Below are 57,671 nucleotides of genomic sequence, written 5' to 3' on the forward strand. Positions count from 1 at the left end.
CCGGAGCCGGCACGGTCGGGGGCGGTCGGAGGTCCACCCCCTCCCCCCCCCCCCCCCCCCCCCCCCCCCCCCCCCCCCCCCCCCGACGGGCATATGGCCGAAGGTCAGGAAAGCGCCGGTGTCTGGGGCAGTGCCGCCGAGCCGGTCGGCGCCTTGGGCAGGGCGGGCAGCCCTGCCAGGTCAGGTTTGGGAAGGCCGCCGCCGAGCAGTGTGGCGGCGACGAGGTTGACGAGGCCGGTGAGCACGGGCGGAACGGCGGTTGCCACCTTGGTGACGTCGCCGCCGGTGGCCGCCTTGAGCAGGGCGTCGACCGAGGCCTGCAGTGCCTTCAGGGCGTCGGCCTTCGGGTCGGCCGCCGCCCTGGTGCCGTCAGAGGCGCCGTTCGTCAGCGCCTTGGGGAGCGCCGGGGTTTGCGGGAGCGCCGGGGTCTGGGGGAGCGCGGCGGTGTCCGGGAGCCCCGGAGCCGCCGGGGTCTCGGGGAGAGCGGGCGCCTTGGGGGCCACGGCGGCGGCCTTCGTGATGGCGTCCTTCACCGGAGCGGCGAGCTTCGTGGCGTCAGCGGCGGGCAGTTGGCCCTTGTCGGCCTTCAGCACGGCGGTGAGCAGATCGGTGACCGGGGTGAGCACACCGCCGGCGTCGCCCAGTGTCTTGACCTGGGCGAGCAGCGCGTCCGCCTTGGGGACCGGCGCGCGGGCGGCCTCCTGGGAGCTGCCGTGGGGGGAGTCGCTCCCGGCCGCCATGACGGGGCCGGCCGTCCCGAGGAGGAGCGAGGTGCACAGGACGGTTGTCGCGATACGCCGTACGGGCAGAGCGCGCATGGGTGTTCCCTTCGGTGATGCGTCGGATCTTGTGTTCACCGTGAAAGCGGTGGACACCGGCCGCAACCGAGCGACTGCCATTTGGGGCATGGCGGCCGTTCGGGGACGCTCAGGACCGCTCGGGGAAGCTCAGGATCGCTCGGGAACGCACGACGGCCGTCCTCCTCGGGGGAGAACGGCCGTCGCTCAGTGCGTGCTGCCGAGGTGTCAGCTGTTGACGCAGGTGTTGCCGAACGCCGGGTTCAGCAGACCGATGACGTCGACGGTGTTGCCGCAGGCGTTGACCGGGATGTGGACCGGGACCTGGACGGCGTTGCCCGAGATGACACCGGGGGAGTTGGTGGCGGCCCCCTGGGCGCCGGCGTCGGCGGCGGCGATGCCGGCGCTGCCGGCCATGGCGGCCACGGCAACGGTGGAGAGGGCGAGGGCCTTCGCGGTACGCGACATGGAGAGTTGCTCCTTGGTCTGTTGATGCATCAGCAGGGCGGTGTGCCCGGCCCATGGATCAACGGACTTCGCCCGCCGGGGTTGTGGGCCCAAAAGGGTGATCTGCTGGCGCGGGGTTCACGCGGCGGCCCATCGGCCCGTACTCCCGGCGGCCCGGGAACGTTACGCACTTCACGATTCCGACACACTTGTCAGCCTTCCTGGATTAATACAGGAAGCGGTTAGTGTTGCTCTCCTCCTGAAGTCATTTGAAAGAACAAGTGCGGGAAGTTACGGGTCGAGTGTGACTGTCGCATTTCAATTAACCCACCTGGTGCGGAACCTTTCGCGAAAGGGCAACGCCGGTCATGCGTAATTCCCTGCGCCCCCGTCTGCGTAGCTTGACGCTGTGCGCCTTTTCCCTGGCGGTCGTCGTCATGCCGGGCGGTCACTCAGTGGCCGCGCCCGCGCCCCCCGCCGCCGCCGAAGCGGGGAGCATCGAGTTCGCGCAGCGCTATTACGCCCTCCAGCACGGCGGAATCACCCGCGCGGCCAACACGGCCATCACGTGCCGGAAGCCGATGGCCGCCCGCGCGGTCTCGTGCCCTTCCGCCCGCGGCGGCGAAGCGGCCGCCAACAACGACTTCGACATGTTCTACGTCGACGTCGACAAGGACCCGAACACCTACAACTCGAGCCGCGGAGAGGTCCGGCTCCCGCCGGGCTCCCGCGTGTCCTACGCGCGTCTGTACTGGGGCGGCAACCTCCGCGTCGGTGAACAGAAGCCGCCCGAGGACAACGGCAAGGCCCTGATCGCCGAACCCGGCGGCAGCTACAAGCACGTGAAGGCCGACACCCTGGTCGGGCACCGCACCGCCAACGGAGCGGACGCCTTCCAGGCATCGGCGGACGTCACGCCCCTCGTCGAGTCCGGTGGCGAGGGGCTCTACACCGTCGCGCAGGTCAATGTGGCGATGGGGCACTCCAAGGCCGGGGCATGGGGCGGCTGGACGCTGGTCGTCGCGTACGAGAACGAGGACGCGCCGCTGCGGCACCTGACCGTGTGGGACGGCTTCGACTCCTTCGACGCGAACCGGCGCAGCCACGCGATCCGGCTCCGCGGCATGCCGGTCCCGGCCCGCGCGAAGGGCAGCGTCGGCATGGTCGCGTACAACGGCGACCGCGGAACGGCCGGTGACACGCTCACCGTGTCGACCGACCGGAGCAGGCCCGTGCGGCTCTCCGACCCGGCGAACCCCGCACGAGACGTCATGAACTCGACCATCAGCGAGCCGGGCAGGCGGATCGCGAGGACGCCCGCGTACGCCAACACGCTCGGCTACGACTCCGACATCTTCCGGCTCGACGGGGCCCTCAAGGCCGACCGAAAGGGCCTGCTCATCCGTCTTGCTTCGCAGCGAGAGTCCGCGTGGGCCGGGGTGCTCTTCGCCGCTGTGGACGCGAAGCGGTAGCGCATCACCTTCCCCCTGAGCAAGGCGCCGTGCATGCAACTGTCATCACCTGACCACCGGCTGAGCGTCCTTCACGTCGCGCAGCCCGTCGACGGCGGAGTGGCCCGTGTGGTCACCGACCTGGTGAGGTCCCAGCTGTCCGCCGGGATGCGGGTCGACGTGGCGTGTCCGGACGGCGGCTGTCTGCCGGATGCCGTACGGGGCCTGGGGAGCGCCGCCCACAGGTGGGCGGCGACCCGCTCCCCGGGGCCGGGTCTGGTGGGCGAGGTGCGGCGCATCGCCCGTATCGTCGACGAGCTGCGGCCCGACATCGTGCACGCGCACAGCGCCAAGGCCGGGCTCGCCGCCCGGCTCGCCCTGCGCGGCAGGGTCCCCACGGTGTTCCAGCCGCACGCCTGGTCCTTCGAGGCGGTCGGCGGCGCGACCGCGCGCCTCGCCCTGCGCTGGGAGCGCTTCGGGGCCCGCTGGGCCACGCACGTGATCTGCGTCAGCGAGGCGGAGCGGCTCACCGGGCAGCGGCACGGGATCGACGCGCGCTGGTCCGTCATCCCCAACGGGGTGGACGTCGAGCGCTTCCGTCCCGTGGCCGCGCAGGCGGCGCGGACCGCCCTGGGGCTCCCCGGACAGGCGCCCGTGGTCGTGTGCGTGGGGCGGCTGTGCAGGCAGAAGGGGCAGGACGTCCTGCTGCGGGCCTGGACCGCGGTCACCGAGCGGATGCCGGACGCCCGGCTCGTCCTCGTCGGGGACGGACCCGACGGAGCCGGACTTCGCGAACAGGCGCCCGCCTCCGTGCGGTTCGCCGGGGACGTCGAGGACGCCACGCCCTGGTACCGGGCGGCCGACCTCGTGGTCCTGCCGTCACGGTGGGAGGGCATGGCACTCGTACCCCTGGAGGCGATGGCCTGCGCCCGCCCCGTGGTGGTCACCGATGTGGACGGCGCGCGCGAGAGCCTGCCGCCCGAACTCGTGCCCCACGGCCTGGTTCCCGCCAAGGACCCGGAGGCGCTCGCGCGAGCCCTCGTCGCTCTGCTCGGCGATCCGCCCCTTCGGGAATCCCTCGGCCGTGCGGCGCACCGCCACGTATCGAACACCCACGATGTGCGGCACACCGCGGACGCTGTCGCGGCCGTGTACCGCGAGCTACTGGGCGTGGGGCCCATCAAGTGCAGGGAGTCCATCAACCCGTGAGTGCGGAACGAACTGTCGCCACCCCTGCCGCGCAGCCACGGGCGGCCGACCATGCCATCGCCACCGCCTCGGTCATCCCTCCCCGCGGGGCCGGGAGCGGCCGCAGGACGAGCATCACCTGGGGATCATCGGCACGCCGCTCATCGGCGGCCTTCCCCCTGTTCGCCGTGGACTGCACCGCCGCCCTGCTCGGCACCGTGCTGCTCACCGGGCCGCAGCGCCACCCCCTCCTCATGGCCCTGCTCCTGGCCGCCGTGACCGGCCTGAACGCGCGCGCCGCCCTGTACCGCCCGCTCGTCGCGCCCCGCGCGCTCGACGAACTCCCCTCGCTGGCCTGGCAGGCCCTGCTGAGCTGGTGCGCCGTGGGGCTCGTGGCCGCGAGCTTCTCCGCCCTGAGCCCGCTCTCCCTCACCACCACGTGCACGGCGGCGGCACTCCAGAGCGTGCTCTGCTGCGCGGGCCGCGGCGCCTTGTACGGGTGGGCGCGAAGATCGGCGCTCCGGCAGCCGCGCCCCGCCCTGGTGGTCGGCCCCGGCGCCGTCGCCCGGCGTGTCGCGGAGGCGGTCCTGCGCCATCCGCAGGCCGGAGTGCGGCCCGTGGGCATCGTGGGCGACGCGCCCGCCGGGCGCCCGGAGACGGAGGGCGCCGAACTCCCGGTGCTCTCCACCATCGAGGAGCTGCGCCGCGCGGTCATCCAGAACGCCGTACGCACCGTCCTGGTCGTCGGGCCGACGCCGGGCCCCGAGCAGATCGGCTGGCTGCGGGGGCTGAGCGGCTCGGGCTGTGACGTATGGGCGATCGACGCGACGCAGCCGCCGGGTTACGACGCGCCGGGACGCCAGAGCAGGTCGGGGCAGCTCGCCGGGTTCCCCTGCCGTCCGCTCGTGCCCGCGCGGCGCAGGCACTTCAGCGTCAGCAAGCGCGCCCTCGACCTCGTGACCTCGGGGCTCCTGCTGCTGCTCATCAGCCCCGTGCTCCTCGCGTGCGCCGCCGTCCTGCGGGCCACCGAAGGACCCGGGGTGATCTTCCGTCAGGAGCGCATCGGCAGGGACGGGCGGCTGTTCACGCTCCTGAAGTTCCGCACGCACCGCCCCGCCGACCCGCACGAGGCGGCCACCCGGTGGACCGTCGCGGGCGAGCAGCGTATGAGCCGGTTCTGCCAGTTCCTGCGCCGAACGTCGCTCGACGAACTGCCCCAGCTGTGGAACGTCTTCCTCGGCGACATGAGCCTGGTCGGCCCGCGCCCCGAACGCCCTTATTTCGTCGGCCAGTTCAGCCAGAAGTACCCGGGCTACGCGGAGCGCCACCGGATGCCGACCGGCATCACCGGGCTCGCGCAGATCCAGGGACTGCGCGGCGACACCTCGATCGAGGACCGGTGCCGGTTCGACAACGCCTACATCGACAGCTGGTCGTTCTGGCAGGACCTCTGCATCCTGCTGCGCACCGCCGCCTCTCTCGTACGTCCGACGGGGAGCTGACGCGGGTGAACGGTGCCTCGATCACGCTCTTCCCGGCGGGCTCACCGGCCGCCGCCCTTTCGTCGGCCCTCCGGAGCGCCGGTCCCGTACTGCCGGTCATGGCCGTGGTCGCCCTGCTCGCGCTGCCCGTGCCGCCGCACGACGGCGGCTCCGGTGGCGGTACGGCCGCCGACGCGGCCTCCGCCGTGGTGGTGCTCTGGTGCGTGGCCCGCACCGTGCGCGGGGCGCACCGCCCACTGACACGGACCGCCGCCGTCGTACTCGGTCTGCCGGTGCTCGGCATCGCGGTCGCCGCGGTCGGCGCGAGCACCGTGTCCGCCGGGATGACCGGCCTGGTGCGCTACCTCCAGATCTTCGTCCTCGTACCGGCCGCGATCCTGGTGCTCGTCCGCGACCGCCGCGACTTCCGCCTGGTGGCCTGGTCCCTCATCGGCCTCGCCCTCTTCCAGGGCTCGCTCGGCGTCTATCAGTACGTCACCGCGACGGGCGCCAGCTACATGGGCTCGGACGTCAGGGCCGTGGGGACCTTCGGCCCGACGGACGTCATGGGAATGGCGACCGTGGTGTCGTACGGAGTGGTGTGCGCCCTCGCTCTCGCGCTCGGCCCGGCTTCCCCGAAACAGCGTCAGGCGGCGCTTGTGTGCGCACTGCTCCTCGTCGTGCCGCTCGCGCTCTCCTTCAGCCGGGGCGCCTGGATCGCCACCGTCGTGGCGTGCGGCGCGCAGCTCGGACTCGCGGGGGTGCGCCGCGCGCTGCGGGCCCTCGCGGTCGCTGCCGCCGTTGCCGTCGTCCTCGTGGGCGGCTTCGGGATCGGTACGCAGCTGCTGCAGGAGCGGATCACCAGCATCACGCAGGTCACCGACGCCCCCGACCAGTCGGTCACCGACCGGTACACCATGTGGGCCGCGGCGGTGGACATGTGGCGGGACGAGCCGGTGGCGGGCGTGGGACTCAAGGCCTTCCCCGACCACCGCGACAGCCACGCGTCACTGGCCCTCTCGTCGGCGAGCGACACCGGGGGCGCGGGGGCGCAGTTCAGCCGCCAGCCGCTGCTCTCCCCGCACAACATGTATCTGCTCGTCCTCGGCGAACAGGGGCTGCTCGGCCTGTGCACGCTGGTGGGCAGCTGGGCGGCCTGCCTGCTGCTCGGCCTGCGGCGGCTGGCCCGGGTGCGCGGGGGCGCGGGCGTGGACTGCGCGCTGGTCGCCTGCGGTCTTCTGGTGTGGCAGCTGGTGGACTTCTCGTACGCCGACATCGGTGGTCCCTCGACGGTCCTGATGGCCGTGGTTCTGGGGCTCGTGGCCTGGTGGGCGCTGTCGGGCCGTGCGCTGTCCGCGTCGGTGCCGGTGTCGGCGCCGGTGTCCGTGTCGGTGTCGGGTGCAGCGCCGGGGGAGGTGCCGCGATGACCTCCACGACCCACACCGTGGACACCGACCCGGTCGGCGAAGTGCCCGCGCCCGCCGTCGAGGCCGAGCCCGTCAAGGGATCCGACCCCTCCAACGGCTTTCTCGCCAAGGCCGCTCTGATCACCGCGGTCCTCACGGTGGCCGGATCGGTGCTCGGGCTCGTGCGCGACCAGGCGCTCGCCCACTTCTTCGGTGCGGGCTCCGAGACCGACGCCTTCCTCGTCGCCTGGACCGTCCCCGAGCTGGCCACCACGCTGCTCATCGAGGACGGCCTCGCGTTCGCCCTCGTCCCCGCCTTCAGCATGGCGCTCGCCCGCCGGGGCCTCGGCGCGCGCCGCGACCCCGTCCGCGCCCTGGTGGCCGCGTCGCTGCCGCGCCTGATGCTGGCGTCCGGTGCCGTCGCGCTGCTCCTGATGGCAGGGGCGCCGCTCCTGGTGGAGGTCCTCGCGCCGGGCCTGCCCGACCCGCGTCTCGCCGTGGACTGCACCCTGCTCACCGCCACCTGCGTCTTCACGTTCGGCCTCGCCGGGTACTGCAGCGCGGCGCTGCGAGCGCACCGCCGGTTCGTGGCACCGGCCGCCATCTACGTCTTCTACAACATCGGCATCATCACCGCGGTGTTCGTCCTCGCCCCCCGCTACGGCGTCCGTGCCGCGGCCCTCGGTGTCGCGGTCGGCGGCGTACTCATGGTGCTCGTCCAGGCTCCCTCGCTCTGGCGCCGGCTCACCCGCGACACGGCCGACGTGCCGCACGACGGGAAGAAGGGCGGCCCGGCTCCGGCGTTGATGAGCACCACCCTCATCGCCACCGTGCTCCTTTTCGCGCTGTGCAGGCAGTCGCAGGTGCTCATCGAGCGCTTCCTGGCGTCCTCGCTGCCCGCCGGAGCCATCTCGCACCTCAACTACGCGCAGAAGGTGGCGCAGGTGCCGATGGTCCTCTCCCTGATGCTGTGCACGGTCACGCTCCCCGTCGTCGCGCGTGCCCTGGCCGAAGGGGACGTCGAGCGGGCCAGGTCGCGCGTCGAGCGGGACCTGGGTCTGGCAGGCTGCGTGGTCCTTCTCGGCACCGCCGTCGTCATCGCCTGCGCGCCCCAGTTCATCCAGATCCTCTTCCAGCGGGGCGCGTTCACCGCGCAGGACACCGTCGCCACCGCCGCCGTGATGCGCGTGTACGCCCTGGGGCTCCTGGGCCACACGCTGGTGGGGGCGCTCGTCCGCTCCTACTTCTCCGGCGGGCGCGCCACGTGGTTCCCGCTGGGCGCGATGGCGGTCGGGGTCGCGTCGACCGCCGGGATCGGCAGCTGGGCGGTCGACCTGTGGGGCGTACGCGGCATCGCGCTCGCCAACGCCGCGGGGATCAGCGTCACGGCCTTCGTGCTGCTGTGCGGGATGGGGCCGCGCAACGTGCCGATCCGGGTCCGCAAGGTGGTGGGCGAGCTGGCCAAGCCGGTGACCGCGACGGTGTGCGCCACCGGGGCCGGCTGGTTCCTCGCGAGCCTCGTCGACTCGCCGTTCGTCTCCTTCGCCGTCGGCTGCTCGGCCGTCTTCGCCGTCTTCGTTCTGGGGCTCTGGGTGCTCAGGGCCCAGGCCTTCGACCCCATCGTCCGTGCCGCCAGATCCCTCGCCACATCCGCCATCACATCCGCCACACGAAAGCTTACGCATGTCCGTTGACACAGCACTTGGTGAGACCTCCCGTTCGCGGCGCACGCGACACTGGCTGCCGCAGGCGCCGATGTGGGTGGCGATGTACCACTCCGTGGACGACTGCGCGGACGACCCGTACAAGATCACCGTCTCTCCCGAACGCCTCGCGGCCCAGCTGCGCTGGCTGCGGCGGCAGGGGCTGCGCGGGGTGAGCATGACGCGCCTGCTCACCGCGCGCGCACGCGGCGAGGGGCGTGGCCTGGTCGGCCTCACCTTCGACGACGGGTACACCGACTTCGTCGACCACGCCCTGCCGCTCCTGCACCGCTACGACTTCGACGCCACCGTCTTCGTGCTCCCGGGCCGCCTCGCCGGTGACAACGCGTGGGATCCGCTGGGCCCGCGCAAACCGCTCCTGAGCGCGGAGGGCATCCGCCACATCGCCGCCCAGGGGATGGAGGTCGCCTCGCACGGTCTGACGCACGTCGACCTCACCCAGGCGGACGACCGGCTCCTTTGGCAGGAGACCAGCGGCAGCCGCACCGCCCTTTCCGACCTCATCGGCCGTGAGGTGGAGGGCTTCTGCTATCCGTACGGCACCGTGGACCAGCGCGTCGTCGACACCGTACGGACGGCGGGCTACCGCTACGCGTGCGCGATCTCCCCGGGCCCGCTCACCGGCGTCCACGCCCTGCCCCGCGTCCACATCGGGCAGGAGGACACCGCCCTGCGGCTCCAGTTGAAGCTGCGGCTCAACCGCCTGCGCCGCCGTACGGTCCGCGAACCGGCGGCGCGCGAAACGGCGGTGGCCGAATGAGGGCCCTGCACATCATCACCGGCCTCGGAGTCGGCGGCGCCGAGCAGCAACTGCGCCTGCTCCTACGCCATTTGCCCGCGACCTGCGACGTCGTGACCCTCACCAACCCCGGCCCGGTGGCCGACGGGCTGCGGGCCGACGGAGTGCGCGTCATCCACCTGGGCATGTCCGGCAACCGCGACCTGGGCGCGCTGCCCCGCCTCGTGAAGGTCATCCGTGGCGGCGGATACGACCTCGTGCACACCCACCTGTTCCGCGCCTGCCTGTACGGGCGCGTCGCCGCCCGTCTCGCCGGGACGCGCGCGGTCGTGGCCACCGAACACTCCCTCGGCGACTCACAGATGGAGGGCAGGCCGCTGACGGCGGGCGTCCGCGCGCTGTACCTGACCGGGGAGCGACTGGGGCGGGCCACGGTGGCGGTGTCCCCGTCCGTCGCCGAGCGGCTCAGCCGGTGGGGGGTGCCCCGGCAACGTATCCACGTCGTACCGAACGGCATCGACGTGGAGCGGTTCCGCTTCGACCCGCGGGCCCGGATCGCCGCCCGCCGTCAGCTGGGGCTTCCCGACGAGGCGTTCGTCGTCGGCGGGGTGGGGCGCCTCGCCGTGGGCAAGCGCTTCGACGTCCTGCTGCACGCGGTGGCCGGGCTGCCCGGTGACGTACGCGTGCTGCTGGTCGGAGGCGGCCCCGACGAGGGCAGGCTGCGTGCGACGGCGGACCGGCTCGGTGTCGCGGACCGGGTGGTGTTCGCGGGGGAGCGGCCCCAGCTGTCCACGGATGTCGCCGAAAAGACTGCCGAAGAGGCCGCCGAAGAGGCCGCCGAGGAGGGGGCCGACCTGCCGGCGCTCCTCGCCGCCATGGACGTCCTCGCCTCGCCCTCGCCCGAGGAGGCCTTCGGCCTCGCCGTCGTGGAAGGCATCGCCGCCGGACTGCCGGTGCTCTACGTCAGGTGCCCCGCCGTCGAGGACCTCCCGCCGGACGTGGCAACCGGCGCCGAGCGCGTCACGGGCGACCCGGGTTCCTTCGTGCGGGCGCTGCTGCGGGTCCGGGCGGCGGGGCCGCGGCCACGCCTCGCCGCGGAGGCCGCCCACCGCTACAGCATCACCCGCAGCGCAGCACAGCTGATGCACGTATACGAGGCAGCTGCCTCCGGCTCGACCCCGAGAGTGAGTTCCTGATGACCGAAACCCTGAGCAGGCGGCTTCGTCCGGCCGGTCACCCTGCCCCGATGCTCGCCCGCGTGAAGCGGCTGCCCGTGTGGTGGCTCCTGCCGACGGGTGCCGTCCTCGGCGCCCTGACCGGCGGCGTGTACGGCGCGGTGAAGACCCCCGAGTACACCGCGACGAGTTATGTGATCGCCGTCCCGCAGAAGGACTCCGACCCCACCGCCGCCCTTGGCTTCGCCACGGCGTACGGCCGGGTCGCCACGCAGCTCGCGGTGCTCGGTGACGCCCAGGTGGAGTCGGGCGTCTCGGCGCAGAAGCTGCGCGAGAGCGTGCAGGCCGCCACCTCGCCCGACGCCCCGATGATCTCCATCTCGGCGTCCGCGGCCGAGCCCGGCAAGGCGGCCGACATCGCCAACGCGGTCTCACGCTCCCTGACCAACAACGCGAACCACACCAAGGAGAGCACGAAGGTGCGCCTCCTCCAGCTCTCGCGCGCGGTCGAGCCACAGGCCCCCGCGTCGGCGGCGGCCCCCATGACCGCCCTGGTGGGCGGCTGCGCGGGAGGTCTGCTCGGCGGGCTCGCCCTCCTCGTGCGCCCCCGGCGCGACGGGTCCGGCGAGGACGGCGCACCGGCCACGGTGCCGGGCCCCGCGCAGTCCGCCGACGTCAACAGGGAGAGGTGATGGGGGTGACCGAAACCATCGAAACCATCCAAGCTGTCGAGACCGGCACGGCAGTCGACACGTCCCTGACCGTCGAACTCTGCACGGACGAAGGGGAGTTCGGGAGTCTCGCCGGAGCGTGGGCCCGGCTGCACCGCAGATGCCGGACGGCGACGCCGTTCCAGAGCCACGCGTGGCTGCACTCGTGGTGGCTCTCCTACGGAACGCGCGGGCGGCTGCGCGTGGTCCTCGTACGCAGGGGTGGCGAGCTGATCGCCGCGGCGCCGCTGATGCGCGTGCGCGTACCGCTCCCGGCGCTCGTGCCGCTCGGCGGTGCGATCTCCGACTTCAGCGATGTGCTGCTCGACGACGAGTTCGCCGACGAGGCTGCGGACGCGCTGGCCGACGGCCTTTCGGAACTGGCCCGCGGCGCGCTGATCGACTTCCGCGAGGTCCGTTCCGGAGCCGCGGTGGAGCGCGTCTACGAACGCTGGAGCGGGCCCCGGCTCCGCCTCGTCGACTCGCTCTGCCTCGAACTGCCCGCGGCATCGATGGAGGAGCTGCTCGGGCGGCTGCCCGCACCACGGGCCCAGCGGGCGCGCGCCAAGATCCGGAAGATGGACGCGCTGGGCGTCGAGCGCCGGATCGTGGGGCACGACGAGGTGGACGCGTCGGTGCGCACGCTCCTGCACCTGCATCAACTCCAGTGGCAGGGAAGGAAGGTGACGTCCGAGCACCTTCAGCCGCGGTTCTCCGAGCACCTGATCAGGTCGGTGGGGCTGATGGTCAGGGCGGGCGACGCGGTGGTCACCGAGTTCCGGCTCGACGACGACGTGGTGGCGGCCGATCTGACCCTCCTTTCGCCGCATCTGGTCGGCGGCTATCTGTACGGGGCGCATCCGCGGCTGCGGGAGCGGAAGGTGGACGTGGCGACGATGCTCCTGAACGCCTGCACGGAGCACGCCGAGGGCGACCGGAGCCGTGTCCTGAGCCTCCTGCGCGGCAACGAGCCGTACAAGCACCACTGGCGCCCCGAGGAGGCCACCAACCACCGGCTGTTGCTTGCCCGCAGGCGCACCGCCCCCGTGCTGCGGGCCGCCGCATGGGACGCGGCGGCCCGCAGTCGGGGCAAGGAGTTCCTGCGCAAGCGCCGGGAACGCCAGGAGCGGTCCTGATCAGGTCCGCTCGTACTCAGGGTCCGCTCGTACTCAAGCCCGCTCATACTCAGGGCCCGCTCGGACTCAGGGCCGCTTGTACCAGTCCAGGCGCATGCACAGCTTGCCGCCCATCCAGTACTCGGCCCAGTCGCCCAGGTTCAGCGGCGAACAGTTCGGCGGTGTCGTGGGCCGCGTCGGCTTCGTCGGCTCCGGGACCGGCTCGGTGTCCTTGCGGCCGAAGAGCAGGGAACGGTAGGCCTTGGACGACTTGGGGTTGTCCTCGCACTGCCACACGCCGTGCGGGCAGTAGTCGGTGACGGTGTTGTACAGCGGTTTGTGCTCGTCCATCCAGGCGAGCATTTTCCGCATGTATTCCTCGTTGTCGCCGTTGCGGAAGAGACCCCACTCCGGATAAGAGATCTCCTTCCCGTGCTCCTTCGCGAATTCCACGTGCTGCTTCAGGCCGTACGGCTCGCTGACCTGCCGGGCGAAATCGGTTCCGGTCGGCTGGTCGTACGAGTCCATGCCGATGATGTCCACGACGTCGTCGCCCGGATAGCACTGGGTCCAGGGAATGGCGTCCCGGCCCCTGTTCGGCGTGAAGTCGAACTTGAATTTCTGGCCCGGCACCGAACGCATCGTCGTGATGATGCGCTTCCAGTACTTCTTCCAGGCCTCCGGGTCGGGACCACACCGATGGGTGTACGTGGTGCCGTTCATTTCCCAGCCGAGCACGATGACGGTGTCGGGCACCTTGAGCTTCACGAGCCGTTCGGCGAGGGCGCGGTAATGCTCGTCGAAATCACCCGCCGCGCCCCTGCGGAGCAGCGAGCGGACCTCCGTGTCGCCGACGTGGTCCTCGTTGCGCTCCATCATGGGGACGTTGAGCACGAAGAGCCGGTCGTCCTTCGCGCGCCGCCAGTCGGCCCAGCTCTCGAGGAAGTCCGGCGCCCCCTCGATGTTGCTCCACCGGTCGCCGGGCAGGTAGGTGTGCCCCACGCGCAGCTCGGCGCCGCCCAGCCATGTGCTGAGCTCGGCCATGCGCTCGACGCCCTTGGGCCCGTAGTCGAGGTAGGCGCCGAAGGCGGGCTTCTTGTCGGCCGCCGGGGCCGAGGGGCTCGCCGGGGCGGCCGACGGGGTCGCCGGGGTCTCTGGATCGGCCGGAGTCACCGGGGTTGCCGGGGTCACCGGGGTGGCCGGGGTGGCCGCGGAGGACGGGGCGGGCACCGCCGTCGGAAGGCCGGGCAGTGCGGGCAGGCGGACCGGTGGCTCGGGGTCCTGCCCGGCTCCCCACGCGTAGCCCGGTCCTACGGCGAGCGCTGCCGATACGACGATTCCGCCGGCAATGAATGCCAGCCGTCTACTGGTGGTCCGGCGTCTCTGCAAAGCCATGGCCGCTCCTCATGCTGTGCCTCCATCTACTGACACTCAGTCATATGTATTTCTATTGCGCCAATCGAGCCCCTAATCCTCTGGGCGTGCCCATCGCCCGCATGGGGGATCGAATTGAGAGGATTTGGCCGTGCTAACTCTCGACACCCGAGTCCCCGCGGTTCTGCTGCGGATCGACCGGAATCCCTTTCATCACGGCACACTCGGAGCTGTTCGGTCACTTGGCCGCGCGGGAGTGGAGGTACATGTAGCGGCTGCGGAATCCGCGAAGAGCCCGGTGCGCAGATCCCGCTATCTTCATCAGACACACCCCCCGCCCCCGCCGGGTGCCTCCCTCCAGGAAATCGCCGGCGTACTGCGCCGCATCGCCCGCAGGGTCGCAAGGCCGTCCGTTCTCATTCCGATGGACGACGCGGGCGCCCTCGCCATCGGGCGCCTGCAGAGAGAACTGGCCGACCTCTATCTCCTGCCTGACCAGGCGGGCGGGCTCGCGGAACGGGTGGCCGACAAGGCGACGCTGGCCCAGCTGTGCGCCTCGTCCGACATTCCCCACCCTCTGACGCTCCTGCCGGAGTCTCCGGCGCAAGTCGCCGCCGCTGTAAGGCAGTTGGGTCTTCCCGCGGTGGCGAAGTGGAGCCGCCCTTGGCTGGTCCCGGCCGGGACGGATCTGCGCAGCACGGTCCTGGTGCGGTCGGCGAAGGAGGCCCAGGAGCTCTACCGGCGGAGCGAGGAGGCGGGCAGCCGCCTCCTGCTGCAGGCCTTCCTGCCCGACGGCCCGGGCCGCGACTGGTTCGTCCATGGATACGTCGACCGGACGGGCGTCGTGCGCGGCGGCGGCTCCGGCCGCAAGCACCGGTCCTGGCCGCGCGGCGCGGGCCTGACGGCGGTGGGCGAGTGGACGCCCGACCCGGGCCTGCGGGCAGGCGTGGCGAGACTGGTTGACACGCTGGGCTACCGGGGCATCTTCGACCTCGACTTCCGGTGGGACTCCGCTACGGGCGAGCCCTGCCTGCTCGACTTCAACCCACGGCCCGGCGCCCAGTTCCGCCTGTTCGCCGACGGGGCCGACCTGGACGTGGTGCGCGCCCAGCACCTGGACATGACACACCGGCCGCTGCCCGCCGCCGCCGTTCTCCCGGGCCGCAGGTTCGTCGTGGAGAACTACTCCCCGCTGACCGCCCTGCGCGCCCTGATGACGGCGGGCCCCGCCGCCACCGCGGCACACCGCCGCGAGCTCGCCTGGCACGCCCAGGACGACCTGGCTCCCGCCCTCGCCATGTGGGTGCTGTGGTGCCGCCATGTGACGCGTCGCCTCTTCGGCCGCCTGAGACGGAGGGTGCGCCCGACGGTTCCGGCCGTGCCGAAGACGCCCGTATCCACGACGAGAGAGCGAGCAGTTGCTGATGTATGACCTGTTGGTTGTCGGAGCCGGGCCCTACGGGCTCTCCATCGCGTCGCACGCCGCCGGTGCCGGACTCGACGTACGCGTCTTCGGCAGGCCCATGGCGTCCTGGCGCGACCACATGCCGCGGGGCATGTTCCTGAAGTCGGAACCCTGGGCGTCGAACCTCTCCGACCCCCGGGGCCGCTACGGCCTGGCCGAGTACTGCAGGCTGGGCGGCACGGAGGCCCGGCACGGCGAGCCGGTCCCCGTGGAGACGTTCGCCTCGTACGGCCTGTGGTTCGCGCAGCACGCCGTACCGGACGTCGACGAACGGATGGTGGGGTCCCTCAGGGCCTGCCCCGGGGGGTTCGAGGCGACCACGGAGGACGGCCAGACCATCCGTGGCCGCACGGTGGCCCTGGCCGTCGGGGTGATCCCCTTCGTCGAGATCCCCTCGGCGCTGCTCGGGCTCGGCACGGAGCACGTCTCGCACAGCAGCCACCACCGGGACCTGGACCGCTTCCGCGGCAAGGACGTCACCGTGATCGGCGGGGGCCAGGCCGCCCTGGAGACCGCGGCGCTCCTCGCCGAGCAGGGAACGCGCGTACGGGTGCTCGCCCGGTCGCACCAGCTGAGCTGGAACACCGTGCCCCCGGCGTGGAAGCGCCCCTGGCGGGAGGCCGCCCGCGCCCCGCACAGCGGCCTCGGCTGCGGGTGGCGCAACTGGTTCTACTCGGAGGTGCCGGGCGGCTTCCGGCGCCTTCCCGAGGCCACCCGCGCCCGGATCTCGGCGTCGGCGCTCGGCCCGGCCGGGGCCTGGTGGGTGCGCGAAAGGGTGGAGTCAGGCGTGGAGGTGCTGCTCGACCACGAGGTCGCCACGGCGTCGGTCGCGGCGGGCCGGGTACGGCTAGAGGTCGTGGGCGAAGCGAGGTCCGGCGCCCCGGACTTCGAGACGGACCACGTCATCGCGGCCACCGGATTCAAGGCCACGAGCGCGCGCCTTGGCCTGCTCGCCCCGGACGTGCGCGGCAGCCTGGCGGTGAACGCCGCCGGGGAGCCCTACGCCTCCGCGGACTTCGAGTCCTCGTACCCCGGCCTGTTCCTCGCGGGCCTGGTGACGGCGTCCAGCTTCGGCCCTGCCATGCGCTTCGTGCAGGGGGCGTCCTTCACGGCGGGCAGGCTGGTACGAGGGGTGCGACGGAGTCTGCGGCGGGGGCCGGTGAGTCCCGCGGTTCCGGCGCCGGCCGGTGGGCGCGACCGCCGTACGCCCATGGATGCCGTCAAGCGCTGAGCGGCGATCCCGGCTGTCGGGAACTCGATCAGGTGATGCCGTCGGCGAACGGGTGAATCGGTTCTTCGTGGGCGGCGATCAGGTGGTGGACTCTATCGTCATGGGACGGGCCTGGTTGCCCTCCGCCAGCCGTCGGCGTCTTCGCCGTAGGTCGGCAACACCCCCTCGCGGGCCGGCCCCCCTACCGTTCTGGCGGGGAAGAGACCCTTGGGTGTCTCTTCCCCGCCAGCGGCATGTCCGGGCGTACTAGCGACCGGACGAGGCGCGCCCGCGGCGGTACAGGATTGCCCCGCCGAGCAGCAGAGCGGCACTCGCCGCTGACGCGGCCATGAGGTCCTGGTCGCTTCCGGTCTCGGCGAGCCGGGCGGAGGCGTGCGGCGCCGCGGGGGCGGCCTGCGGCACCTGACGGTCGGTCGAGGACGCGACGTGCCGCGGCGGCTGACCGGGCTGCCTCGGCTGGGGGACGGCGCGATCGGTCGGCGGCTCGGCGGCCCGCGGAGGCGTCGGAGGCGTCTCGTGCGAGGGAGGCGTCTCCTGCTGCGGGGGCGTCACCGAGGGCGCTCCGTTGGCGCAGTTGTTGCCCATCGCCGGGTTGAGCACACCGATCACGTCCACGGTGTTGCCACAGGCGTTGACCGGCACGTCAGCGGGCGCCTGCGCGTTGTTGCCCGCCAGGATGCCGGGCGACTGCGCGGCGTCGCTCTCGGCCAGCGCGTGGGTGCCGGCGTTCGAGCCGGAGTGCGTGTCCGAGCGCGAGTCCGTGTCCTCGCCGTACCCGGGTCCGTTGTCCGCCTTGGAGGCCGCTCGCTGCTGCGGCGCCCGCTCCGGCGCCGCGTGCTTGGGCGCCGCATGCTTGGGTGTCGCGCGCTTGGGCGTCGCCGCTCGATGCGGAGCGCTCGCGTGTTCGGCGCTCGCGTGCTCCGCGTGCGTGTGCTGCTTCGGGGCGGACCCGGTGTTCGCGCAGCTGTTGCCGAACGTCGGGTTGGCCACGCCGACCGCGTCGGCGCTGTTGCCGCAGGCGTTCAGCGGGACTTCGACGGGGGCCTGCACGCTGTTGCCCGACAAGATGCCGGGCGAGCCCGCCGCCACCGCGTTCCCGTCCACGGCGAACGCGTTCGAGCCGGACAGGGAGAGGATGCTTGTCGCGGCGGCCGCGGTCGCGAGCATCCCTTTACCAATGGCCTGTCGCATGTAGTTGTCTTCCTCTGAGCAGTGGAAAGCCGGCCTTGGTGTGTCGAAGTGACGGTCCAAGGCCGGCCATGAGAAACAGCCTGGTGGCTGGGTGCTATCAGGTGTTGGCGCAGGTGTTGCCGAACGCCGGGTTCAGCAGGCCGATCACGTTCACGGTGTTGCCGCAGACGTTGACCGGAACGTGCACCGGGACCTGGACGAGGTTGCCGGAGAGAACGCCCGGGGACCCGACAGCCGCACCCTCGGCGCCGGCGTCGGCGAACGCGGGGGCCGCCATGCCCATGGCCATCACGACACCAGCGATGATCGTTGCGCTCTTCTTGTGCTTCACAGATGTTCCCTTCTCTGTGGTCATGCCGATCTGGCAGTCGAAACCGAGCGAGCACTTCTGTTTACGTCTCGCACCATGACCCGCAGTCTGCAAACGAGTTAAAGGGGCGGAAGAAACCACCAGTCTCCGCCATTCGGAAAATTCACCCGAATTACCGCATTCGAAAACGCGGGAGCCCGGGCTGCCCGCCTTGGAGAAGGCGGGCAGCCCGAGCGGTCTCACACCGGTGGATCAGCCGTTGGACTGGCCGTTGCCCGACAGGACCGGGATGTCGTCGAGGATGTGCGACAGCGGCTCGTCGCCCTTCGCCTGCGTCGAGTTCTCGGTGCACTGCTGGTTCTGCGGGGCCGACAGGATCGGGATGTCCTGGACGGCGATCGGCACGAGGCCGACGAGGGAGCCCACGTTCGCCTTGGCCGGGAGGCCGATGCAGGGCTTGTTGAGCGAGCCCTGGACGAGGGAGAGCTGGGGGCTCATGTCGCCGTGCGTCGAGGAGTTGCCGTACGCCTGCTCGGCGCCGTTGCCGCTCAGGGAGGTGGTGCCGTGGTCGTCACCGATGGCGCTCGCGGAGCCGGCTGCGGCAGCGGTCATGCCGACAACGGAAACGGCAACTGCCGCCGTGGCCATAGCCTTCTTCATCATTTTGCGTGTTCCTTTTCTGGCAGACGCTCGAGTCACTGCCCACTGACCAACCTGTCGGGGCGAGTTTGGGTTTCGGGACTTCACTCGGTTGGGGGTCCATCCGGCTCACGTTGGGCCATCAGAGTGAATGGGAGCAACCAAGCGGCGGGCGTGGAGTTAATCAGAGCGCTCCGGCGAACGGGGTTTCTCCAGAAGGGAATTAGTTGTGATCAAGAAGGGTATGGCTGCAGCTGCGGTTGCCGTCTCCGTCGTCGGCATGTCGGCTGCCGCAGCTGGGTCCGCAAGCGCGATCGGTGACGACCACGGCACCACGTCGCTCAGTGGCAACGGCGCCAAGCAGGCGTACGGCAACTCCTCCACGTACGGCAACATGAGCCCGCAGATGGCGCTGATCCAGGGCTCGCTCAACAAGCCCTGCATCGGCCTCCCGGCCAAGGCGAACGTGGGCTCCCTCGTCGGCCTCGTGCCGATCGCCGTCCAGGACATCCCGATCCTGTCGGCCCCGCAGAACCAGCAGTGCACCGAGAACTCCACCCAGGCCAAGGGTGACGAGCCGCTCTCGCACATCCTCTCCGACATCCCGGTCCTGTCGGGCAACGGCGCGGGCAACAGCTGATCTCCCACGCACCGCTCAGCGGGCCGCCGTTCACCGGCGGCCCGCTGTTGTGTGCGCTCTCGTCGTGTACGACCTGGTGGTGTACGACGCCGGCCGGCTGTCAGCCCCGTGGCCAGTGATCGCGTGACATGAGGGCCGCCCACTCCTGGTCGGGGCGCCCCGGAACGGTCTTCCCCTGGCTCTGCCAGGAATCCTGCAGCGATGTGTAGATGGGATCCTCGACGCGGCGTTCCGGAGAGGTTCTGCTCACTGGAATGAGGATCTGACGCTTCCATTGCCGCTTGAAGTCAGCCATGTTCCCTCGCCATTGACGGGCGTGTGTCGAGGCATCTGTTCCAGCTGCTGAATCCGGCGAAACCGACGGCTTAGGGCGAACGAGTTGTTGTTCGTGCGCGCCGCGAAGCCCCGGCGTACAGGGTGCCGTCGAGCGGTTTACCTTTTCTTCGTCCCGGTCCCCCCGCAGCGGAGATCAGCTTGCTCACTCACCTCTCCTCACCGACCGGATTCCGGCGGGCGCGAAGGCTGCGTCTCGCCATTCCGGGGGTCCTTCTGATCGCCGCCGCCGCTGGAATGGGAAACGCCGCGGCACTGCCCCTTCCCGTCCAACGCGTCGATGTCTTCAGCGATATGAAGAATCGACCGGACGAGGGAAGCGGTACGAATATCCTTCTGATGGGAACGGACGGCCGCGACACCATCACGCGGGAAGAGAAGCGTAAGTTCCATGCGGGTGGAGTCGCCTGCGACTGCACGGACACGCTCATGCTGGTCCATGTCTCCGAGGCACGGGACCGCGTCAGCGTCGTCAGCCTCCCCCGGGACTCCTACGCCGAGATCCCCGCGCACCGCGACGAGGCCACGGGCCAGGAGCTCCCGGCGCATCCGGGGAAGATCAACGGCGCCTATGCGGAAGGCGGCCCCGCGCTCTCCGTGCAGACGGTCGAGGGGATGACCGGTGTCCGCGTCGACCGGTACCTCCAGCTCGACTTCCGGCGCTTCATGGACAGCGTCGAGACGGTCGGAGGCGTACGTGTCTGCACGCCCCGCGCCCTCAAGGACAGGACGACCAAGCTCGACCTCGCGCCCGGCAGCCACCGTCTCGGCGGCGGCCGGGCCCTGCAGTACGTCCGCTCCCGCCACGTGGACTCGAGTGCCGACTTCGGGCGGATCCAGCGCCAGCAGCGCTTCCTGATCGGGGCGATGCGCAGCGTACGTACGGAGAACGTCCTGGCCGACCCGGGCAGGGCGGCGGAACTGAGCCGGTCCCTCATCGGTTCGGCGCGGGTCGACCGGGGGTTCAGCACCGGACAGCTGCTGTCGCTCGCGTCGGACCTGGGCAAGCTCCCGGCGTCCTCCATGGAGTTCACCACGGTGCCGGTCAGCGGTTTCAACATGACGGTGAACGGTTCGCTCGAGTGGGACCGGGCCAAGGCCGACAAGGTCTTCGCCGCCCTCGGCGAGGACCGGCCCCTGACGCCTCGCGACTCGAAGGCCAGGATGAGCGATCCGCCGAGGTACAACAGCCCGGCGACCGTCCGCGGGGACACCCTGGAATGCCGTTGACGGCCGTCTGATTACTAGGCCAACCGGATGGTCCGTCGCAACCATCGCCTCATCAGGCAGTTGATCATCACGCGGCTCTGCCAACGGAGCCCGCTCCTGAAGGGAATCACAATGAAGAAGCTCCTGGCATCCGCGGCCATCGCCGCCTCCGTCGCCGGTATCTCGGCAGGGATGGCCCCCCAGGCAATGGCCATCGGTGACGACTCGGGCACCACGTCCCTGAGCGGCAACGGAGCCGAGACGGCGTTCGGCAACTCCGCCACCGCGGGTCACCAGAGCCCCCAGCTCACGCTCGTCCAGGGCACCCTGAACAAGCCCTGCGTCGGTCTGCCGGTCAAGGCGAACGTCGGTTCCCTCGTCGGCCTCGTGCCGATCGCCGTCCAGGACATCCCGGTCCTGTCGGCCCCGCAGAACCAGCAGTGCACCGAGAACTCCACCCAGGCCAAGGGTGACGAGCCGATCTCGCACATCCTGAACGACATCCCGGTTCTGTCCGGCAACGGCGCCGGCAACAGCTGAGAACCCGCCAGGGGCCGGCCGTCGTCGTGCCGGCCGGCCCCTTCGGCTTCCCCCGGACCGCCTCCGCCGTGTGGAGGCGACACGCCGGGGGTAGGGGCTCGGCGTGATTGAACTCGCCGAGATGATCGCGCAGTTACGTGGGGAACTCGCCGCCGCCATGGCGGCGGCCGAGGGTGAGGAACTGGGCTTCGAACTGGGCCCGGTACAGCTTGAGGCGGAGTTCGCCGTGCAGCGGTCGGGTTCCGCGGACGGCAGGATCCGATTCTGGGTCGTCGAGGCAGGCGCCTCCGGCCAGCAGTCGAACAGCACCACCCACCGCGTCACCCTCAGCCTGGAACCCCGCGTCCGCGGTTCCGACCAGCGGCCCTGGGTCAGCGGTGACCAGACCGCGCACGAGCGCTGAGCCCGGCCGTCATGTCGGCGCCGGGGGGCCTTGAGGCGGCGCGGGTCGCCGAAGTACTGGTGGAGAGGCCCGGTGGAGATCCCGGGCGACGCGGGTCCGGCTACCGCGTGGGCGACAGGTCCGTACTGACGGCCGCCCATGTCGTCATGGGCCGCGTGAAGTCGGTGCGGGTGCGCTTCGACGCCGATCTGCCGGGGGAGTGGAGCGCCGACGTACGCGTCGTGCTGCTCGCCGAGTCGGCGGACGTGGCGCTCCTGGAGATCACGACGGTGCCGCCCGGTGTCGAGGGGGTCGAACCGCCCCGCTACGCGGCCGTCCCCGAGAGCGATGTGGTGCTGCCCGTCAGCGTGATGGGCTTCCCGCGTTTCAAGCTGCGTGACGACAGGATGCGCCTGATCGACGACGGCGCCCCCAGCCAGTACCGCGACTCCTGCCATGCCTCCGGGACCGTCTCCGTCCTGTCCAACCGCCGCGAGGGCACACTCGAACTGGCCGTTCTCGCACCGCGCGCGGACCCCGAACCCGGGCGTTCTCCCTGGGAGGGCATGTCGGGCGCGGTGGTCTGGTCCGGTGGTGCCGTCGTCGGTGTGATCAGCGCCCACCACCGCTCGGACGGCCTCGGCAGGCTCGCGGCCCGCAGGGTGGAGCACTGGTACGGCGTACTGTCCCGGGCCGACCTCGCGCGCCTCCACCGGGACGCCGGTCTTCCCGAGCGTGGAGGGCTCGGTTCCGCGGTGGGGCCGAAGGGCACGCCGGCCCCCGCGAGCCTGGCCGCCCTCCCCTCTGACCTGCCCTTGCGTGAACTCATAGGGCTCGTCGACGCGTTGGTGGAGATACCGTCCCTGCGAGAGCCGAACGGCCTGGGCCTGGTGCTCGACAGCATCGACGCGGAGATCGCCGCGAACCGGCCGAGGGACGCCCGGCTGAGGATGGACGTCTACGGCATGGTGCGCACGTGTCTGCGCTACAGAGGCACACTCGATCAGCTCCTGGAGACCGTCCGGCTCCTGGAGGGACAGTCGGCGGAAGTGGCCGACGTGGACCGTGCGGCGGCTCAACTGGCCGATCAATACTGCTGACTTGATGTCGGGCGCGGCTCGGTCGCGGGGTTTCGCAGCGTGCCGTGCTGGGTCATCATGAGGGAAAGGGACTGCGCACGCACGGAATCGGGGGAGGGGACTTGGCAGCCGTGGAGCGATCGATGCCTGCCGTCGAGTCCGATCTCGTAGATCTCTCGGGGGTTTCTCTTGAAGCGCTGCTTTCCATGGACAGCAGTGCCATCGAGGGGTCGCTGGAGCCCCTGCTGGATCACATCGATGATGCCCAGGCCATCACGAATACCTACGGAGGGCCGTCCCGTTTCGACTGACGGGACGGCCGCGGCGCCGTGGCGGACGGCCCATGGCGGGTAGACCCACGGGGGCGGTGACACTGCCGCTCCACCAGCTGTCGATCGCCGGTTTCCATGACCTGGCGCGGGGTGAGGGCGGCCGGGCGGCGGTGGAGGAGCTCCTCGCCGCCGAGCGCAGCCGCCGCATGCTCCTTCTGCGGGCGCTGCACGACGGCCTTCCCGGGAACGGCCCGCCCCCTCAGACCGGAGCGGCGGTCTCGTACCGCGAGGCCTGGTCCCTGCTCCAGCGCGTCCAGCGGACGGCTCCGGATGTCTTCGATGACGTACTGATGTCACCGAACACGGGGATGTGGCTCTCCCTCGCGCTGCGTCGGCTCAGGGGCGCCTCCTTCGAGGACGCGCCCCTGTGGGTGGTGGCGGGGCATGTGTCGGCGCTCGCCGCGTCGGCGGGGGTGCGGGCCGGTCTCGACTTCTCGATCGCCGTGCCGGTGAGCCGGGGCGTGGCGTTCCTGCCGACGTTGGGCTGTGCGGAGCTCGGGGCGAGGGAGCCGTGGAGCACCGCGCGTGTCGAGGCGCGGGACGGTCGGCTGCGGATCACCGGGGAACACGGCACGGTCCTCGTCGGGCCGGGGGTCGAACACATCGCGCCCGGATGGCGTGCCGTGCGGCGGGTCACCCTGGGGACGGCGCGTCCGCCCATGCGCCTCGCGCTGGAGGAATTGGACCCCTACCGGACGTTCCCGCGCCCCAGCGATCCCCTGCTCCTGTCCGCGGCGGACGCACAGGCATGGCAGGTCATGCTCACCGAAGCGTGGGAGATCCTGCTGCGCGACGAACCGGAGAGTGCCGAGGCGATGCGCGCCGGGCTCGTGTCGGTGACCCCCACCCCGGCGAGGGAGAGGTTCCGGCCGCACAGCGTGACCGCGGGCGACGCCTTCGGAGGCGTCATGGCCTCACGGCCGGACGACGCCGCACAGCTCGCCGCCACGCTGGTGCACGAGTTCCAGCACATCAAGCTGGGCAGCCTGATGCGGCTTCGCCCCCTGAACACGCGCGATTCCGCCCCCGGCTCCGAAGAGCTGTTCCGCGCACCGTGGCGCGACGATCCGCGCCCGCTGGGCGGCCTGCTGCAAGGGATCTACGCCTTCGCCGGTGTCGCCCGCTTCTGGCGCGCCCACCGGCACTCCGCCGACGCCGCGCATGCTTCACTCGCGCACTTCGAGTTCGCGTTGTGGCGCACGCAGGTGTGGTCGACGCTGAACGTGGTGCGTACGCACGAGCGACTTACCCCCTTGGGCCGACGCCTCCTCGACACCCTGCGCGAGCACTGTGCTCCGTGGCTCGACGAGGCTGTGCCGGACGCGGAGCTGCGTCTTGCCGGGGAGGCGGCGGTCGGCCACCGGGCACGGTGGCGCGCTCACCATCTGCGGCCGCCCGCCACCGCGGTGGACGACGCGGTGCGGGCCTGGCGGCGCGGGGACGACCGTCCCCCGCCCGGTCTCGCCGATGAGCCCGTCCTCGTGCCGGACTCCGAGGCCCGTTTCCTGGACACCGAGGCCGTCCTGACCCGGTACCGGCTCACCGGCGCCGGCCAGGACGCGGGGGACGCCGAGGGAGCCGAGGACGCCGACGTCCTGCTGGCGCGCGACGACCGCGCCGGGGCGCGGGACGCCTTCGCCGCGCGGCTTTCGGGCAAGGGGGCGCCGCCCGGTGCCTGGGCCGGACTGGGGCGGGCCCTCGCCGGTGAGGAGGCCCACCAGGGCGCCTCCTGGCTGTTGCGGAGTTTCCCGGAGCAGGCGTGTGCGGTGCAGCGCGCGCTGGAGAACGTGACGGGGCAGGGCGCTGATCCGGTGCTGCTCGCGGAGTGGGTGGCACGTGGCGCGAAGGAGCACGACGGCTGACGCTGAGTAAGTAAGTAAGTTAGATAGGGGGCGGGTGTGTGTCACCCGCCCCCTCGCCCGTCGGCTACAGCGGCACCGGGTCGATGTCGCAGTTGGCCCGCTGGCCCGCCTTGGCCTGGAGTGTGGCGGGGTGCGGGGCGCCGGGCTCCACGAGGAGCCGTGGAGCGTCGAGTACGCGTTCCATGCGGGCCAGGGTGTCGGCACGCAGCGCGGCGCCCTCGGCTTCCTCGCCCAGCTCGATCAGGTCCATCGCGAGGTTCCCCGCGCACGCGAGCGTGGTGGGGTGGTCCTCGCCGAAGGTGGTGCGGCAGTGCTCCAACGTCCGTTGCCCGAGCTCGTGGGCCGCATGGTGGTCGCCGAGGGCGGCCAGGTCGCTGGCGAGGTTGATGGCGGTGGCGAGGACGATGGGGTGGGCCTCGCCCAGGCGTTCGGTCAGCGAGGCGAGCGCGGCCTCGTCGAGGCGCTTCGCCTCGGCGGGCTGACCGAGAAGGCGCAGGGTGACAGCGAGGTCGACGTCCGCGGACAGGACATGCGGGTGCTGCGGGGAGAAGATGTTGCGGTACTCCTGGCAGGCCTTGATGCCGCGCTCGCGTGCCGCGTTCAGGTCGCCGTTCTGGCGCAGGGCCACCGACAGGGTCAGGGCGGCGGAGAGCGACGAGGGGTGGGTGTCGCCGTATCGGCGGGAGAACTTCGAGTACGCCTCCGTGGCGAGTTCCAGGGACTGCGCGTGGTCGCCGGCCTTGCGGGAGGCCTCGCTGAGCTGGCGCATGGTGTGGATGGTCGAGGGGTTTCCGCTGCCGAACACGTCGCGGTAGGCGTCGAGGACGGCCTGCTGGCGGGCGCGGGCGCCGACGTAGTCGCCCCTCTCGCGTACGTCGATGGCGACGTTGTTCTCCGTCATCAGGGTCCGCGAGTGATCCTGGCCCAGGACGCGCAGGCGCAGCGCGAGGGTGCTCTCGTCGAGTTCGAGGGCCTGACGGAAGTCGCCGACCAGGCGCAGGCTCGTGCCGAGGTTGTGGGCGGCGTCGAGCGTCGTGGGGTCCTCCTCGCCGAACGCCCTGCGTGCCCGCTCGTAGACCGTCGCGTCCAGCTGGGCCCCGAGGGCGAATTCGCCCTCGACGCGGCGCACCGCGGCCTCCAGGCCGATCGCGGCCAGCGCGTCCTCGCGGACGTCCTCGCGTCCCGGGGGCGCCGTGCGCTCGTAGATCGCCTTGAGCTTGGCCACCAGTTCGACGGCTTCGCCGTGCCGGCCGAGGACCCAGTAGATGTAGCAGAGCCACTGCCCCATGAGCAGCGTCTGCTGGTCCTCCGCGCCGAAGACGCTCTGCCACGTCTCCCAGGCCTGTTCGGAGAAGTCGAGCGACACCTCGTGATCGCCCCAGTGGTAGAGATACCGGGCGACGTTCATGACGAGCTGACGCACCCAGGGCTGGTCCGACTTGATGGCGTCGGAGGCGATGACGTGGCCGTAGAGCTCCGCGTAGCGCGGCCAGTTCGCCGCCGTGGTGGGCGCCTTCGGGTCCGCGGCGGCCAGCAGGGTGTGGGCGCCGTGACGCATGCGGGACTGCTCCTCGGGCGTCATGCGGTTGTTCAGGACGAGCTGTACGAGGCGGTGCATCTCGATGGAATTCGTACGGTGGTCGATGCGGGCCAGGGAGTAGCGGTTGACCTCCCTTATGGCGCGCGCGAGCCGCATCGGGTCGTTCAGCGTCGCGTCGAGCTCGGGGAAGATGCTGCTGTTCCCGAGGCCGGAGAAGATGGACCGCGAGATCGGGTCAGGAGCGAAGTACGAGCAGAGCTGCAGCAGGCGCAGGGCCGAGAGGCTGCGGGTCTCCAGGTGGTCGAGTGAGACGTTCCAGGCCGCCGCGACCGGCAGCTGGTAGTCCGGGGGCGGGGACGTCTCCAGGAGTTCGGTGCGCTTGTTCTCGAAGAGGCGCAGATACTCGGATGCGGGCATGCCCGTCTCCGCACGCCACGCGGCTGCCTGCTCAAGGGCGAGCGGCAGGTCTCCCAGCGCCTCGGCGAGTCGGTCGGCCTCCTCCTCCTGGAGGGGCGGCCCGGAGTGGCGCAGGAGCTCCTTGCTCTCCTCGCGGGTGAAGACGTCCACTTCGAGCGAGCCGCCGACCAGACCCCACCGCCGGTTGCGGGAGGTCACCAGGATCGTGCCGTTGCCTCCGGTGGGGAAGTAATGGCGTACCTGCTCGGGGTTGTCGGCGTTGTCGAAGATCAGCAGCCAGCGCGAGAAGGGGCGGCCCTCGCGCAGTGCCTCACGCACCGCGGGGCCTGCGATGTTCGCCTCGGTGCTGGTCTCAAGGCCCAGGCGCCCGGCCAGTTCCACCAGGGCCTGACCGATCTGGCCCGGCCGCTCGGAGGGGATCCACCAGACGATGTCGTACTCGCTCTGGTGCCGATACGCGTATTCGATGGCCAGCTGGGTCTTGCCCACGCCGCCCATGCCGTGGATCGCCTCGGGCAGGACCGTGGTCGTGCCTTCGCGCAGACGTTCGCCGAGGAGTTCGAGGAGCTCGGTGCGGCCGGTGAAATTGGGGTTCCTCGGCGGTAGGTTTCCCCAGACACGCGGCTGTGATGTGCGGTCCCCCTCCACCGTTTGCTGAGGCGTAGTCGACATCGCTGATGCTCCTTCAAGGGCGTGCTGGGGGACGGAGGTTCCACCGCTCTTCGCCAGGCTGACTGCGTATCGACGATCGTGCCAGCCAAGTACCCCCGCGAGCAGGGCGGCGCGCTGCATGAAACGTCCGGAGAGTGCTCTCAGCGCGGCGAGTTCCACGCGGAGGAAGCCGATGTTGCGACTGTTCACCCGGGGCATGGCCAGGGTGTCCAGTGGTTCGGCGGGGGAGGGGAGCGGCGAGGGTGCTCCTGTTCCGTCGCCCGCCAACAACGCGCGTACGTCGTGCAGGATCCGTGCCGTGTCACTGCGGCGGCCCAGTGCGAGCAGCTCTTCGCGGATGTCGGGAGCGAAGGAGAACGCCACGTCCGTCACGTCGTCGCCCCCCGTCCCACTGGGCCGGACGAGGCCGCTCATAAGGAGTTCCGACGCGTGCGCCGGACCCGCTCCCGGTGTGGTCTCCAGGACCTTGCGGATGAGGGGGAGGCTCAGGGGCACGGCGGACAGACGCGTCGCCAGGGTGAAGGCCGTGGGCGACGCGCCGGCGCGGAAGTCCGACACGCGCTCCGACGCGGGCACCGTGCTGCTCGGGTCGGGGACACCGTCCGTCCAGGGCAGGGCGCGCGCCGCGTCGGGCCGGCGCTTCCACTCCCGCGCCCGGATGGCGGACATCTCGAGCCAGCGCGGCTCGGGGCCCATGACGAGCTGGGTCCAGGCCTCGGCCCAGCGGTTGGTCAGCGCGAGGACCGGCACGAGGACCGCGTCCCCCTCGACCTCGGGCTCGTCCGGGTCGTGCGACTCCACCGGGGCCTCGCGCAGCTCCCAGTCGAGTTCGTTGTTGGCCGCCCAGGCGTGGGCGGCACGCAGCCGTACCCGATAGACGTCGAGGCCCGTACGGAACCACAGCTGCTGCGGGAGTACGTGGACGACGGCGACCGGCCAGCCACGCCCCCAGGCGCGCAGGAGAGGCATGACCGCGCCCGACCGCCATCCGGCCGCGAGACCGTCGGTCAGTACGAGGATCACGCGGCGCATGTCACCGGCGCCGCCGAGCGGTTCCTCCGGCCGCACGCGGGCGGGGTCGGTCTCGTCGGTGCCGTGCAGGCGCAGCACGCGTACGCGCGCGAAGTCCCCTTCGTGGTTCAGCTCGGCGACCAGGTCGTCGACCGTCTGCTGCCACACCTTCATCGTCACATGGCTGTCGATGACGAGGACCGCTTCGGCGCGCTCCTGTCTGCCGGACCGGCCGGGCTCGGCATGTCCGAGTCGGCCGAGAACGGACGCGGCCTCACGACGTGCCCGCGTAGCCGGTCCCTGCCGTTGCCCTCCGTTGTCATGGTCGTCATGCATATGCGCCCTCAAGGCGTCGTGGCGGCCAGAACGGTTGTGCGGAGTCCCGCAGAGAGCGGGCATGCGTGACGTCCACAGGCGCAGCGTGACAGTGCGCCCGCACTGCGAGCAAGGGGGTACGGCCGCACGGGCCCCAGGGCGCGGAAATCGTGCTAGAAGTCGCGCCTTCGGCAGGAAGAGTCGCGCCTACGGCAGGGGAAAACGCGCCTGAGGCAGGAGAGTTCGTGCCGGGTGACAGCCGCACGGCAGCGGAGGCCGGCTGGTTCACGGAGCGGCACCTCCTGTCGCCGTGTGCGGGAGGTTCACGGACATGCGCTCGACGCGCCCGTTCAATGCGTCACCGGCGCACGGTCGGGGCCGGGCGGCCCGGGTCTGCGTTCCGGATCGTCGAGCAGGATCGCCAGATGGCGCCCCACGTGGTTGTCCCAGCCCTCGGGGCCGAGCGCCAGAGCCTCCTTGCGCCAATTTCCGGCGCGCGAGACCAGACTGGACAGGCCCCGGTCCTGGACCATCTCGGCGACCGCTTCCTTGAAGGCCGGGTCACCGCAGTCGCCCCGGTGCCAGATCATCGCGGGCACCCCGGCCCGCAGCCCGGCCATGAACTCCTGGTGGCCCGCGGGAGAGTCGGTCCCCGGTGGCTGGCTCAGGACCAGACAGACCGCGCGGTCGTCCTCCTTCAGCTCGCGCTCCAGGTGGAAGTGCGACTGGCCGGGAGGATTGAAGTACGAGTGGCTGTCCGCGGGCTGCTCCTTGAGCTGGCGCCATTTCTTGTGCCAGGGACGGTGCCAGGCGGCCTTGCGCAGGCGCTCGAAACTGCGGATCAGGACCGCGTAGTCCATCACCAGGGGCGTCGGTGACGAGGAGGAGGACTCCTTGTGCCACCACTCCACCGGTTCGCCGAGCAATTCCCACGGGAGGATGAATTCCAGGACGACCGGTTGCCGCAGGTCGGCCCACCGCTCCTCGGTCTGCTCGATGAGGACCTCGACCTCGGCGGGCAGCTCGTCGCGGTGCAGGTGGAGGGTCTCGCCCGGTACGGGATGCCAGCCCTCGGCGTCCGACTGCCGCCAGTGGGAGAGGAAATAGCGGTCGGGGTCCACTCCGTCGGGCTCGAACTGGATCATCAGATAGGCGGGCACCATGGGCGCCGGTGCCTGCTGGGTCATGCCGCTGCGCTGCCAGTCGGCGATCTGGTCCTCGAAGCCCCACGCCCTGGCCTGCTGACGGTTCCAGCGGCGCAGGGCCTCCGCTGCCTCCATCTGTCCGTCCTCCACCAGCTGTTCGGCGGCCAGAACCAGGAACGCCATGCTCACCGGGAGTTCCTTCGCGGCGGTGTTGTCGCCTGCCAGTCGTAGAAAGACTGCCCATCCCGTGTCGCACCACGCGGGCAATTCCTGTGTGCGCGACCGGCTGGCACGCCGGGCAAGGGCGGCGAGCCCCGCCGACGAGCGCATGTCCCGCAGAACGGGCTGCAAGGGACGCAGGTCGGCGCCGTCGAAGAACTCCACGGCCTCCCATTCGTCCACCAGCCGCAGCAGCGACAGAATGGCGGAAGACTGCTGTTCCAGGTACTTCAGGCAGCGCACCAGACACGGCAGCCCGTCAGGGACGTCCGCGCACTGTTCCACCAGGTGGAGCAGCCAGGGCCGAAGCGCCGCGTTGCGCAAGGGGGCCACGGGGCACGCCAGCTCGTCGCTCAGCATGCGTACCCATAAGTCGGCGCTGTTCTCCTGCCGTAGCGTCCCCGATTCCTGCAGTACGTCGACGATGTCGGCGACCAATTCGTGTCGAACCCTCGCCGGGCTGCGCGCTTCCACCCCCGTGACCTCCCGATCGCCATCAGTAGTTCAGCAGTCAGCACTCATGTACCGATGGTGCGGCACCGTCGTGTCGATGGTGGCGACAAGCGTACGACCACAGCCCAACTCAGGGCAGGCCTCCGGCCATTCGTGGATGAGTGCGGTCGGCGGCAGGGGTATGAGGTGGTAGTGCAACCGCAGACGATTCGGTAGACGAGTCCATCGGTGATGGCCCAGTCGGCGATGGTCCAGTCGATGTTGGTTCAGTCGGCGAGGCCGGATTTCAGACCCGCACCGCACAGCGGCACCACTGCCGTGCGCTCACCGAGAGCGCCGTCCCGTACTGCCGCCCAGCACGCGACGCCGGTCGCCTCGACGTACAGGCCGCGTTCTGCCAGATCCCGCTGGGCGGACCGGATCTGGTCCTCCGTCACCGTCAGGAAGGCGCCGCCGGATCCGCGTACCGCCCGCAGGATCTGCCGCGCGCGTGGCGGACGTGGAATCGCGATGCCCTCCGCGAGCGTGGGCGCCATCGGGGTGGTGCCCAGGGGCTCGTCGGCGCCCGCGTGCCAGGCCTCGGCCAGCGGGGAGACCGCCGCTGCCTGCACGGCGTACAGCGTGGGGGCCTTCGCGATCAGGCCCGCCGCGTGCAGCTCACGTACCGCGAGGGCCGCGCCGAGCAGCAGGGTGCCGTTGCCCACGGGCACGACGAGCGCGTCCGGCAGGCGGCCTCCCAGGTCCTCCCAGAGCTCATGGACGTACGTCTTGGTGCCCTGAAGGAAGTAGGGATTGTGGACGTGCGAGGCGTAGAAGGTGCCGGGTGCGTCGGCCGCCTCCCGGGCCGTCCGCGCCGTCTGCTCACGGTCACCGGGGACGACTTCGAGCCGCGCCCCGTGCGCGCCGATCTGCTCCAGCTTCTTCGGCGACGTGCCCTCGGGGACGTACACGGTGCAGGGCAGCCCGGCCCGCGCGCAGTACGCGGCGACCGCCGTGCCCGCGTTGCCGCTGCTGTCGGCGATGACCCGCTCCGGGGCGAGCCGCAGCGCGAGCGCGGCGAGCACGACCGCGCCGCGGTCCTTGAAGGAGAGCGTCGGCATCAGGAAGTCGAGCTTGGCCGAGATCGCGCCGTCCAGCGGTACGAGCGGCGTGCGGCCCTCGCCGAGCGAGAACGCGGGGGCGGGCAGCGGCAGGGACTCCGCGTACCGCCACAGCGAATTGACTCTTCCGGTGAGGGACTTCAGCGGCGCTGGATTGGGGGAGAAGTCCAGGTCGAGCGGGCCGCGGCAGACGGGGCAGCACCAGGCGAGAGTGCCCGCTGGGACACGGGTTCCGTCGGTGGGGCAGAAACAATCCGGCAATGCTGTCATGTCGGCAGGCTAGTTGGGGCAGTTGGGGCGGATGTGTCATGACGGGTGCGTGGCGGTCATGTCGCGTCCGGTCTTGGCCGTGGTCCTGGCTTCTCGCTAAGCCGGTACGCGAGGACGAGGTGCGCCTTGCGTACGCTCATTCGACGCGAAGCCCCGCCTGCACCGACTGCCTCACCTGCACCGACTGACCCGCACGAACCAGGAGCACGTCACCCGTGGACATACCCCCGCCGCCCGACCTCGGCGGTCGCCCCCAGCAGCCGTACGGGCAGGCCCCTTACGGGCCGCCGCCCGCACAGCCTCCGTACCCGGGCGGGCCCCAAGGGCCGTATCCGGGTGGGCCCCAGGTGCCGTACCAGCGGTGGCCCGGCCAGTACTCCCCGTACTCCCGCCCTCCGGTCAACGGCTTCGCGATCGCCTCGCTCGTCCTGGGCATCCTCTGCTTCCTGCCCGCCGTCGGCCTGATCCTCGGCCTCGTCGCGCTCGCGCAGATCTCGAAGAAGGGGGAGCGCGGCAAGGGCATGGCGATCGCGGGCAGCATCCTCTCCGTGGTCGGCATCGTGCTCCTTGTGCTCGCCGTCGCCACCGGGGCCGCACACGACTTCATGGACGGCTTCCGGCAGGGGGCGCGCGATGCCGCCCGGAGCGGCTCCGGGTTCCCCGTCGACAAGGGGGAGTGCTTCAACGTCCCGGGCGGCAAGCTCGGAGGGGCGGAGTACGCCTTCCAGGTCGACACGGTGCCTTGTTCGTCGCGGCACGACGGTGAGGTCTTCGCTTCGTTCCCGGTGAACCACGTGAGCTTCCCGGGCGACTCCGAACTCGCCTCCATCGCCGAGAAGAACTGCGTCGATCTCCAGGCCGGTTACGTCCTCGACACCTGGATCGACTGGGGCGACGCCGAGATCAACTACTTCGTGCCCGACCAGGACACCTGGCGCCAAGGAGACCGTGACGTCACCTGTCTCTTCGGCGACGCGGAGGAGAAGCGCACCCTGAAGGGCTCGTTGCGCCGCGACGGCACGAACCTCGACGCCGACCAGCTCGCCTACCTGAAGGCGGACAAGGCCCTCTACGAGGCGTTCGGGACCGATCCCGAGACGGAGAACTTCGAGGAAGACCTGCCGGGCCACAAGGAGTGGGCGGGCCGCGTCGAGAAGGGCCTCGCCGAGCAGGCGCGGCTGCTGCGCGCGCACGACTGGCCCACGAAGGCGGACGCCGACGTCACCGCCCTCGTCGAAGCGATCGACCAGAACCGCGAGCAGTGGAAGAAGGCGTCCACCGCCAAGGACGCCGACGACTTCGGTGCGTACTACGTGCCGGCGCAGCGGCACGTCGGCGGCGAGCGCGAGGCGGCGGCGCGCAAGCCCCTGGGCCTGGCGACCACTTCACCGCGTGACGCGAACCCCGGGGGCGACGGCGGCGGGAGCGGGAGTCATGAGGAGGGCGGAGGCGGGGAGGGCTTCGCGGTGTGACGCGTGGGCCCGGTCGTTGCCCGTGCCCACTCAGACCACCCTCGGACCCGTCTCACGCCACTCCTCCTAAGGGCTTTTTGTCCGCTTCTGTGATAGTTCTTCGGCGTGACGACCGTCATGACGCCGACCGTCGCGCCCCAGCGCGTTCCGGGGCCCGCGACACCGGACTCTCCCCGAAGGGGCGGCCACAACGGCAGGAAAGAGCCCAGGGTTTCGTGCGTCGCGCACCTCTCCCGCGGGCTCCTCCTCGTCGTCGCCCTCCTGAACGCCGCCCTCGTCGTGCTCGTCGCATCGCCGCTGCCCCGCGTCCCGCTCCTGGTGCTCGTCGCGGCGGCCGTCACCTCCTGGGGGCTCGTGCTCGTGCCGTCCGCGGTCATCGGCCTGACGGTCGGAGTGCTCGCGGGGCGACGGCACCCCTGGTGCGCCGGACTCGCCGTCCTTACGGCGTTCGTCGCGCTCGTCTACGGAGTCATGCCGTACGCCGCCGCCTGCCGAACCGCCCAGGACTACGGACAATCCCTGGCCCCCACCGCCTACTTCGATGGCATCAACTACGCGAAGGCTCCCGACGGGGACCGTACGCGCCGCTACGCCCGCATCGGTGAGCGGCGCGGCAAGCTGGACCTCTGGACCCTGCCGAAGCGGGACGGGGTGCGTCATCCGGCCGTGGTCTGGGTGCACGGAGGCGGCTGGAACAAGGGGCACCGGAGCCAGAGCCCCGCGTGGAACCGCTGGTTCAACGCACGCGGCTGGTCGGTCTTCGACATCGACTACCGGCTCGCGCCCCGCGTGACCCAGCTCGATCAGATCGGCGACGTGAAGTGCGCCGTGGGCTGGGTGCGACGGCACGCGCGCGCGTACGGCGTCGATCCGGACCGCCTTGTCCTCGCGGGGAGTTCGGCGGGCGGCAATCTCGCCCTCTCCGCCGCCTACACGGAGGGTGATGACCGCGTCCCCGCGTCCTGTGCGGTGCGTGACAGTTCGGTCGCCGGGGTGATCTCCCTCTACGGGCCGACCGACATGGGGCGCCTCATCGCCGGGACCGCGCTGCGCGGCGACCCCATGATCCCGCGCCTGATGGGCGGTTCGGCGAAGGCCGTCCCCGCCCGCTACCTGCTGGGTTCGCCCGCGAAGCTCGTACGGACCGACGTGCCGCCCACGCTCCTGCTGCACGGCAGCGCGGACCGCGCGGTGCCGGTGGCGCAGGCCCGGGAGCTGGCGCGGCGACTCGACGCGGCGGGGGCCCCTGCGACGTATGTCGAACTGCCCTGGGCGGACCACTGCTTCGACGTGAACTGGGGCGGGTGGGGGAGTCAGATCGCGAGATCGGCGATTTCCCGCTTCCTCGCCATCCGGGGCGAGAGCGTCTGATCGCCGTCTCCTGGATCGTCGCGAGAACGTGATCGTTCCGGCGGGAATGTGATCGCCATAGCTGTGGAAAGCTCCTGCGTAAAGACCTGCCCGCCCGAAAATCATCACTTCGGGTGATTCTTTGGCCTCGGGTTGCGGCCAACAACCGTCGGTTGCCAGGCTGTTGCTGTCTGTCAACCTGATGGGAGTGGCCAGTGACTTTCGGTGAACAGCCGGCGTATCTGCGTGTCGCGGGTGATCTCCGCAAGAAGATCGTCGACGGTTCGCTGCCGCCGCACACCCGGCTCCCCTCGCAGGCCAGGATCCGCGAGGAGTACGGGGTGTCGGACACGGTCGCCCTGGAGGCCCGCAAGGTCCTGATGGCCGAAGGTCTGGTCGAAGGGCGTTCCGGATCCGGCACCTACGTGCGCGAACGCCCCGTGCCCCGCCGCGTGGCGCGCACGGGCTACCGGGCCTCCGGCGGCTCGACGCCCTTCCGTCAGGAGCAGGCGGAGGACGGCGCGCGCGGCACCTGGGAGTCCCGCAGTGAACAGGCGGAGGCGAGCAGCACGGTCGCCGAGCGCCTCGGCGTCCGCGCGGGCGACCGCGTGATGTGCACGAGGTACGTCTACCGCGACGCGGGCGAGGTGATGATGCTCTCCACCTCCTGGGAGCCCCTCGCCGTCACCGGACGCACTCCGGTGATGCTCCCCGAAGAGGGGCCGCTCGGCGGCTGCGGAGTGGTCGAGCGCATGGCGGCCATCGACGTGGTCGTGGACAACGTCGCGGAGGAGGTCGGCGCGCGCCCGGGTCTCGCGGAGGAACTCATGTCGCTCGGCGGCGTCCCCGGCCATGTGGTGATCGTCGTGCAGCGGACGTACTACGCGTCGGGCAGGCCGGTCGAGACGGCCGACGTCGTGGTGCCCGCGGACCGGTATCGGATCGCATACCACCTGCCGGTGAGATGACCCCGCCCTCCGGCGTACGCCCGGAATCCGGACGGGCCCGTCCGCCCGCCGTGATCGCGAGTTAACGCGCCCCCGACTTCCGTAACGCCGGAGCAATCACGCCCCGCGGCAACTTGTCATGTACGGCTCCTAACTTCATCGCCCGTACCCGCAATCCGGTCGGACGACAGGAACCTTCATGACGGATACGGCCACCCGCGACACCAGCGCCGCCGCAGGACCACCGCCCAAGCGCAGCTACGCGAAGATGGCGGCCGACGAGAGCCGCGAGGACTACTCCCTGCGGTACGCGCCGCACTCCTTCCGGCGCTGGTCGCCGACGATGGTCGCCTCGACCGCGCTCGGCGGCATCGCCTATCTCGCGGACTTCGCGATCGGCGCGTCCATCGTCTTCACCTACGGCTTCACCAGTGGACTCGCCTCGATCCTGTGTGCCGCGACGATCATCTTCGTCACCGGCATCCCGATCGCGCGGGCCTGCGCCAAGTACGGCCTCGACATGGACCTGGTGACCCGGGGCGCGGGCTTCGGCTACTTCGGCTCGACGCTGACGTCACTGATCTACGCCTCGTTCACGTTCATCTTCTTCGCGCTCGAAGGCTCGATCATGGCCCAGGCCATGCACCAGGCCGTCGGGCTCCCGGTGGAGTTCGGCTACTTGATCACGACGCTCATCGTGATCCCGATCGTCTTCCGCGGCATGGGCGCCCTGGCCAAGGTGCAGGCCTGGACGCAGCCGATCTGGCTCGTCGGGATGGTGCTGCCCTTCGTGGTGCTCGCCTTCGAGGCGCCGGACGCCTGGGGAGCCTTCGCCTCCTTCGGGGGCACCGAGGGCGCGGGCAACGGCTTCTCCTGGGTCGCCTTCGGGCTCGGCACGGGGGTCGCGCTCTCGCTCATCGCCCAGATCGGCGAGCAGGCGGACTATTTGCGCTTCATGCCGGCGAAGACCGAGCAGAACAAAAGGCGTTGGAATCTGGCCGTTCTCGCGGCGGGTCCCGGCTGGGTCATCATCGGCGCGGCCAAGCAGCTCGGCGGCGCGCTCCTGGCGTTCGTGGCCCTGGAGGCCGTCGGCAAGACGCACGCCCTGGAACCGATCGCTCCGCAGATCGAGGCCCTGAAACCCTGGCTCGGCTCCTTCGCGCTGCCCGCAGCGGCCCTCTTCGTGATCGTCTCGCAGATCAAGATCAACGTGACCAACGCCTACAGCGGCTCGCTGTCCTGGTCGAACTTCTTCTCCCGCATCACGCACAAGCACCCGGGCCGGGTCTGGTACATCTTCCTCAACCTCGCCATCGCGCTGACGCTGATGGAGATGAACATGTTCGCGGCCCTCAACAAGCTGCTCGGCTTCTACTCGAACGTCGGCATCGCGTGGATCGTGGCGGTCGCCGCCGACCTCGTCATCAACAAGAGGATGGGCTGGAGTCCCCCGTACATCGAGTTCAAGAGGGCCTACCTCTACGCGGTGAACCCTGCGGGCTTCGGCTCGATGGTGATCGCCTCCGTGGTGTCGATCCTGGCCTTCTTCGGTCTCTTCGGGGAGTACGCGGAAGCCTTCTCGACGTTCATCGCGGCCGGTCTCGCCGTCACTCTCTGCCCGTTGATCGCCTGGGCGACGAAGGGCAAGTACTACCTGGCGCGTCCGAACCCGGTGAACGGCCCGCACGTCGATGTCCCCGACGTGACGGCCACGCACGCGTGCGGCGTCTGCGAGACGGCGTACGAACTCCCCGACATCGCGGACTGCCCGGTCCAGTCGGGCCCGATCTGCTCCCTGTGCTGTTCGTTGGACGCGGAGTGCGGAGACGTCTGCCGTACGTCGCCGTCGCAGACGCCGGTCCTCATGCCGATGCCGACGGTGCGCGCCGAGTGAGGTGGGCTCATATCGGCTGAACGGTTGCCACAAGGGGGCGCACCCGGCAGGGTGCGCCCCCTTGGCGGTGGCCAATTGCGTACCTCTTTGTGCAAAGTCGTATCCGCTGAGTGAAGGTCGGGCGTAGGCTCGGGCATATGCGGAATGCGGTTTCCTTATTGATCGAGGCGTGGCGCACGCCGGGGCGGCGAGCGGAGGGGTGCGATGAATGACGGGACGGTCGTGCTTCCCTGGCTCGTGATACGCCAGGACGACAACGGCAACCGCTACAGGGTGGGCAGGTACGCCACGAAGGCCGAGGCCGAGAAGATCGCGAACAGCCTCGACGAACGCGGACAGCAGCAGCTGTACTGGGTGGAGAACCTGAGCCGGAACGGCAGCGCGCCGACCGCATAGGCTCCGGCGTATGACGGAACGGATCGTGGTGGGCGCCGCCCTGTACGACGAAGGGCGCCTCCTTGCCGCGCGGCGCAGCGCACCCCCTGAGCTCGCGGGCCGCTGGGAACTGCCCGGCGGGAAGGTCGAGCCCGGCGAACTGCCCGAGGAAGCCCTGACGCGGGAGTTGCGCGAAGAGCTGGGCGTCGACGCCGAACCGGTCGCGAGAGTGCCGGGCCAGTGGCCGCTCAAGCCGGGATACGTCCTGTGGGTGTGGACGGCGAAGCTCCTCTCGGGAGCCCCCGAGCCCCTTCAGGATCACGACGAACTGCGTTGGCTCTCCCCTGGCGAGGTCTGGTCCGTGGAGTGGCTGGACGCGGACGTCCCCGCGGTGGCGGCCGCGATCGAGTGCCGCTGAGTGATCGAGTGCCGCTGAGCGGGCGGGTGCCGTTGAGTGACCGGCGCCGCTGACTGTTCGAGTGGCCCCGAGTGGGGGAGCGCGCGAGGTGACGTCTCCCGGCGCTTGAGCCCCACCTGCGCCGTTCGTGCCACAGTGCGCCTTGGTGAGCGGTAATTCCGGCGGTATATGGGGTATGTGCCCATTAACCCCATGAAACCGGACAAGGGTCCGCTGTTGCTGGTCTGGAAGTGATCGGCGTGATCGACACCGAAGGCGACTGCGCCGAGTGGGATTTTCCCGCGGACCCGGGCGCCGTGCGCACAGCCCGTGCCGTCGTCCGCGAGCAGCTCGGTGCCTGGGATCTCGCCGCCATGGGCGACATCACCGTCCTCCTCGTGAGTGAACTGGTGACCAACTCCCTGCGGCACGCCTCGGGCCCCATCGGCGTACGCCTCGTACGCCCTGCCGGGCCTCTGGGCACCCTTCTCGTAGAGGTGTCCGATCCGCTTCCCGACCCGCCCCAGGAGCGCGATGCCGCCCCTGATGACGAGGGGGGCAGGGGTATCCAGCTGGTGGCCCGTGTGTCGCGGCGCTGGGGGACACGACAGGGCAGGACGGGGAACACGGGGAAGACGGTGTGGTTCGAGCTGGTGCTACCGGGTTAGAAGACTGGCAGCGTGGGGCGGACACAAGACGGCCACGGGCCAAAAAGAGTTGAGTCCGTGCTGTGATCGTGAACGCCGTGTGGCATGGCTCCGTAGTGCTGGATACTGCGGGCAGCCGCATCCGGTGACCGGTGCCGGACGTGGTGAGCTGGAGGGGACGGTTCGCGTGAGCGAGATACCAGCGAAGGCGACGGAGCAGGACGGTCCGTCGGGTGACGCTAGGGGCGTAGCTGCGGATGACGTGGTGTGGCAGAGCAGCCCGCCCGGATCGATCTACGACTACATCAAGGTGGCCTCGTTCTCGATCGGCCCGGACGGCCTCATCGACCAGTGGAGTCAGCGGGCCGAGCGGCTGTTCGGGGTGCCTGCGCACGATGCCGTGGGCAAGGACCCGATAGAGGCCTTCGTCGCGCCCGAGCTGCGCAGCAGAGGGCACCGCAAGATGGCGGAGATCCTGGACGGCAGAGAGTGGACCGGGTCCGTCCCCTTCCGGGCCCCCGGACAGCCTGACGGACCCGAAGCGAGCTCCTTCGGGGGGTCCGAAGGCGTCGCCGAGGTCTATGTGATGCCGACCGAGACGGAGGACGGCGAAAGGGCCGCTGTCTGCATCGTCGTAGACGTACGGGCACTCCGGCAGATCGAGACCGACCTCGCCGCTTCGCAGGCAATTTTCGGCCAATCTCCCTTCGGCTTCCTTCTGTTCGGCACGGACCTGAAGGTGCAGCGGGCCAACCGCCGCTTCGCCGCGGTCTTCGGGGGCGGCATCGAGGACCATCGCGGCCGCACCGTCCGCGACTATCTGCCGCGGCACGAGGCCGACCGCATGGCCGCCGCGCTCAAGCGCGTCCTGGAGACCGGCGACTCCGTCACGGACATGCAGCTCGTCGGCCCCGCGCCCGGCAGCAACGAACGCCGGCACTGGTCGATCAATCTCTACCGCGTGCACAGCGGTTCGGGCCGCCCCATAGGCGTCGCGGGCCTGGGCACCGACGTCACCCGGCGGCACGCCGCCGCCCGCGAGGCCGCCCACGCCCGCCGCAACCTCGCCCTGCTCAACGAGGCGGGCGCCCGCATCGGCAACTCCCTCGACCTGGAGACGACCGCACGTGAACTGCTCGACGTCACCGTCCCCGGCTTCTGCGACCTCGCCTCCGTAGACCTCTATCAAGGGCTGCTCGACGGCGACGAAACCCCTCCGGGCCTTGCCGACGGAAGCGCCGAACTGCGCCGCGTCGCCTTCGCGAGCGCCGTCTCCGACGCGCCCTTCCCGGAGGGCGGTCACCCCATAGACGTGGGCGCCGTACACCGTTTCCCCTTCACATCGCCCTGCGCCGACTCCTTGCGCACGGCACGCCCCCGGCTCGTCTCCGCGGCCGACGACGGGTCCGCGAGCAGGCTCACCGGCGGGCTCATCCAGTCGACGCTCGCCGTGCCGATGGTCGCCCACGACACCGTCGTCGGCCTCGCCCAGTTCTCCCGCACGAAGGGCAGCGAGCCCTTCGGAGAGCGCGACCGCGCCCTCGCCGTCGAGCTCGCCGCGCGCGCCGCGGTCTGTATCGACAACGCCCGCCTCTACCGCCGCGAACACGAACGCGCGCTGATACTGCAGCGCTCCCTGCTCCCGCCCGACGACCCCGAGGCGTCCGGCCTGGACATCGCCTGCCGCTATCTCCCCGGCAACGCGGCCACCGAAGTCGGCGGCGACTGGTTCGACGTCATCGAACTGCCCGGCCACCGCACCGCCCTGGTCGTCGGCGACGTCATGGGCCGCGGCCTGCGCGCCGCCGTCGCCATGGGAGAACTGCGCACCGCCGTACGCACCTTGGCGCTCCTGGACCTGGAGCCCGCCGAGGTCCTCTCCGCGCTCGACGAGATCGCCCGCGGCCTCGGCGACCCCTCGGGCACCCAGCAGGCCACGCGAGCGGCCCGTCAGACGCGTTCCGCGCGCGAGACGGACCTCTCCGAGGTCTACCTCGCCACCTGCGTCTACGCGGTCTACGACTCCGTCACACGCCGCTGCACCTTCGCCAACGCGGGACACCTGCCGCCCGTACTCGTCGAGCCCGGCGAATCGCCGCTCATGCTCGACGTGCCGCCCGGGATGCCGCTGGGAGTCGGCGGCGAGCCCTTCGAGGAGGTCGAGGTCGAGCTGCCCGACGGCGCCCTGCTCGCGCTCTACACCGACGGGCTCGTCGAATCCCGCGACCATCCCCTCGACGAGGGCCTGAACGCCTTCGTACGCGCTCTCGACGACCCCGCGCCCGCCCTTGAGGACGTCTGCGACCACGTCCTGAACACCCTCGACACCCACCACGGAGAGGACGACATCGCGCTGCTCATGGCCCGCATCCAGGGCCTGCCCGCCGAGGCCGTCGGCGACTGGACCCTGCCGCGCGACCCGAAGTCGGTGGGCCGGGCACGCGAGCTGGCCTGCGACCAGCTGCGCACCTGGGACCTCGAACCGCTCTGCGACACGACCGAACTGCTGGTCAGCGAGCTGGTCACCAACGCCCTGCGGTACGGCGAAGGCGACATCCGGGTCCGTCTCCTGCTCGACCGCACCCTGGTGTGCGAGGTCTGGGACGCGGGCCTCGTCCAGCCGCGCCGCCGCCGGGCGCGTGACACGGACGAGGGCGGCCGCGGGCTGCAGCTGGTCGGCCTGCTGAGCGCCGCGTGGGGCTCGCGCAGGACGCCGCGCGGCAAGACGGTCTGGTTCGAGCTGCCGTTGCCGGACAGCGGGGTGCGGCAGATGGACGCGGCGGAGGCGCTGCTCAGCCTCTTCTGAGGGCTGCTTCTGATGCTGAGGGCCGCTTCGACCGGTCGTGTCACGTAGTGGCCTTCAGGGCGGCGAGGCGGGCCGTGATCTCCGCCTCGTCGCCCAGGCTGTCCAACTGTTCGAACTGCGCGTCGAGGGACGACGCGGCGAGCTCCTGCTTGCCGAGCGCCCTGGCCTCCTCGCGGCGCACCTTGTCCTCGAAGCGGCCCAACTCGCTCGCCGGGTCGAGCACATCGATGCTCCGGGCCGCGTCCATCATCTGGTTCTGCGCCTGCGCGGTCTTGGCACGGGCGACCAGCTGATCGCGCTTCGACCCGAGCTGGGTCAGCTTGATCTTCATCGCGTCGAGCCCGGACTTCAGCTTGTCGACGACCTCGGTCTGCGAGGCGATCGTCGGCTCGGCGTCCTTGGCCTCCCGCTCGGACTGCAACTGGCGTTGCAGCGCGACCTTGGCAAGCCCGTCGAACTTGTCGGCCTCCACGGCGCTCCCGCCGGACCGCAGCTCGTCCGCCTTCTTGCTGGCGGCCACCGCCTTGGTGCCCCACTCGGCGGCGGCGTCCTGGTCCGCCTTGTGGTCCAGTTCCAGCATCCGCAGATTGCCGATGGTGGTCGCGACCGCCTCCTCGGCCTCCTGGATGTTGTTCGTGTAGTCGCGGATCAGCTGGTCGAGCATCTTCTGCGGGTCCTCGGCCTGGTCGAGGAGGGAGTTGATGTTGGCCTTGGCGAGCTGGGCCACGCGTCCGAGGATCGTCTGCTTGGTCATCACGGCTTCCTTCTATGAAGGTCGGTCGGTAGTGGTGCGCGTCGGCTGTTGGTGGTGCGCGTCGGTCGTAGTGGTGCGAGTCGGCCGGTAGTGGTGCGCGTCGGTCGGCAGGAGTCCCGGAGCGTCAGAACCTTCCGCCCCCGCCCATCCGCCCCCGGGTCCCGCCGCCACCGAAGCTTCCGGGTCGGCCTCCGCCGAAACCGCCGCCTCCGTAGCCGCCGCTTCCGCCGCCCCTGCCTCCGCCCCTGCCTCCGAGAAGCTCGCCGAGGATGATGCCGCCGAGGACCGCGCCGCCCATGCCGCCGCCGCGGCCGCCGCCGACTCCACCACCGCCTCCGTAGGGGGTGCCGTAGCCGCGTACGTCGCGTTCGGCGAGCTGCTGTGCCTGCCGGGCCTGTGCGTCCGCCTGCTGGGCCTCGGCGAGCGCCGCGGCCGGATCGGTGTCCTGGACGGCCTCGGCGCCCGAGAGGTGCCGCTGGGCCTCGGCGAGGCGGGTCCTGGCCTCGCTGCCGACCCCGCCCCGGTGCGTGTCGATGAAGTCCGCCGCCGCTCCCACGGCGCTGCGCGCGGTGAGCAGGGCCTGGCCGAGGAGGGTGGCTGCGCGCTGACGGCTGACCTCGCGTTCGCGGGCGCCCGTGAGGGACTCGTCGAGGACCGTGTCGGCCTCCTCGACCCGGCGCAGGGCGTCGATCGGGTCGTGCGGGCCCGCCGCCATCCTCTTGCGGACCTCGGCGACCACCGTTTCCGCCCGGGCGATACGGCCGTGCAGGTCAGCCGTGGAGGCTCCCGCCGTGGTGCCCTCAAGGAGGCCGCGTGCCTCGGCGAGGTCGGTCTCCGTCTCGGTGAGCGCGGCGGGGAGCTTCTCGGCTGCGAGGGCCAGCTCGTCGGCGAGGCGGTCGACGGCGTCCACGAAAGTGCCCGCCTGGTCGACGGCGCCTTCGGCGGCACGCAGATGGACGGCGGCCTTGCCGTTGTCGCCCGCGTCGATGGACTGACGGGCTTCGTTGAGGTGCGTCGTGGCGAAGACGAGACGGTCCTTGGCCTGCTCCACGTGGCCCACGACGGACGCGGACGCGGAGGGCGCGTACTGCTCCCGGATCGAGCCAAGGGTGCTCTCCGCGGCGGTGGTGCGCCCGGCGACCTGCCGGAACACCGTTTCGGCGTGCTCCAGGGCCTTGGCCGCGTCGCGTTCGAGCGCGCGCAGCTGGTCGAAGCCCGCGGCTTCCGCGTCGAGGCGCCGGCTCGCGTCGGTGCAGCGCGCGACGATCTCGTCCAGCATGGTGCGCCTTGTCGCGTCGTCCTCCGGATAGGCGTCGTCCAGCTGCTGGCGCAGTGTGAAGGCCTTGGTCAGCTCGGAGCGTGCGTGGGCGAGCGCGTCCGTGAAGGGCCGCACCGCCTCATCGCCGAACTGGGCGGTGGCGAAGCCGAGTTCCTCGGCGCTGGTGCGGATCGCGTCGTCGGTCTCCACCAGGAGCTGCTTGCTCTGTCTGTCGAGCTCCGGGAGCGGGGTCGGCCGTTCGCCCGCCGCCCCCTTGCCCCAGCCACCGCCGCCGGGCGTCGTACGCGTGTTGGCGCGCCGTTTGCGGCGGCTGTACGCGACCGCGGCGAGGACGCCCGCGCCGCCGACCACCACGATGGGCAGGACCAGGTCACCGGCGGCTCCGTCGCCGCCACTGCTGTTGCCGCCGCCCGGATCGGAAGCCCCAGGGGTGGGCGTCGGAGTGGGAACGGGCCGGCCGGAGAGGGCCGCGCGGTAGCCGTTCGCGGCGCCGATGGCCGCGCCCGCCCAGTCGTTCTGCCGCAGCGCGGGCTTGATCGCGGTGGTCGCGACGTCCTGGAGCTGGGCCTCGGTGAGCTTGGAATCGACGTCTACGGAGTAGGCGTACTGGCGGTCGTGCGTGGCGACGGCGAGCAGCGCGTCGTCGAGGCCGAGCCCGTTGCGCTCGGCGGTCGCGTCCGCCCAGTCCTGTGCGCCGCGTCCGGAGAAGTCACGTACGTAGACGACGAAGAGCTGTAGGCCGCCGTCGTCGTAGAGCTGGTCGAGCGCCCGCTCGGTGGCGTTCTCGCGGTCGCCGAGCGCCCCCACCTTGTCGGTGATCTGGCCGCCACGGGAGAGCGTGACCGGGTCGTCGGCCGGGGCGGCGAGTGCTGCGGGGGCGGACAGGAGCAGCAGGCACCATGTGAGCAGTGCGGTGGCTGCCGCTGTCGCCCGCACGGTTATGTGCGAGGGCGGCGTCACATTTGGGAGCGTATGACCGTCTTGGGGGGTGCGCGACCGGGGGGCCTCGCGGTACGTGTCCGCGGGGCCCCGGCGGTCCACTCAGACGCTGAACCGAGCCGCCGCCCGACGTTGCCGCCGCCGGGATGCTGAAGCCCACGAACACCGCAGCGTCAGCGTCACTGCTCTCCCCGCCGCCGGATCTTGTTCCCGAGCCAGACCAGCGGATCGTACTTCCGGTCGACCGCCCGTTCCTTCAAGGGAATCAGCGCGTTGTCCGTGATCTTGATGCCCTCCGGGCACACCTCCGAACAGCACTTCGTGATGTTGCAGTAGCCGAGCCCGTGTTCGTCCTGGGCGGACTTCTTGCGGTCGAGGCCGCTCTCCGCCGCCGCGTCCAGCGGGTGCATGTCCAGCTCCGCGACCCGCATCAGGAAGCGCGGCCCTGCGAACGCCTGCTTGTTCTCCTCGTGGTCGCGCACCACATGGCACGTGTCCTGGCACAGGAAGCACTCGATGCACTTGCGGAACTCCTGGGAGCGGTCCACGTCCGCCTGCTGCATGCGGTACTCGCCGGGACCGAGGTCCGCCGGTGGCACGAAGGCCGGTACTTCCCGTGCCTTCGTGTAGTTGAAGCCGACGTCCGTCACCAGGTCCCGCACCACGGGGAAGGCCCGCAGCGGTGTCACCGTGATGACGTCCTCGCGGTCGAACACCGACATCCGTGTCATGCACATCAGCCGAGGCCGGCCGTTGACCTCCGCCGAGCACGAACCGCACTTGCCCGCCTTGCAGTTCCAGCGCACCGCCAGGTCGGGGGCCTGGGTCGCCTGTAGGCGGTGGATGATGTCGAGGACGACCTCGCCCTCGTTGACCTCGACCTTGAAGTCCTTCAGGTCGCCGCCCTCGACGTCTCCGCGCCAGACCCGGAACCGCGCGTCGTACGACGTGCTCGAAGGACTGGAAGGACTGGAAGAACTCGAAGGGCTCGAAGGGCTCGAAGAGCTGGAAGGACTCGGTGTAGTGGTACTCACTCGTAAAGCTCCTCTTCGGCCAGGTACTTGACCAGCTCTTCCTTCTCGAAGAGAGCAAGCAGGTCGGGACGGATGGGCTCGGTGGTGACCCGCACCAGATCGATCTGGCCGCGCACGGGGTCCGTGGCCGCCAACCCGCCTGAGGGGTCGGTCAGTTGGCAGAGCAGGTTCGCGCGGCGCCATTCGCGGTTCATGCCCGGATGGTCCTCGCGGGTGTGCCCGCCCCGGCTCTCCGTGCGCTCCAGGGCCGCCCGCGCCACGCACTCGCTGACCAGGAGCATGTTGCGCAGGTCGAGCGCGAGGTGCCAGCCCGGGTTGAACTGGCGGTGGCCCTCGACGCCGGCCCGCCGTGCCCGCACCCGCAGCTCCGCCAGCTTCTCCAGGGCCCGCTCCATCTCGCCCTCGCGGCGGATGATGCCGACCAGGTCGTTCATCGTCTGCTGGAGTTCCTGGTGGAGGGTGTACGGATTCTCCGGCGTCGCCCCGTCCTCGGGACCCTCCGCGCTGAACGGCCGCAGGGCCTCGGCCGCGGCCGTGTCCACCTGGACCTCGTCCACCGGAGGCCGCGCGTCGGTCCCGCCGAACCCGGCCGCGTACCGCGCCGCGTGCAGACCCGCGCGCCGCCCGAAGACGAGCAGGTCGGAGAGGGAGTTGCCGCCGAGGCGGTTGGAGCCGTGCATGCCGCCCGCGACCTCGCCCGCCGCGTACAGGCCCGGCACGCGCTGTGCCGCCGCCGTGTCCGACTCGACCGCGATGCCGCCCATCACGTAGTGGCAGGTCGGACCGACCTCCATCGCCTCCGCCGTGATGTCGACGTCCGCGAGCTCCTTGAACTGGTGGTACATGGAGGGCAGTCGGCGCCGGATGACCTCGGCGGGCATGCGCGTCGACACGTCCAGGAAGACCCCGCCGTGCGGTGAGCCGCGCCCGGCCTTCACCTCGGAGTTGATGGCGCGCGCCACCTCGTCGCGTGGCAGGAGTTCCGGAGGCCGCCGGTTGTTGTCCGGGTCCTCGTACCAGCGGTCGCCCTCGTCCTCCGACTGCGCGTACTTCTCCTTGAAGACGTCCGGCACGTAGTCGAACATGAAGCGCTTGCCCTCGGAGTTGCGCAGTACCCCGCCGTCGCCGCGCACCGACTCGGTGACCAGGATGCCCTTCACCGAAGGCGGCCAGACCATTCCCGTCGGGTGGAACTGCACGAACTCCATGTTGAGCAGCGGAGCACCGGCGAGCAGCGCCAGCGCGTGGCCGTCGCCCGTGTACTCCCACGAGTTCGACGTCACCTTGAAGGACTTGCCGATGCCACCGGTCGCCAGGACGACACTCGGGGCTTCGAGCACGAAGAAGCGGCCTGACTCGCGGTCGTAGCAGAACGTGCCGCTGACCCGCGCGCCGTCCTTCAGCACGCGGGTGACCGTGCACTCCTGGAAGACCTTGAGACGCGCTTCGTAGTCACCGAATTCGCGCTCGTCCTCCTGCTGGAGGGAGACGATCTTCTGCTGGAGCGTACGGATCAGTTCGAGTCCTGTCCGGTCGCCCACGTGGGCGAGGCGGGGGTACTCGTGCCCTCCGAAGTTGCGCTGGGAGATGCGGCCGTCCGCCGTGCGGTCGAACAGGGCGCCCCAGGTCTCCAGCTCCCAGACCCGGTCGGGCGCCTCGCGCGCGTGCAGCTCGGCCATCCGCCACTGGTTGAGGAACTTGCCGCCACGCAGGGTGTCGCGGAAGTGGACCTGCCAGTTGTCGCCGGAGTTCACGTTGCCCATGGAGGCCGCGATGCCGCCCTCGGCCATCACCGTATGCGCCTTGCCGAACAGGGACTTGCAGATCACGGCGGTACGCGCACCCTGTTCACGTGCCTCGATCGCGGCCCGCAGGCCCGCTCCTCCGGCTCCCACCACGACAACATCCCACTGCTGCCGTTCCACTTGAGACATCAGAACAACCTCGGATCGTCGAAGACGCCGGACGCGATCAGATACACGTAGAAGTCGGCGAGCGCCACACTCACCAAGGAGGCCCAGGCGAGCAGCATGTGACGCGCGTTCAGTTTTCCGACCCACTGCCACATGCGGTACCGCACGGGATGCTTGGAGAAGTGCTTGAGCTTGCCGCCGACGATGTGCCGGCAGGAGTGACAGGAGAGTGTGTACGCCCAGATCAGCGTGATGTTGACCAGGAACACGAGGGTGCCGAGGCCCATGTGGCCCCACTCGTAGTGCTCATCACGGAACGAGAGCACGGTGTCGTACGTGAGGATGCACGCCACCGGAACCGCCGCGTAGAAGAAGTAGCGGTGGATGTTCTGCAGGATCAGCGGGAAGCGAGTCTCTCCGGAGTACTTCTTGTGCGGCTCGGCCACCGCGCAGGCGGGCGGTGAGGCCCAGAAGCCGCGGTAGTAGGCCTTGCGGTAGTAGTAGCAGGTCAGCCGGAAGCCGAGCGGGAAGATCAGGATCAGCAGGGCGGGGGACAGGCCCCACCAGCTGCCGAAGATCTCCCAGTTGGGCCCCGACCGCATGGGCTCGCAGTTCTCGGCGAGGCAGGGCGAGTAGAACGGTGAGACGTAGGGCGCCGCGTAGTAGTCCGCGTTCGAGAAGGCCCGCCACGTCGAGTAGACGATGAAGGCGAAGAGGCCTGCGGCGGTTACGGCGGGCGCCAGCCACCATCGGTCGGTCCGTAGATGGGCAGCGCTGATCGCGGCGCGCGTCGCCCCTCTCACGCCGCCGGGATCCTGACCGCTTTTCAGATGAGGTTCCGTGCCAGTGGCCAACGAGGCTCGACTCCTTTGTCGTCAGTTCGGTAGCCCTCGGAAGTTCGGTAGCCCTCGGATCGACTGTCCGCAGGTCGGCTGTCCGTAAGCCGTCTGTCCGTAAGCCGTCTGTCCGCAGGTCGGCTGTCCTCAGGTCCGGGGCGACGGCGCCCAAGGCGGGTGCGGTGGTGCCTCAAGGGGCATGCCGGTCGTGCGCGCCGAGGCCCTCGTCGTCCGAGTCCGTCCACAGAGAGCTGTCGTACGGCGTATCGGGGATGGTGACCAGGTCGGGCCGCTTCTGTGGGGCGCCGCCCGGATCCGGGGACGAGGCGCGAAGGAGCGCGACGCTCTCGCGCAGATGGTCGGCGTCCGAGCGGACGCGGCGGACGTCGATCCCGGTAAGACCACCCTGGGAACCCTCGCCGACCTGCTGCTCCAGCTTGCCGACGGTACGGACCAGATCGTCGACGCAGCGCTGAACAGCCGTCAGATCATCCTGCAGAGCCATGACTTGCCCTCACTTCAGGGGTGCGGCGGCAACGTTCATGCGCCTGCGAGTGTCGCGCGTCACATCCCGGCTTGTGAAGGGATCTGCCGGGATTCCCGGCTCGTACGCGCCGAAATGCGCCGGGGTGCACGCCACCGTCCCAGCGCGCTTCAGGGCGCCCGTCGACGCCACCGTCACGCTGGGTCACGCCCGAGGGAGCCCGGTTGGGCCGCACGAGTGGGATCCGGTGCCCCCGCGCCGTGTCGCCCTCACCTGCCGGGGCGTGTCCCCTTCAGTGGATGGATAGATGTGATCAGCTCCATATACCGCCAAACGTGATCAAACCCGGCCCCGGAACTGGTAGCGGGCGGCCGGGCGAGCCCCGGAGGTACCCGCCATGACCCCAGACCGCGCCAGACTGAGATCTGCCGTGTTCCTCGCCACGGGCGTGCTGGCTCTGCCCGCCCTCGCAGCCTGCAGCTCCCAGGACGAGGCGGGTGCGCCGACCGCAGGTCAGGACGTCGCGCCCGCAGCCCGGGATCACGTCGCCGACGGCGGGACCATGAACTGGGCCGTCGACGCGATGCCGGAGACCCTCAACTCCTTCCAGTCGGACGCCGATTCGGGCACGTCGCGGATCGCGGGCGCGGTCCTGCCGTCGATGTTCCGCCTCGACGCGCAGGGCAGGGCGCAGCGGAACGAGGACTTCCTGGAGTCCGCGGAGGTCGTCGCGCGCGAGCCCAAGCAGGTCGTGCTCTACAAGCTCAACCAGCAGGCGGTGTGGAGCGACGGCCGGGAGATCGGGGCCGACGACTTCGCGGCGCAGCAGCGTGCGCTGTCCGGGAAGGACAGTGCGTACTGGATGGCGCGCAACGCGGGATACGACCGCATCGAGAAGATCGAGCGGGGCGCGAACAACCTGGAGGTGCGTGTCACCTTCAACAAGCCGTACGCGGACTGGCGTTCGCTCTTCTCGCCGCTGTATCCCAAGGAGGTCATGGGTACTCCTGACGCCTTCAACGACGGTGCGCGGCGCAAGCTCAAGGTGAGCGCGGGTCCGTTCGCGGTGCAGGACTTCGACACCAAGGCGGACGAGGTCACGCTGGCCCGCAACCCGCGCTGGTGGGGCAGGCCCGCCAAGCTCTCCAAGCTGGTTCTGCGTGAGGTGCCGCGCGAGGAGCGGGCCGCCGCGCTCGCTTCGGGGAAGGTCGACCTCGCGGAGATCGACGCCCCCCAGGCGCGGCGCATCACGAACGCGGCCCGTGACCGAGGGGCCCAGGGTCCGCTGGCCCACGGCCCGGAGGCCCGGCTGACGCCCGCCAAGGCGCTGCGCTCCTGGGCGATCGCCAACGGCTCCGACGAGGAAGCGGCGGACACCGAGCAGCAGGCCCGCGACAAGACGCACAAGGCGATCAAGAAGTACGCCACCGAGCAGACGGGCCTGCGCGGCTACACCGTCCGCAAGTCCCTCGAACCGGCCTACACGCAGCTCGCCCTCAACGGCACCGAGGGCCCGCTCGCCGACGACCGGGTGCGGCGTGCGGTGGCCCGCGCCCTCGACCGCGAGGCGCTCGCCAAGGCGGTCCTCACGCCGCTGGGCCTGCCCGCCAAGCCGGTCGGCAGCCACCTGGCCCTGGCCGGTCAGCAGGCGTACGCGGACAACAGCGGGGCCCTTGGCGACCAGGACACCACCGAGGCGCGGGCGCTCCTCGCCGACGCGGGGTGGACGCCGGGCGGTCCGGTGAAGGAGCCGAAGCACAAGACGGCCGGGGGCGAGGCGGACGCCAAGAAGGCGAAGGCGGACTCCGGCTCCTCCGGCTCCTCCGGATCTGAATCCGACTCCGACTCCGGCTCTGACTCCGGATCCGGGGAGGATTCGGGCGACGACGGCACGTACATCGTCGGCGAGGACGACGGGAAGCCGGGCGACAGCAGTACCTCGGTGCTCGCGCCCGCTCCGGCGGCGGCGTACCAGCAGGCGGCGCTGACCCGTCAGGCCGCCTCCCTCACGGTGCACCGCGAGGCGGACAAGGAGAAGAAGAAGGACCCGGGAGGGCACGCCAAGCAGCACGCGGAGAAGCGAGCCGAGAAGCGAGCCGAGAAGCACACGGACAAGCAGGCCGCGAAGGGCGGTGCGCCCGGTGCGTACGCCCCCAAGGGCACGGCGGCGCCCGACGCGGACACCCCGGCGGCGGGCGGCCCCATGGCCAAGGACGGCAAGCCCCTCACCCTCCGCTTCGTTCTGCCGTCCGGCGAGGGCTCGGAGTCGCTGCGGACCGTGGCCGACCGGATCTCCCGGATGCTGGAGAAGATCGGGATCCGTACGGAGGTGGCGAAGGTCGCCGACGAGAGCTACTTCAAGGACCACATCGCGTCCGGTCAGTACGACCTCGCCCTCTACTCCTGGCCCGCGTCGGCCTTCCCCGCCACGGACGCGCGCCCGATCTTCGCCAAGCCGGTGCCGGCCGCGGACGGCTCGCTGAACGTCGAGCAGAACTACACGCGGGTCGGCACGGATCACATCGACCAGTTGTTCGATCAGGCGGTGGGGGAGCTCGACGAGGACGAGAACCGCGCCCTGGTCAAGAAGGCCGACGCCCGGATCTGGGCCGAGGCCGGTTCCATTCCCCTCTATCAGCGCCCCCAGCTGATGGCCGCCCGTACGAATCTCGCGAACGCGGGTGCCTTCGGCTTCCAGGTTCCGAACTACGAGGACATGGGCTTCCTGAAGCCGGGCGCGAAGCCCGCGGGCAAGCCCGCCGCGAAATAGCTCGAAGCAGTTGAAGCAGCTCGAAGCAGCTCGAAGCAGCTCGAAGCGGCTCTAAGTAGCTCCGTCGCAGGTCACACTCAGATTCAGCTCAACTCCCTTGCCCGCCGGCACGTCCGGCGGGCAAGGTCGTTCCCACCCATTGACCTGCGTGTTCTTCTCCCCACCCACCCCTCCGACTGCCTTGAGGCGAAGTCGGCGATCACGTCGCATCGTGTCCGCGGAACGACGTCACATCGTGTCCACGGTACGAAGACGCCGACGCCCCCTCCCTCGCGACGGCCCAGAAGAGCCGCCCCAGGGCCTCACTGAAGCCGGATGAGCCGCAAAAGCCCTGGTCAGGGCCTCCGGCGGGCCCTCCGCCAGGGCCCCCGGAGGTTGCCTCCCCGTAAGGCACGTAGACTGGGGTGAGGCCGTGGCGTGTTGTTTGCCCGGCAGGGCACGCGTGCCGGACCGTACGCGCGGCCATCCACTCTTCCCGGGAGAAGCGCAGCTCGTATGCCCACGCGCCATGACATTCGTAATGTTGCCATCGTCGCCCACGTCGACCACGGCAAGACCACCCTGGTCGACGCCATGCTCAAGCAGGCCGGCTCCTTCGCCGCGCATGCGGCAGAGTCCCTCGACGACCGCATGATGGACTCGAACGACCTGGAGCGTGAGAAGGGCATCACGATCCTGGCCAAGAACACGGCCGTCAAGTACCACCCGAAGGATGGCGGCGACGTCATCACCATCAACATCATCGACACCCCCGGCCACGCCGACTTCGGTGGTGAGGTCGAGCGCGGCCTGTCGATGGTGGACGCGGTCGTCCTCCTCGTGGACGCCTCCGAGGGCCCGCTGCCCCAGACCCGCTTCGTGCTCCGCAAGGCGCTGTCCGCGAAGATGCCGGTGATCCTGTGCATCAACAAGACGGACCGTCCTGACTCGCGTATCGCCGAGGTCGTCGACGAGACGTACGACCTCTTCCTGGACCTGGACGCGGACGAGGACCAGATCGAGTTCCCGATCGTCTACGCCTGCGCCCGTGACGGCGTCGCCTCGCTGACCAAGCCGGAGGACGGCACCGTCCCGGCCGACAGCGAGAACCTGGAGCCGTTCTTCTCCGCGATCCTGGACACCGTCCCGGCTCCGCAGTACGACGAGGACGCCCCGCTCCAGGCGCACGTCACGAACCTGGACGCCGACAACTTCCTCGGCCGTATCGCGCTCTGCCGTGTCGAGCAGGGCGAGCTGCGCAAGGGCCAGACCGTCACGTGGATCAAGCGTGACGGCTCGCAGTCCAACGTCCGCATCACCGAGCTGATGATGACGGAGGCGCTCACGCGCAAGCCCGCCGAGAAGGCGGGCCCCGGTGACATCTGCGCCATCGCCGGTATCCCGGAGATCATGATCGGTGAGACCCTCGCCGACCCCGAGAACCCGATCGCGCTCCCGCTGATCACGGTCGACGAGCCCGCGATCTCCATGACCATCGGCACCAACACCTCGCCGCTCGTCGGCAAGGGCGGCAAGGGCCACAAGGTCACCGCCCGCCAGGTGAAGGACCGTCTGGACAAGGAGCTCATCGGTAACGTCTCGCTCCGTGTCCTGGACACCGAGCGCCCCGACGCCTGGGAGGTCCAGGGCCGTGGTGAGCTCGCGCTCGCCATCCTGGTCGAGCAGATGCGCCGCGAGGGCTTCGAGCTGACCGTCGGCAAGCCCGAGGTCGTCACCAAGCAGGTCGACGGCAAGACGTACGAGCCGATCGAGCGCATGACGATCGACTCGCCCGAGGAGCACCTCGGCGCCATCACGCAGCTGATGGCGACCCGCAAGGGCCGCATGGAGACGATGACCAACCACGGCTCCGGCTGGATCCGCATGGAGTGGATCGTTCCGTCGCGTGGCCTCATCGGCTTCCGTACGGAGTTCCTGACCCAGACCCGCGGCACCGGCATCGCGCACTCGATCTTCGAGGGTCACGAGCCGTGGTTCGGCGACCTGCGCACCCGTCACAACGGCTCGCTGGTCGCGGACCGCGCGGGCACGGTCACGCCGTTCGCGATGGTCAACCTCCAGGAGCGCGGTGTCATCTTCACCGAAGCCACCACCGAGGTGTACGAGGGCATGATCGTCGGTGAGAACTCGCGCGCCGACGACATGGACGTGAACATCACCAAGGAGAAGAAGCTCACCAACATGCGTGCGGCTTCCGCGGACACGACCGAGAACGTCGTGCCCGCCCGCAAGCTGTCGCTCGAGCAGTCCCTGGAGTTCTGCCGCGACGACGAGTGCATCGAGGTGACCCCGGAGACCGTGCGTATCCGCAAGGTCGTCCTGGACGCCAAGCAGCGCGGCCGCTCCGCCTCGCGCGCCAAGCACGGCTAAGGACGTGGCAAAGCCCGGCTAAATCTTCTGCCGGGTCCACCCACAGCACAACTGCCGTGGACGCTCGGCGAATTCGGCATCTGAGGCCGGTTTCCGCCCCTCCCTCCGGGGAGCGGCGGGACCGGCCTCTCGCGCGTCTGTCGGGGTTACCCCCTTGCGCGGCCCTCAGCGGCACTACGCTGGCCCAGATCTCCACGGGTGACGGTTCTGCACCGCCGCGACTCTCCGCGCATCTACGCGCGTCCACAGGACCGCCCCCGAAGCCGTCGCTCACGCGTCGCGAGTTGCCTCCGACGCGCTTCTCCGCAACCTGTTTTCCTGGACCATCTGTCCGGAATACGGACACCGTTGACCGTTAGATGTGTAACACGTCCGTTTCGCAACCATCTATCTCGGATCGGTTTGTCCGGATTTTGGAAGATGTACGCACCAGGTGTGATTGAACCGAGACCAAAAGAGTGTGGTCGGGCGGTACCTCATGGCTAATAGTTGACCGCGTATAGCTCGGGTCAATGGGTCACGCGCTGTGGGGAGCGCCGACTCACGAGCACACTGGGGTACTTGATCTACGCGCCGTCAGGGGTGTCGGCGCGGATTCCCGTACCCCCTCTTGTAGTGAACAAGTGGACTCATGAGGAGGAACCCCATGCGTGGTGCCAAGAGCGCCAAGTGGGTCGCGATAGCGGGTGTCGTGGCGCTGACGGCAACGGCCTGCGGCGGCGACAGCGACAGCGGCAACAGTGGCAAGGTCGACCCCAAGGGGATCGTCAGCTACGCCAACGGTGAGCCGCAGAACGCCCTGCAGCCGTCCAACACCATGGAGGCGTACGGCAGCGTCGTTATCGACTCGCTCTTCACGGGCCTGGTCCACTACGACAAGCAGGGCAACATCACCTACGAGAACGCCGAGTCGGTCACCCCCGACAAGGCGAACAAGGTGTGGACCGTCAAGCTGAAGTCGGGCTGGAAGTTCCACAACGGTGAGGCTGTCACCGCGAAGTCGTACGTCGACGCCTGGAACTGGGCGGCCGACCCGGCCAACGGCCAGCAGAACAGTGGCTGGTACCGCGACATCGTCGGCTACGACAAGGTCCACCCCGAGAAGGGGAAGGCCAAGTCGAAGACGATGGAGGGCCTGAAGGTCGTCGACGACAACACCTTCACCATCACGCTGAACTCGGGCATCCCGTACTACGCGTACAAGCTCGTCTACTCGCCCTTCTTCCCGATGCCCTCGGCAGCGCTGAAGGACCCGAAGAAGTACGGCGAGGCGCCGGTCGGCAACGGCCCCTACAAGTTCAAGAGCTGGGACCACAAGAAGTCGGTCCAGGTGACCGCGTGGTCGGGCTACAAGGGCGCCAGCAAGCCGAAGAACGGCGGCATCAACTTCAAGGCGTACACGACGCCGCAGGCCGCGTACAACGACCTGCGCTCGGACAACGTCGACACGATGCCGATCATCCCGGACAGCGAGCTCGCGAACTTCAAGCAGGACTTCGGCGACCGCGCCATCGAGCAGGACTTCTCGGCGATCAACACGGTCAACCCGGCGTTCTACAGCAAGACGTTCAAGGACATGGACGTCAAGGTCATCCAGGGCCTCTCGATGGCCATCGACCGCGACACCATCGCCAAGACCACCTTCGCCGGTACGCGTGAGTCCGCCACGGGCTGGGTCGCCAAGGGCGTCAAGGGCTACAAGGCCGACGCGTGTGGTGAGTACTGCAAGTTCGACGCCAAGAAGGCGAAGCAGTACATCAAGGACGGCGGCGGCGTCCCGGGTAACAAGATCTCCATCCAGTACAACGCCGACCAGCCGCACAAGGGCTGGGTCACGGCGGTGTGCAACAGCATCACCAAGGCGACCGGCGTGGCATGCGTCGGCGACCCGAAGACCGACTTCCAGGCCGACACCGAGGTGCGGGACAAGAAGCAGGTCAAGGCGATGTACCGCTCTGGCTGGGTGCTCGACTACCCGTTCAACGGCAACTTCCTCGCCGACCTCTACGGCACGGGCGTCGACGGCAACAAGGGTGGCTTCTCGGACAAGAAGTTCGACGAGCTGACCAAGAAGGCCGATGCGGCCAAGACCGTCGACGAGTCCGCGGAGCTCTACCAGAAGGCTGAAGCGCGTCTGGCAGAGACCTTCCCGGGTATCCCGCTCTGGTACAACAAGGTGCTCTCCGCGTCCTCCAAGAACGTGAAGAACGTCAAGTTCGACCAGGCCGGAGACCCTGTCCTCACGGACATCCAGGTCTTCGAGAAGTAGGCGTCGGAGCCCAGTTCCCGAAGCGACGCCCGGCGATCCCGGGCGTCGCTTCGGGCGGCTCCGGATTGGACGGAGGCACCAATGGGGCGTTATGTCGCGCGGCGACTGCTCCAGATGATCCCGGTTTTCATCGGGACGACCCTGTTGATCTTCATCATGGTCAACGTGCTCCCCGGCGACCCGGTACGGGCGCTGTGGGGCGACAAGCCGCCGGACCCGGCGCAGGTGGCGCAGATTCGCCACGACCGTGGTCTGGATCTGCCGCTCTGGCAGCAGTACTTCCACTACATGGGCGGCCTGCTGCAAGGGGACTTCGGCAAGACGATCGCCGGTAACCGGCCCGTCCTGGACGAGATCACCCAGGCGTTCCCGGTCTCGATCCGACTGGCCTCCATGGCCTGGACGTTCGAGCTCATCGTCGGCATCACGCTCGGCGTCCTCGCCGGCATCAGGCGCGGCCGTTTCGTGGACAACTCGGTCACGCTCTTCACGCTCCTGGTGATCTCCACTCCGATCTTCGTGGTCGGTCTGTTGTGCCAGCTGTTCTTCGGCAATGAGCTGGGGTGGATCACGCCCACGGTCCAGGACTCCGAGAACATGGGCCAGTTGCTGGTTCCCGCGATCGTGCTCGGCATGGTCGGCCTCGCCTACGTGGCAAGACTGACCCGTACGTCGATCGCCGAGAACCGGCAGGCGGACTACATGCGCACGGCTGTGGCCAAAGGCCTGCCGCGCAAGCGCATCATCACCCGGCATCTGCTGCGCAACTCGCTGATCCCTGTGGTGACCTACCTCGGTACGGACGTCGGTGCCCTGATGGGCGGCGCGGTCATCACCGAGGGAATCTTCAACGTGACGGGCGTCGGCAACCTCCTCTTCCAGGCTCTCGCCCGCCGTGAGGGCGCGGTGATCGTCGGGATCGTCACGGTCCTGGTGCTCGTCTACCTCGCAGCCAGCCTGATCGTCGACCTGCTTTACGCGGTCCTGGACCCGAGGATCCGTTATGCCTGACCTCACCAAGACCTCGGCCATGGACGAGGAGACCGCGGCGCCGGACTCCGCCGCCGTGGACGCGATCGCCGCCGGCCCCGCACCGGGCAAGCCGCGCAGCCTCTGGAACGACGCGTGGCGGGAGCTGCGGCGCAATCCGCTCTTCGTCATATCCACGTTCCT

Annotated in this window: 46 protein-coding genes (1 of these 46 only partly in view); 31 read left to right on the forward strand and 15 right to left on the reverse strand. The window is 70.2% G+C overall.

Annotated features, from left to right (window positions below; genetic code table 11):
* Positions 1 to 104 precede the first annotated feature (104 nt).
* Both ACZ5CR_RS14715 and ACZ5CR_RS14720 read right to left on the reverse strand, forming a co-directional pair.
* The gene (locus ACZ5CR_RS14715; protein WP_468857385.1) at positions 105 to 818 is read right to left on the reverse strand and encodes a hypothetical protein; all 714 of its coding nucleotides are present in this window, start codon (positions 816 to 818) and stop codon (positions 105 to 107) included.
* 207 nt (positions 819 to 1,025) lie between these two features.
* Positions 1,026 to 1,265, reverse strand: coding sequence for a chaplin (locus ACZ5CR_RS14720; protein ID WP_453532213.1), 240 nt, complete (start codon positions 1,263 to 1,265; stop codon positions 1,026 to 1,028).
* A gap of 347 nt (positions 1,266 to 1,612) precedes the next feature.
* Here ACZ5CR_RS14720 and ACZ5CR_RS14725 point away from each other — a divergent pair, with 347 nt between their 5' ends.
* The 9 genes from ACZ5CR_RS14725 (at position 1,613) to ACZ5CR_RS14765 (ending at position 12,254) form a co-directional block, all read left to right on the forward strand.
* Positions 1,613 to 2,716, forward strand: a complete 1,104-nt coding sequence (locus tag ACZ5CR_RS14725; RefSeq protein WP_468857386.1) for a DUF3344 domain-containing protein — start codon at positions 1,613 to 1,615, stop codon at positions 2,714 to 2,716.
* A gap of 33 nt (positions 2,717 to 2,749) precedes the next feature.
* The gene (locus ACZ5CR_RS14730; RefSeq protein WP_468857388.1) at positions 2,750 to 3,904 is read left to right on the forward strand and encodes a glycosyltransferase; all 1,155 of its coding nucleotides are present in this window, start codon (positions 2,750 to 2,752) and stop codon (positions 3,902 to 3,904) included.
* Positions 3,901 to 5,385 carry a sugar transferase gene (locus ACZ5CR_RS14735; protein ID WP_468857390.1) on the forward strand — a complete coding sequence of 495 codons (1,485 nt, stop codon included), beginning with the start codon at positions 3,901 to 3,903 and terminating at the stop codon, positions 5,383 to 5,385. Before ACZ5CR_RS14730 ends, ACZ5CR_RS14735 begins: the two co-directional genes overlap by 4 nt.
* 98 nt (positions 5,386 to 5,483) lie before the next feature.
* The gene (locus ACZ5CR_RS14740; protein ID WP_468857477.1) at positions 5,484 to 6,791 is read left to right on the forward strand and encodes an O-antigen ligase family protein; all 1,308 of its coding nucleotides are present in this window, start codon (positions 5,484 to 5,486) and stop codon (positions 6,789 to 6,791) included.
* Positions 6,788 to 8,464: a murein biosynthesis integral membrane protein MurJ gene (murJ, locus tag ACZ5CR_RS14745; protein ID WP_468857392.1), complete on the forward strand. Its 1,677-nt coding sequence runs from the start codon at positions 6,788 to 6,790 to the stop codon at positions 8,462 to 8,464. Before ACZ5CR_RS14740 ends, murJ begins: the two co-directional genes overlap by 4 nt.
* Positions 8,454 to 9,254 (forward strand): polysaccharide deacetylase family protein, encoded by an 801-nt coding sequence (locus ACZ5CR_RS14750; protein WP_468857393.1) that lies wholly within the window; start codon positions 8,454 to 8,456, stop codon positions 9,252 to 9,254. The genes murJ and ACZ5CR_RS14750 overlap by 11 nt, the downstream gene beginning before the upstream one ends.
* Entirely contained in the window at positions 9,251 to 10,429 is a 1,179-nt protein-coding gene (locus ACZ5CR_RS14755) for a glycosyltransferase (RefSeq protein ID WP_468857395.1), read from the forward strand. Before ACZ5CR_RS14750 ends, ACZ5CR_RS14755 begins: the two co-directional genes overlap by 4 nt.
* Positions 10,429 to 11,100, forward strand: coding sequence for a YveK family protein (locus ACZ5CR_RS14760; RefSeq protein ID WP_468857396.1), 672 nt, complete (start codon positions 10,429 to 10,431; stop codon positions 11,098 to 11,100). Before ACZ5CR_RS14755 ends, ACZ5CR_RS14760 begins: the two co-directional genes overlap by 1 nt.
* Before the next feature lie 65 nt (positions 11,101 to 11,165).
* Complete coding sequence (locus ACZ5CR_RS14765) at positions 11,166 to 12,254, forward strand: GNAT family N-acetyltransferase (RefSeq protein ID WP_468857478.1); 1,089 nt, start codon at positions 11,166 to 11,168, stop codon at positions 12,252 to 12,254.
* Positions 12,255 to 12,320: 66 nt separating this feature from the next.
* Here the strand turns inward: ACZ5CR_RS14765 and ACZ5CR_RS14770 are convergent, their stop codons facing one another.
* Positions 12,321 to 13,628 carry a glycoside hydrolase family 26 protein gene (locus tag ACZ5CR_RS14770; RefSeq protein ID WP_468857397.1) on the reverse strand — a complete coding sequence of 436 codons (1,308 nt, stop codon included), beginning with the start codon at positions 13,626 to 13,628 and terminating at the stop codon, positions 12,321 to 12,323.
* Positions 13,629 to 13,758: 130 nt separating this feature from the next.
* On the opposite strand from ACZ5CR_RS14770, the gene ACZ5CR_RS14775 reads away from it, so the two are divergent.
* Positions 13,759 to 15,039 carry a carboxylate--amine ligase gene (locus ACZ5CR_RS14775; protein WP_468857398.1) on the forward strand — a complete coding sequence of 427 codons (1,281 nt, stop codon included), beginning with the start codon at positions 13,759 to 13,761 and terminating at the stop codon, positions 15,037 to 15,039.
* Complete coding sequence (locus ACZ5CR_RS14780) at positions 15,032 to 16,303, forward strand: NAD(P)-binding domain-containing protein (RefSeq protein WP_468857400.1); 1,272 nt, start codon at positions 15,032 to 15,034, stop codon at positions 16,301 to 16,303. Before ACZ5CR_RS14775 ends, ACZ5CR_RS14780 begins: the two co-directional genes overlap by 8 nt.
* 246 nt (positions 16,304 to 16,549) lie before the next feature.
* Here the strand turns inward: ACZ5CR_RS14780 and ACZ5CR_RS14785 are convergent, their stop codons facing one another.
* The 3 genes from ACZ5CR_RS14785 to ACZ5CR_RS14795 all read right to left on the reverse strand — a co-directional run bounded on the left by ACZ5CR_RS14785 (position 16,550) and on the right by ACZ5CR_RS14795 (position 18,467).
* A complete protein-coding gene (locus tag ACZ5CR_RS14785; protein ID WP_468857402.1) occupies positions 16,550 to 17,494 on the reverse strand; it encodes a chaplin in 945 nt (314 codons plus the stop codon).
* Between the two features lie 97 nt (positions 17,495 to 17,591).
* Complete coding sequence (locus ACZ5CR_RS14790) at positions 17,592 to 17,849, reverse strand: chaplin (RefSeq protein ID WP_453532176.1); 258 nt, start codon at positions 17,847 to 17,849, stop codon at positions 17,592 to 17,594.
* A 207-nt stretch (positions 17,850 to 18,056) separates the two neighbouring features.
* Positions 18,057 to 18,467, reverse strand: a complete 411-nt coding sequence (locus ACZ5CR_RS14795) for a rodlin (RefSeq protein WP_453532173.1) — start codon at positions 18,465 to 18,467, stop codon at positions 18,057 to 18,059.
* Positions 18,468 to 18,672: 205 nt separating this feature from the next.
* On the opposite strand from ACZ5CR_RS14795, the gene ACZ5CR_RS14800 reads away from it, so the two are divergent.
* From ACZ5CR_RS14800 to ACZ5CR_RS14830, 7 genes are all read left to right on the forward strand, one after another.
* Entirely contained in the window at positions 18,673 to 19,083 is a 411-nt protein-coding gene (locus tag ACZ5CR_RS14800) for a rodlin (protein ID WP_468857404.1), read from the forward strand.
* 672 nt (positions 19,084 to 19,755) lie between these two features.
* Positions 19,756 to 20,646 (forward strand): LCP family protein, encoded by an 891-nt coding sequence (locus tag ACZ5CR_RS14805; RefSeq protein WP_468857406.1) that lies wholly within the window; start codon positions 19,756 to 19,758, stop codon positions 20,644 to 20,646.
* A gap of 111 nt (positions 20,647 to 20,757) precedes the next feature.
* Positions 20,758 to 21,165, forward strand: coding sequence for a rodlin (locus ACZ5CR_RS14810; protein ID WP_468857407.1), 408 nt, complete (start codon positions 20,758 to 20,760; stop codon positions 21,163 to 21,165).
* Between the two features lie 103 nt (positions 21,166 to 21,268).
* Positions 21,269 to 21,568 (forward strand): trypco2 family protein, encoded by a 300-nt coding sequence (locus ACZ5CR_RS14815; RefSeq protein ID WP_468857408.1) that lies wholly within the window; start codon positions 21,269 to 21,271, stop codon positions 21,566 to 21,568.
* Between the two features lie 11 nt (positions 21,569 to 21,579).
* The gene (locus tag ACZ5CR_RS14820) at positions 21,580 to 22,647 is read left to right on the forward strand and encodes an effector-associated domain 2-containing protein (protein WP_468857409.1); all 1,068 of its coding nucleotides are present in this window, start codon (positions 21,580 to 21,582) and stop codon (positions 22,645 to 22,647) included.
* A gap of 101 nt (positions 22,648 to 22,748) precedes the next feature.
* Positions 22,749 to 22,937, forward strand: a complete 189-nt coding sequence (locus ACZ5CR_RS14825) for a hypothetical protein (protein WP_468857410.1) — start codon at positions 22,749 to 22,751, stop codon at positions 22,935 to 22,937.
* 32 nt (positions 22,938 to 22,969) lie between these two features.
* Positions 22,970 to 24,820, forward strand: coding sequence for an HEXXH motif domain-containing protein (locus ACZ5CR_RS14830; protein WP_468857412.1), 1,851 nt, complete (start codon positions 22,970 to 22,972; stop codon positions 24,818 to 24,820).
* Between the two features lie 64 nt (positions 24,821 to 24,884).
* On the opposite strand, the gene fxsT is transcribed toward ACZ5CR_RS14830, so the two are convergent.
* The 3 genes from fxsT to ACZ5CR_RS14845 all read right to left on the reverse strand — a co-directional run bounded on the left by fxsT (position 24,885) and on the right by ACZ5CR_RS14845 (position 31,962).
* A complete protein-coding gene (gene fxsT, locus ACZ5CR_RS14835) occupies positions 24,885 to 28,796 on the reverse strand; it encodes an FxSxx-COOH system tetratricopeptide repeat protein (RefSeq protein ID WP_468857413.1) in 3,912 nt (1,303 codons plus the stop codon).
* A 329-nt stretch (positions 28,797 to 29,125) separates the two neighbouring features.
* Positions 29,126 to 30,613 carry a VMAP-C domain-containing protein gene (locus ACZ5CR_RS14840; RefSeq protein ID WP_468857414.1) on the reverse strand — a complete coding sequence of 496 codons (1,488 nt, stop codon included), beginning with the start codon at positions 30,611 to 30,613 and terminating at the stop codon, positions 29,126 to 29,128.
* A gap of 245 nt (positions 30,614 to 30,858) precedes the next feature.
* Positions 30,859 to 31,962: a threonine synthase gene (locus tag ACZ5CR_RS14845; protein ID WP_468857416.1), complete on the reverse strand. Its 1,104-nt coding sequence runs from the start codon at positions 31,960 to 31,962 to the stop codon at positions 30,859 to 30,861.
* Between the two features lie 215 nt (positions 31,963 to 32,177).
* Between ACZ5CR_RS14845 and ACZ5CR_RS14850 the strand changes: the two genes are divergently transcribed.
* From ACZ5CR_RS14850 to ACZ5CR_RS14885, 8 genes are all read left to right on the forward strand, one after another.
* Positions 32,178 to 33,434, forward strand: a complete 1,257-nt coding sequence (locus tag ACZ5CR_RS14850) for a DUF4190 domain-containing protein (protein WP_468857418.1) — start codon at positions 32,178 to 32,180, stop codon at positions 33,432 to 33,434.
* Between the two features lie 105 nt (positions 33,435 to 33,539).
* The gene (locus tag ACZ5CR_RS14855; RefSeq protein ID WP_468857419.1) at positions 33,540 to 34,805 is read left to right on the forward strand and encodes an alpha/beta hydrolase; all 1,266 of its coding nucleotides are present in this window, start codon (positions 33,540 to 33,542) and stop codon (positions 34,803 to 34,805) included.
* A 194-nt stretch (positions 34,806 to 34,999) separates the two neighbouring features.
* Complete coding sequence (locus ACZ5CR_RS14860; protein ID WP_468857422.1) at positions 35,000 to 35,752, forward strand: GntR family transcriptional regulator; 753 nt, start codon at positions 35,000 to 35,002, stop codon at positions 35,750 to 35,752.
* 178 nt (positions 35,753 to 35,930) lie between these two features.
* On the forward strand, positions 35,931 to 37,625 hold the full coding sequence (locus ACZ5CR_RS14865; protein ID WP_468857423.1) for a purine-cytosine permease family protein: 1,695 nt from the start codon (positions 35,931 to 35,933) through the stop codon (positions 37,623 to 37,625).
* Positions 37,626 to 37,829: 204 nt separating this feature from the next.
* Positions 37,830 to 38,021 carry an SPOR domain-containing protein gene (locus tag ACZ5CR_RS14870; RefSeq protein ID WP_389903648.1) on the forward strand — a complete coding sequence of 64 codons (192 nt, stop codon included), beginning with the start codon at positions 37,830 to 37,832 and terminating at the stop codon, positions 38,019 to 38,021.
* 10 nt (positions 38,022 to 38,031) lie between these two features.
* Positions 38,032 to 38,418 carry a (deoxy)nucleoside triphosphate pyrophosphohydrolase gene (locus ACZ5CR_RS14875; protein ID WP_468857424.1) on the forward strand — a complete coding sequence of 129 codons (387 nt, stop codon included), beginning with the start codon at positions 38,032 to 38,034 and terminating at the stop codon, positions 38,416 to 38,418.
* A 230-nt stretch (positions 38,419 to 38,648) separates the two neighbouring features.
* Positions 38,649 to 39,065 (forward strand): ATP-binding protein, encoded by a 417-nt coding sequence (locus tag ACZ5CR_RS14880; protein WP_468857425.1) that lies wholly within the window; start codon positions 38,649 to 38,651, stop codon positions 39,063 to 39,065.
* Positions 39,066 to 39,231: 166 nt separating this feature from the next.
* Complete coding sequence (locus ACZ5CR_RS14885; RefSeq protein WP_468857426.1) at positions 39,232 to 41,850, forward strand: SpoIIE family protein phosphatase; 2,619 nt, start codon at positions 39,232 to 39,234, stop codon at positions 41,848 to 41,850.
* A gap of 40 nt (positions 41,851 to 41,890) precedes the next feature.
* Here the strand turns inward: ACZ5CR_RS14885 and ACZ5CR_RS14890 are convergent, their stop codons facing one another.
* From ACZ5CR_RS14890 to ACZ5CR_RS14915, 6 genes are all read right to left on the reverse strand, one after another.
* Positions 41,891 to 42,604: a PspA/IM30 family protein gene (locus ACZ5CR_RS14890; RefSeq protein WP_468857427.1), complete on the reverse strand. Its 714-nt coding sequence runs from the start codon at positions 42,602 to 42,604 to the stop codon at positions 41,891 to 41,893.
* Positions 42,605 to 42,728: 124 nt separating this feature from the next.
* On the reverse strand, positions 42,729 to 44,843 hold the full coding sequence (locus ACZ5CR_RS14895) for a TPM domain-containing protein (RefSeq protein WP_468857429.1): 2,115 nt from the start codon (positions 44,841 to 44,843) through the stop codon (positions 42,729 to 42,731).
* A 158-nt stretch (positions 44,844 to 45,001) separates the two neighbouring features.
* Entirely contained in the window at positions 45,002 to 45,856 is an 855-nt protein-coding gene (locus ACZ5CR_RS14900; RefSeq protein WP_468857431.1) for a succinate dehydrogenase/fumarate reductase iron-sulfur subunit, read from the reverse strand.
* A complete protein-coding gene (locus ACZ5CR_RS14905; RefSeq protein ID WP_468857433.1) occupies positions 45,853 to 47,790 on the reverse strand; it encodes a fumarate reductase/succinate dehydrogenase flavoprotein subunit in 1,938 nt (645 codons plus the stop codon). Before ACZ5CR_RS14905 ends, ACZ5CR_RS14900 begins: the two co-directional genes overlap by 4 nt.
* Positions 47,790 to 48,623, reverse strand: coding sequence for a hypothetical protein (locus tag ACZ5CR_RS14910; protein WP_468857434.1), 834 nt, complete (start codon positions 48,621 to 48,623; stop codon positions 47,790 to 47,792). The genes ACZ5CR_RS14905 and ACZ5CR_RS14910 overlap by 1 nt, the downstream gene beginning before the upstream one ends.
* Positions 48,624 to 48,795: 172 nt before the next feature.
* Positions 48,796 to 49,110: a hypothetical protein gene (locus ACZ5CR_RS14915; protein WP_468857435.1), complete on the reverse strand. Its 315-nt coding sequence runs from the start codon at positions 49,108 to 49,110 to the stop codon at positions 48,796 to 48,798.
* A 376-nt stretch (positions 49,111 to 49,486) separates the two neighbouring features.
* Between ACZ5CR_RS14915 and ACZ5CR_RS14920 the strand changes: the two genes are divergently transcribed.
* The 5 genes from ACZ5CR_RS14920 to ACZ5CR_RS14940 form a co-directional block, all read left to right on the forward strand.
* The gene (locus tag ACZ5CR_RS14920; RefSeq protein WP_468857437.1) at positions 49,487 to 51,859 is read left to right on the forward strand and encodes an ABC transporter family substrate-binding protein; all 2,373 of its coding nucleotides are present in this window, start codon (positions 49,487 to 49,489) and stop codon (positions 51,857 to 51,859) included.
* Between the two features lie 495 nt (positions 51,860 to 52,354).
* Positions 52,355 to 54,229, forward strand: a complete 1,875-nt coding sequence (gene typA / locus ACZ5CR_RS14925; RefSeq protein ID WP_468857439.1) for a translational GTPase TypA — start codon at positions 52,355 to 52,357, stop codon at positions 54,227 to 54,229.
* Positions 54,230 to 54,875: 646 nt separating this feature from the next.
* Entirely contained in the window at positions 54,876 to 56,498 is a 1,623-nt protein-coding gene (locus tag ACZ5CR_RS14930) for a peptide ABC transporter substrate-binding protein (RefSeq protein WP_468857440.1), read from the forward strand.
* Positions 56,499 to 56,579: 81 nt separating this feature from the next.
* Entirely contained in the window at positions 56,580 to 57,509 is a 930-nt protein-coding gene (locus ACZ5CR_RS14935; protein WP_468857441.1) for an ABC transporter permease, read from the forward strand.
* On the forward strand, positions 57,502 to 57,671 hold the 5' portion of the coding sequence (locus ACZ5CR_RS14940) for an ABC transporter permease (protein ID WP_468857442.1). Its footprint extends 790 nt past the window's final position; only the first 170 of its 960 coding nucleotides appear in the window; the start codon lies at positions 57,502 to 57,504; its stop codon lies off the right edge, out of view. Before ACZ5CR_RS14935 ends, ACZ5CR_RS14940 begins: the two co-directional genes overlap by 8 nt.

The sequence above is a fragment of the Streptomyces sp. NPDC031274 genome, assembly GCF_055570235.1.

Coding starts and splice junctions, on each gene's coding strand:
- ACZ5CR_RS14715 (WP_468857385.1), bottom strand. CDS start 818: ATGCGCGCTCTGCCCGTACGGCGTATCGCGACAACCGTCCTGTGCACC.
- ACZ5CR_RS14720 (WP_453532213.1), bottom strand. CDS start 1,265: ATGTCGCGTACCGCGAAGGCCCTCGCCCTCTCCACCGTTGCCGTGGCC.
- ACZ5CR_RS14725 (WP_468857386.1), top strand. CDS start 1,613: ATGCGTAATTCCCTGCGCCCCCGTCTGCGTAGCTTGACGCTGTGCGCC.
- ACZ5CR_RS14730 (WP_468857388.1), top strand. CDS start 2,750: ATGCAACTGTCATCACCTGACCACCGGCTGAGCGTCCTTCACGTCGCG.
- ACZ5CR_RS14740 (WP_468857477.1), top strand. CDS start 5,484: ATGGCCGTGGTCGCCCTGCTCGCGCTGCCCGTGCCGCCGCACGACGGC.
- murJ (WP_468857392.1), top strand. CDS start 6,788: ATGACCTCCACGACCCACACCGTGGACACCGACCCGGTCGGCGAAGTG.
- ACZ5CR_RS14750 (WP_468857393.1), top strand. CDS start 8,454: ATGTCCGTTGACACAGCACTTGGTGAGACCTCCCGTTCGCGGCGCACG.
- ACZ5CR_RS14755 (WP_468857395.1), top strand. CDS start 9,251: ATGAGGGCCCTGCACATCATCACCGGCCTCGGAGTCGGCGGCGCCGAG.
- ACZ5CR_RS14760 (WP_468857396.1), top strand. CDS start 10,429: ATGACCGAAACCCTGAGCAGGCGGCTTCGTCCGGCCGGTCACCCTGCC.
- ACZ5CR_RS14770 (WP_468857397.1), bottom strand. CDS start 13,628: ATGGCTTTGCAGAGACGCCGGACCACCAGTAGACGGCTGGCATTCATT.
- ACZ5CR_RS14780 (WP_468857400.1), top strand. CDS start 15,032: ATGTATGACCTGTTGGTTGTCGGAGCCGGGCCCTACGGGCTCTCCATC.
- ACZ5CR_RS14785 (WP_468857402.1), bottom strand. CDS start 17,494: ATGCGACAGGCCATTGGTAAAGGGATGCTCGCGACCGCGGCCGCCGCG.
- ACZ5CR_RS14790 (WP_453532176.1), bottom strand. CDS start 17,849: ATGACCACAGAGAAGGGAACATCTGTGAAGCACAAGAAGAGCGCAACG.
- ACZ5CR_RS14795 (WP_453532173.1), bottom strand. CDS start 18,467: ATGATGAAGAAGGCTATGGCCACGGCGGCAGTTGCCGTTTCCGTTGTC.
- ACZ5CR_RS14805 (WP_468857406.1), top strand. CDS start 19,756: ATGGGAACGGACGGCCGCGACACCATCACGCGGGAAGAGAAGCGTAAG.
- ACZ5CR_RS14810 (WP_468857407.1), top strand. CDS start 20,758: ATGAAGAAGCTCCTGGCATCCGCGGCCATCGCCGCCTCCGTCGCCGGT.
- ACZ5CR_RS14820 (WP_468857409.1), top strand. CDS start 21,580: ATGTCGGCGCCGGGGGGCCTTGAGGCGGCGCGGGTCGCCGAAGTACTG.
- ACZ5CR_RS14830 (WP_468857412.1), top strand. CDS start 22,970: ATGGCGGGTAGACCCACGGGGGCGGTGACACTGCCGCTCCACCAGCTG.
- fxsT (WP_468857413.1), bottom strand. CDS start 28,796: ATGCATGACGACCATGACAACGGAGGGCAACGGCAGGGACCGGCTACG.
- ACZ5CR_RS14845 (WP_468857416.1), bottom strand. CDS start 31,962: ATGACAGCATTGCCGGATTGTTTCTGCCCCACCGACGGAACCCGTGTC.
- ACZ5CR_RS14865 (WP_468857423.1), top strand. CDS start 35,931: ATGACGGATACGGCCACCCGCGACACCAGCGCCGCCGCAGGACCACCG.
- ACZ5CR_RS14870 (WP_389903648.1), top strand. CDS start 37,830: ATGAATGACGGGACGGTCGTGCTTCCCTGGCTCGTGATACGCCAGGAC.
- ACZ5CR_RS14875 (WP_468857424.1), top strand. CDS start 38,032: ATGACGGAACGGATCGTGGTGGGCGCCGCCCTGTACGACGAAGGGCGC.
- ACZ5CR_RS14890 (WP_468857427.1), bottom strand. CDS start 42,604: ATGACCAAGCAGACGATCCTCGGACGCGTGGCCCAGCTCGCCAAGGCC.
- ACZ5CR_RS14905 (WP_468857433.1), bottom strand. CDS start 47,790: ATGTCTCAAGTGGAACGGCAGCAGTGGGATGTTGTCGTGGTGGGAGCC.
- ACZ5CR_RS14915 (WP_468857435.1), bottom strand. CDS start 49,110: ATGGCTCTGCAGGATGATCTGACGGCTGTTCAGCGCTGCGTCGACGAT.
- ACZ5CR_RS14920 (WP_468857437.1), top strand. CDS start 49,487: ATGACCCCAGACCGCGCCAGACTGAGATCTGCCGTGTTCCTCGCCACG.
- typA (WP_468857439.1), top strand. CDS start 52,355: ATGCCCACGCGCCATGACATTCGTAATGTTGCCATCGTCGCCCACGTC.
- ACZ5CR_RS14930 (WP_468857440.1), top strand. CDS start 54,876: ATGCGTGGTGCCAAGAGCGCCAAGTGGGTCGCGATAGCGGGTGTCGTG.
- ACZ5CR_RS14935 (WP_468857441.1), top strand. CDS start 56,580: ATGGGGCGTTATGTCGCGCGGCGACTGCTCCAGATGATCCCGGTTTTC.